Below are 57671 nucleotides of genomic sequence, written 5' to 3' on the forward strand. Positions count from 1 at the left end.
GTCCTGTTCGCCTATCTGCCGGTAGCGGCATCGCCATCCTGCTTTTGCCTCTCATCGCCGCGCCATCGGTTACAAGGCTGGATGGCTTCCTGATTTTCTTGGCGCTCGCCTGCACCGTGGGTTACGCATTCGTCTATTGGCGGCGCATCCCTCAAGCACCTCACAATCCTAAAGCAGATACTTGATCGCGAGGATGATCCCGCCGAGGAGGAGGAGGGTCTCCGCGACGATGACGAACAGGTGTTGGTGGCCGAGGCTGACGAGAGTTTTCAGGGTGGTCATGACACCCAGAGCCGAGATCGCGATGACCAGGCACCAGGTGGACGCATCCACGAGGATCAGGCGTGGTGTCTCTGGTATCCAGCCTAGTGAGTTGACCACAACCAGAGCCGCAAAGCCAAATGCGAAGTAGGGGACAGGGGCTTTGGCCTCCAATGTCGCCGTCGTGGCCTTGCCTTTGGTATGCAGCCATTTGGCGGACCAGAGGGAGATGATGAAGATCACCGGCAGAAGCATCATCACCCGCATCAGCTTTACCACCGTCCCGATTTCTCCTGCGCTGTCCGACACCGCAAAACCAGCCCCGACTACCTGCGCCACATCATGAATGGTTGCGCCAAAGAAGATGCCAAGCTGCACATCGTTGAGGCCGAACATCTGGCCGATGCTGGGGTAAAGGATCATCGCAAGCGTGGAGAGGGCGGTGACGGCAATCACCGTAAACAGGGTGTTCTGCTCGTTCTCTTTGGAGCTGGGCAAGACTGAGGAAATCGCTAGTGCTGCGGAGGCTCCGCAGATACCAACAGCACCGCCAGTCAGAAGACCAAAGCTGGCGGAACGACCCAGTAAACGTGCCACAATGAGCCCAACAAACAGCATGGCGAGCACAGAAAGGATCACCAGCGCCAGTGTCTGCCAGCCCAGCTCAAGGATCTGCGCAAAGGAAACGCGTAGGCCCAGCAGGATCACACCCAGACGCAGCACCTTCTTGGCCGCAAAACTCAAACCTGCCTGACAATTACCGTCCTCATAAATGGAATGCACTGCCATACCGATAAGCAAGGCGTACAGCATCACAGGGCCGCCCTGATGCTCCGAGATGTAACGCGCGGCAATGGCGATCACTGTTGCGATGATGAGGCCGGGAATGATCTCTCGGCCCTCTTTCATCCATCTGGAGAAGAACGGGCCGGACCCTTCCGGCTGGTCTGGCAGGCTGGAATCGGCTGGCATGAAACGAACCCTTGCAATATCCCCGTGCCTCCAGTTGGAAACACGGGGAACAGCATAAGGATCCAGCATGGGGAAGTGGTTACGCCAGCCAAAGAAACAGCCACACCCCATGGCAATTCAGGGGTGTGACTTGCGTAAGTACACAGGCTTATTGCGTCTCGCTGGCCTCGGCGGGCTGAGCAGATCCACCAACAAGGCTGAGAGCCAGACCGGTGCAGGCGATGAACGCGGTAAGGGCGAGGATCAGCCAGCCGGTGTATTCAACGGAGGTCACGAGACCAACCAGCAGACCGGACAGCGGCAGGGTGAAGTTGTTGAACAGGATGATCACGCCAACAGTTTTGCCGTAGTCCTCTGGCGGAATAATCTTCTGCCGTGCACTGCGGATGTAGACATTGAACATGCTGTCGAAGCCAAGGATCACACAGTAGCCCAGCAGATAAATCCAGTAGTTGCTGGTGAACCCAGTGATTATACCGCCAATCACCAGTCCGCTGTAGGAGATGATGCCGATATGTGTCAGTTTAAGACGGCTCGCGCCAGTGATCAGCAAAACCGCAAAGGTCGCAATCGCCCCAACGGATTGCAGCAGGGCGTAGTATTCCTCTGACTGCTCATAGAGGCCAGTGACCATACTGGCGGACGTTGCCAGTGTAACGCCGAAGACCAGATTGACCAGCGCGGTGAGCGCCACGATACGCTTCAGACCTGGCAGATAAAACAGGTGGTTGAGCGCGGTGCGGAAAGGTTTGGTCCAATGTCCGTCCAGCGGCTTTGCCTCTTTCAGCTCCACATCACTCAGTCGGCGCCAGATGGAGATGAGGGCATCGGCACTGACAAACAGGGCACCTGACATAACCACCACAATTTCCCAGCCGAACAGATTGAACAGTGCGGCGGCAATCACAGGGCCAAGCACCACACAGATCTGGTCCACACTCTGCGCGTAGGACTGCACCTTGGTGAAAGCCACATCCTTAAAAATCTGCGGCAGCATCACTTCACGAGCCATGAACCCTTGCGTGGTGAGCACGCCGGAAAGCGCGGCAATGGCAACAATCCAGCCCACGTGAGGCATGAAGTACTGGCCAAGCAAACCAATGGCACACACGAGTGAGCGGCCCGCCTGCGAGATACGCACCAGCGTGACGGGAGAAAAACGGTCCGCCAGAATTCCGCAGACAGGAAAGCACAGGATACGCGGCAGCGTCTCAGCGGCAAAGGCAAGACCGGAAAGTGAGACACTGCCAGTGGTTTGGAAGACAACAAGAGGAACGACGAAAAGCAGCAGCTGGTCCCCCAAACGGGAACCGAACATGGAGCCAAAGAACAAAAAAACGGAGCTTTTCACTCTGTATTCCAGACATAATTGGATGAGGAAACGAACAGGGGTGCTCGCGGCACAAGGTGATCCGCTGAAGATCAGGGGAGGTGGGGTAAGGCCATCAGCCTAAGAAGATCAGCTTGCAGGTTGCGTCGGCGAGTTATTTTTGTGTGGCGACCTTGTTCTGAAGGTCATCAAGGAAAAGAGAAACAGCCTCCTTGTTCAGGCGAAAATACACCCAATTGCTGTTGCGCGTGGGCGTCACCAATCCGGCATTCACCAGCACCTTCATATGATTGGTCGCGGTGGGCTGAGAAATGCCGAGTTTTCGAGCAATTGCCCCCAAACACACACCGTGTTCAATCAGATCGCCATTCTTCTGCGGTGGAAAATGCGCCACAGGATCCTGAAGCCATTCCAGGATGGTCAATCTGTTCTCGTTGGCCAGTGTTTTAAGGATCTCAATCAAGCTCATGCACAAACTATATAGCCGATTCCCTATATAGCAATCCAGCAATATAGCTTATCAACTATATTCAAAATTCAGCCCAGAACGGTACCTGTCGCACTACGCACAACACCATTGAAACTGCGCAGAAAATGGAGTGTTATTGGCCTATTGCTCTTCACTGTTCTTTTTCAGAAAGCTCGTTCTGTGCCGTATCTTTCGCCAATTTTCACTCGCATGCTTGCTGCATTCCTCGCCATCTTCCTCTCAACAGCAGGGGCAACCGCAACACCGTTCTATCCGTTATCGTTGGAGCTGAAAGGAGAGGGGCATCCCATTGTCGTGCTCATTCATGGCAACGGAAGCAACGCCTCAGCGTGGAACAACATCGAACCGCAGATACGCAGCATGGGCGTGCAGACAGTCGTTTATGACCGTGTCATCCTTGATCCTCACCCGATGTGGGAAGGGGGATATGCGGTTGAACACGAGGCGAAAGATCTGATCACGGCTCTTTCCGACCTCGCAGATAATGCCCCCATCATTCTCGTCGCACATTCCTACGGCGGATACATCGCCAGTTTGCTGGTGGAAGAGCTGGAGAACGTGCAAGGCATCGTATTTGTCGATGCAGGCATCCCGCAGGATATGAGTGCGGAGCTGGTTGATTTCGTGTTGGCCGAATACACCCCACGCTTCGAAGCGCTTGAGAAAGCAGCGCCAGAGCTGGCGAAGACCGTCATCCCAGTCATCAAAGCCTATCCAGCCACAGCACAGCGCATGGGGTCTGTCACCATCCCTCAGCATCTGCCTGTCATCGACATTGTAGCTGAAACCTCATGGGTGAAGGATGCAAAGGTTGTCGCGCAGATGCGCAAGGCCCATGCGGATTTCACCGCCGCTTCCCCGAACCGCATCAGCGTTTTCGCAAAAGGCAGCGGGCACAACGTGATGCAGGATAAGCCGGAATATGTGATCGAGGCCATCAAACGGATAGTGGAACAGGTGAGGGGCAAATGAAACTCACCCACATCAACCTCGTTGCCCGCGACGCAAAGGCTCTGGCCGCGTTTTATGAGGCCGTGTTCCAATGCAAGCAAATGCGGCCAGCCAAAGTTCTGTCAGGTGAAAAGGTCTCCAAAGGGAACGGTCTGCCCAACTCCGAGATCCTCAGCATCTGGTTGACGTTCCCCGATTGCGGTACGCCGTTTCTGGAGTTGCACCAACATGCTGCAACCGAAGACAGAGGTGTTGCGCCTGTGAACGCCACTGGCTTTGGTCATCTTGCGTTTCAGACACCGGACCTCCACGCGTTGATCGCGAAAGTTCTTTCCGCTGGTGGCAGCAAGCAGGGGGAGGTCACGAACTTCGGAACCTCAGAAAGACCACACCTGATCTGCTATATGCGTGATCCTCAAGGCAACATTCTTGAGCTGGAGCAGCCGTATTGCACCCCGGAGGAGGATCAGCAGCAACCTTCTGATCACTGCCAATCAGCTTAGTTTCCCTGCGCCTAACCCGCTGGCACGAGAGCCAGTGCGCGGATTGGGCTCCCGGTGCCATTGGCAATCTTCAGCGGAGCTGCAATCAGGATAGCGCCTTTTGGCGGCAGCTTGTCCAGATTTGCAAGGCTGGCAAGGCCATAGCGGTTGGCTGCGTGAAGCAGGTTGTGTGCCGGATAAGGTGGCTCCATGCCACCAGCACATCCCGCATCCGTGCCGATACATTCATTACCCCAGCCAAGGATGCCCTTGGAGAGAAGATACTCGATGCAGTCCACGGTTGGCCCCGGCGAGTGCGGGCCGTTTTCGTCTACGTTGAGAAACTTCGCTTCATCCGTGTTGCGGTGATACCAGTCGCTGCGCATGACGACCCATTCACCGGCGTTGATCTCACCGTGTTCCGCCTCCCACTCTTTCACGCGGTCTGCTGTCAGCAGAAAATCTGCATTCTCAGCAGTCTCCGCAGAGCAGTCGATCACATTCACAGGTGCTACGAAATTTTGCGGTGATATGGTATCGGTATATCCATCTGCATAGTCTTTGCCGGTGATCCAGTGGTGCGGCGCATCAAAGTGTGTGCCTGAGTGTTCTCCCAGTTTCATCCAGTTCCAAGCGAAGAACGGACCATCCTCGTCATACTCGGAGATCTTATGGATCTCCACTTTCGGTGTGTTTTTGGCAAAGTCTGGCGGCAACTGCAAAATAGGCGTATCCGGCCCCAATCGGCCAGATAGGTCAATTACCTCCACATCTCCGGAAATCAATTTCGCGCCAAGGTCTTCCAATATGCTTTTGGTCAGCATCCCTCTTTCTCCCTCCCAGAAAGTGGTCGATCCTAAAGTGAGAAGCACACCGTCCCATGAGCCTCTCATGGAACTACGCTAACCAGATTTATATGTATATGCAAATATTATCAGGGATGCATGACGTACGAAGAGGGCAGGACCTGCACGCAAGGCACAGATATCCTTCACTAAATCCGTATCTCTTTTCAAGAAAGAGGACTGATTATCAGGAGGCAGCGTCGATCAGCGCTTTGGCGGCTTTCTTTGCTTCGCCTGCCGGGTCATCACTATTACCGAAATGGGCGGTGATGATCGCGCCTTCCTGCAGCATCAGCAGTTGGCGGGCCAGCGCTTCAGGGTTCTTCAGATGTGCTGCTTCCACCAGAGCCAGCACACCCTGATACATGGTGTTGCGCTGTTCAACGGTTTGCTGATGAATCGGGTGGTCCGGCTCCGGATACTCAGAGCTGGCCTTGATGAACATGCAGCTCTTGAACGTGTCTTCGCGAAACCACTCGCCCAGCACATCAAACAGAGCGAGCAACTGATCCTTTGGCTCGCTGGCAAGCTCGCAGACACGCTTCGTCGACCAATCGTGAAACTGCTGCTCGCGCAAACCAAGCGCAGCCAGGATTAGGTCTTCCTTGCTCTTGAAGTGCTTGTACATGGAGGTTTTGGAAATGCCGGATTCAGCGACCAGCATATCCATACCGGTGGCGTGAAACCCGTTTCTGTAGAAGGTTTCCATCGCCTTTTCTACGAGTTCATCCCGTTTATTTTTGCGCATACCAACCTCAAGGTTTACTGATCAGTACATATAACGAAATAAATATGGCCGAACAAGGGAATTCATTTTTATCGCGAAATCAAAGGGCTTCGTAAAAGCGAGTGATATGCATCACGCAGCTCGCAATTTGGTGAATTGACTAAATGAACAGATCGGTACACCTTGCTATCAGTAACTGTACCGATCAGTAAACAACAAGAGGCAACGAAAATGCTCAGTTTATCAATGCGCCCCATAACAGACGACGCTGCGGTAGCAAAAGTAAGAGCTGCGGAAGATGCGTGGAACTCACGCTGCCCGACAATTGTTGTCCGAAATGTTTCCCGCGATTGCCTGTGGCATGACCGGAATCAGACCATTGAAGGTCGGCCACAGATTATGGGTTTCCTTTCCGCCAAATGGAAAACCCAGCTCCATTATCGCCATATCAAAGAGCTTTGGAGCTTTAACAAAAACCGCTTCTCCATTCGCATCGTCAGCGAGTGGCGGACCATACACAACAAGTGGTTCCGCTCCTGCGGCAACGAGAACTGGGAGTTTGATGACAACGGTCTCATGAAGAAGCGGATCACGTGCATCACAGATACGGAAATCAACGAGAATGAGCGGCTCTTCGTCTGGCCCTTTGGTCGCCGCCCGGATAACCACCCCGGCCTTTCGGAGATGAACTTATAACGAGCTCCACAGGAGGAACGCGTCCATCCGCTTAGAGTGCCAAGCACGGCCCCATCGACTTGGCCTTCCAGAACACTGCGGACCTACCCCAGTTCCTCCAGCTCTCCCCAGAGCAGTGCGACGACTACTTCCTGCCCGAGGTAGTCGTCGCATTTTTTGTATCAGTCCCCATATGCAAGCATATTACTTCGTTTGTTGGGGGCTCCTATGCCAAAAGCTTTTGCTCAGATTGCCTTTACCTCTGCCGCTCAGATTTTCAGGACCGCTACGGAACCAAAGAGGCCTACGCCAGGTTTCTGGAAGGGGACGAGCTGAGCGGTCACACCATTGACCCGGACCATGCCACTTTCATTGAGAGCATGGACGGGTGTTATCTCTCAACTATTTCAGAGACCGGCTGGCCCTATGTGCAGTTTAAAGGTGGACCGCAAGGGTTTCTGAGGGTGCTGGATGACAGGCATTTTGCCTATGCAGATTATCGCGGCAACCGACAGTATCTGAGCGCCGGAAACATCTCCCAAAATGCCCGCGTATCCCTCATCCTCGTGAACTACGAGACGCAGGAAAGACTGAAGATCTGGGGGGAAGCTCGGATAGTGTCTTTGGATGAAGATCCTGACTTCGTGCTGGACTTGATGCCTCAAGATTACAAAGCCGAGCCGGAGCGGGCGATTATCATCAAAACTCTGGCGCTGGAGTGGGATTGCCCAAGGCACATTCCGAAGCGTACGACATCAAAATAACCAAAAACCACCCACCACCGCGGCTTCCACTCCGCAGTGGTGGGTCTTCGGCGATTGTTATGGACACACACATCGCCTACTAGGCTGGGTCGCGGCCAACCTTGGTTTTGGGGATCAGCCGGACTTGGTGCCCGTGATCCGGATTGTTGCATCGCTGCGCTCAAACACCTTTGGCGAGAGCGAGATGCCGAGGCCCGGCGCCGTTGGGGCCAGCAGATAGCCGTTTTCGAAAACAGGCAGACCTTCCATCAACTCACTGTACCAGCCGAAATAGAACGCCCGCACCATCTCCTGAACCAGCGCGTTCGGCAGGTTGATGGAAAGATGCACAGCAGCTGTCAGAAGGCCCGGACCGGTGCAATCATGCGGCGCAACAGGCAACTCGTAGGTTTCGGCCATGGTGGCGATTTTCTTGGCTTCGGTCAGACCACCACACCAGCCAATATCCAGCATGCAGACATCCGTTGCGCGCTTCTCAAACAGCTCGCGGAACGACCAACGGGTGGCGAGGTTCTCGCTGGCGGTGACCCATGTGTCGGCACGGCGGGCGTACTCGGCCAGCGCGTCCACGTTGGTCATCTTGATCGGATCTTCCAGCCAGAACACGTTGTAAGGCTTCAATGCGCGTGCGATCTTCTCGGCCATAGGCAGGTTCCACACGCTGTGCAGCTCCACGTGAATGTCCATGGCGTCGCCCACAGCTTCGCGGATTTGCTTGAAGGGGCGCAGGCCTGCCTCCAGATCTTCCGGTGAAATGTAGGTGCCATTGGTTTTTACGGCGAACTGGTCAAACGGCCAGATCTTCATGCCGCGAAAACCCATATCCAGCAGACTTTTGGCCAGCGTGCCCGCGTCAGATAGGAACGCCTCCAGATCCTCGTATGGACCTTCCGCAACGGACTCAGTGCTCCAGTCCTCCGTGGTGTTGACCTGCTTGTCTTTCACATACTCGTAGCCCGCACAGGTGTTGTACGCGCGGATCTTATCGCGGCTTTTGCCACCCAACAGCTGATGCACCGGCACGCCGAGGGTTTTACCGGAAAGATCCCATAGGGCGATATCAATGGCAGAGGCGGCCCGCATTTCTGCGCCTGTGGAGTTGAAACCGCAGATGGGGTTGAGCAGCAAGCGGGAGATGGCGTCAATCTGGGTTGGATCACGGTCAATCAACTCATCTGCCAGTGTTTCATGGATAAATCCGCAAACCGCATCTGAGCCATAAAACGTTTCTCCCAGACCAAAACTGCCAGCATCTGTGTGCACACGCACCCAGGTTACATTGCGAAATTCTTTAAGATTGATGGTTTCAATGCCGGTGATTTTCATGGGGCTTCTCGAAAAAGGATCTAGGGATAAGGATGAGGTGCTCAATCGGAGGTGAGGCGGTCGCCTTCGTTCTGCATCACCACGTTGGCCAAGGAGTTCTCGCGGATCTCTTCGTTCAGATCACTCAGGTCAAGATCATAGGCCGCCCGGTCGATGATGCGCACGGAGGCTTTGCGGGCCGCTTCTGCATCCCGCAGGCGGATGGCTTCCAGCAGATGGCGGTGGCGTTCCAGACTGTCACTCAGCTCACTGGCTGCTTCTGTGGTTTTCTTGATCAGAACAAACACCGCAGGCATGGTGCTGCGTCCGATCTGCACCCAGACCAGATTGTGCGTCGCCTGATAGATCGCTTCATGAAACTGCGTATCATACTGCTGAAAGTGCTTGCCGCGATAGATCAGGTCGTCCTTCTGCATGGCTGCATACATGCCATTCCACGCCGCCTCGATCTTCATCAGATCTTTAGCCGTGGCACGGCGAGCTGCTTCCATGGCGATGAAGGGCTCAACAGATGTGCGGAAACGGAAAATCTCCCGGGCGAAGATGAGCGTGTTGCCGCCATACTGCGCAATCCATGTGGCCACTTGCGGGGAGAGGATGTTCCAGTCCTGATAATCTTTGACGCGGGTGCCGAAGCCGGAGATGCGTTCGATGATACCGTGGTTGGTGAAGGTGGCCAGCGCACTGCGCATGGTGGCACGGCTGACACCAAACTGTTCCGTCAGTTCCAGTTCCTTTGGCAGGAAGTCACCCGGTTTCAGTTCCGCCGAAAACAGCTGGCGAGCCAGTTCCTCGGTTATCTGATCTCGCAGATCCTGCGTGTATGTGGACACCATCGCACTTCAGCCTCATCAAAAGAGCAGATTGATAGGACTAGCCTAATCCATGTCTGACATACAATTAAATATGACTGAATACTTAGTTATCAACACGCATACCTGGATATAATTTAAGTTACCATGAGTTATTCTATGTTCGATAATTCAATATTTATAAATATAATTATTCCACATCACCTATAAATACTACTATCCTGCAACAACAGCCAATATCAACTTAAACAATCCAGACACCAACACATCCAGAGCATCAATTTCACTAATGCCATCAATTGCTTAATCTGCGCAGCAAAGCAGAAGAGGCGTGCCTGCACTCCAAACGGCATCATCGGCTGCAGGGCAAGCAAGGGCAGGGGTGTCACGGCATCCATCGTCTTCTGCTTGCAATGAAGCTGGAACACTACGGATGCCGTTTTCGTTTCAGATATCGCGCTCACACCGTTTGAAGAGAGGTGCTCTGGTCTGGATCACCATCAACCGCATCCCCCTGATCTCTCAGCCGTGCATTTTCTGGATCCCACAGCGGGCCATCGGGTTGAACAACGGCCTTGTGAGGCTTGCCGTAGATCTTGATGGTCAGCTCAGTCCCCGGTTCAGCCAGATCAGCGTGCACCACACCCAGCGCGATGGAGGCATTGATGCGGTAGCCCCAGCCGCCGGAGGTGACTTCCCCAACCATCTGATCTCCCTGCCAAATAGTGGACATATACGGTGCATCGCAGTCACCAGCCTCCACAATCATGGTCACGAAGCGACGCTTCACGCCTTCTGCTGCCTCCTTCAGCAACGCAGCTTTGCCGGGGAAGTTTTGCGGCTTGTTAAGCTTCACGAACCGGTCGAGCCCAGCCTCAAACAGCGTGTAGTCCGTTGAAAGGTCGCCTTTCCAGCTGCGGTAGCCTTTCTCCAGTCGTAAGGCATTGAGCGCATACATGCCGAAGGGCTTGGCACCAGAACCAAGGATCGCCTCATAGATTTCAGGCATATCCTCATTACTTGCGTGGATCTCCCAGCCCAACTCTCCAGCAAACGACACGCGTACCAGAAGCGCAGGCTTTCCAAGAACGGTTGCCTGCTGAAGGCTGAGCCAGCTGAGAGAGAGGTCCGCCTCTGTCATACCAGCAAGCAACTGACGGGACTGCGGGCCGGTGACAATCAGCGTGGTGACGTCCCGCGTCTGATCTTCCAATGACAATCCTTCCGGCAAGCGGGTATTGAGCAACTCGAAGTCGTGCCACTGGGCCAGAGCTGCGGTGATCAGCGTGAACTCGTCAGCCCCATGGCGCAGGATAGACATTTCTGTCAGCACCCGACCGCGCTCATCCGGGAAGTAGCCCAGTGTCATGCGACCAACCTTTGGCAGGCCACCAGCAATCTGCTCCCGCAGCCAATCAGCGGCACCGTCTCCAGAGAGCATAAACCTTGAAAACCCGGGCAGATCCAACACGCAACATAGTCGCGCACCGCTTCGCATTCTTCACGCACCCGCTGCTCCCACGGACCGGAGCGGGCCCAGGTTTGTGTCGCCTCTTCAGAGGTGTCATCGCCTGCTTTGGCAAACCAGTTGGCGCGCTCCCAGCCGTTGTAGGCGCCCATCTGTCCGCCAAGCTCCAACAGTTTGGTGTGGTTGGGAGAGAGTTTACGGTCTCGCCCTGCAGACCATTCGTGATGCGGGAAGTGCATGGCGTATTCGTGGCCGTAAACTTCCTTGGCCTTATCGATGCAATACTGCTTGTCGGTGTAATCGGTGTAGCGTCGTGGATCGACGGCCCACATATCCCACTCGGTCTGGCCGTTGACGATCCATTCCGCCGCCACCTTGCCCGCACCGCCGCCTTGCGCAATGCCGAAGGTGAAGGAATGCGCTTCAAACGCATTGGGCACGCCGGGCATGGGGCCAATCATGGGCAGTCCATCAGGGGCGTAAGGAATTGGCCCATTGATGTTGCGTTTCACCCCTTGCGTTCCCAGCAAAGGCACACGCGCCATTGCGTCTTCGATGTAAAACTCCAGCCGCTCCAGATCATCCGGATAAAGCTGAAAGCTGAAGTCCTCCGGCATCGGATCATCCGGTGTTGTCCATGCCGTCCGGCAGGCGCGCTCATACGGCCCCAGATTGAACCCGCCCGTTTCCTGCCGCAGATAGTAGGAGGTGTCCGGATCTCGCAGCATGGGCAGTTTGCGGCCATGTTGTTTGGTCCAGGCTTCCACTTCGGGAATCGCTTCCGTCATGAAGTACTGGTGGCTCATGGTGATGGTCGGTACGCTGCGCCCGCCATAGGGCTCAAACCATTCCCCCACACGGGCAGCATAATAGCCAGCCGCGTTCACCACATACTCGCAGCGGATCTCGCCTGCTTCGGTGCAAACGATCCATTCACCGTCCTCCCGGCGCATACCCGTGGCGGGCGTAAAGCGCAGGATGCGGGCACCCAGATCACGCGCACCTTTGGCAAGGGCCTGTGTCACCTGCGCAGGATCAATGTCGCCATCCAGCGGATCCCAGAGCCCGCCTTCCAGATCATGAACTTCCATAAAGGGAAAGTGCTGTTGCAGCTGGTCCGGGGTGCACATGTCCATGGTCAGGCCCATGTGTTCGGCCATGGCAGCCACGTGTTCAAACTCCATCATCCGTTCATGGCTATGTGCCAGCCGGATGGCGCCGGTCACGTGGTAGTTGATGGGGTAGTCGACTTCTTCCGCCAGCCCGCGATACAGCTCCAGTCCGTAGCGCTGCATGTTCATCACCGCGTAGCTGGTGGCGAAGTTGGGGCAGTTGCCTGCCGCATGCCAGGTGGACCCTGCCGTCAGCTCGTTCTTTTCCAAAAGAACGCAGTCGCTCCAGCCCATTTTGGCCAGATGATACAGCGTGGAAACGCCAACAACACCGCCGCCGATAATCACAACCCGCGCTGTATCCGGAATAGACATGCGCACTTCCTCCCAAAAACTATAAATCCATCAAGTAGTCCTCTCCCGCTTTTCTCTGTGAGGCGGGTATCATTCTTCTCTGAAATCGTATGCTGAAGCTGCGCCGGTCATCCGGCGCGGCTTTTAATAAACCGGCGGTGAAATCACCCAGATCGCAACCGCAGGCTCCGCGTAAGGGTTGGACCAGCGATAGGACGTTTCCTTGATGCGAAAGCTGTCGCCCGCTTCCACCGTGAACTTGTCCTCTCCGATCCACACATCCAACCTGCCGGAGACCATGTAGGCCACCTCCTGCGTTGGCCGCGTAATCGCCTCGCTGCGGTGCGAACCGGGCTGAAACGTAGAGTGGATCATCTCAAAACTGTCGGTCAGATCAGGAGAAACCAGCGTCTCCAGCAGGCCCTTGTCCCGCTCGCCGATCACACGGCGGTTGCCAGAGCGCACAACGCGGCCTTGCTCATTTTCCGGCGCCTCTGCATCTCCAAAGAACAGGGAGAGCTGAACACCAAACACCTGGGCAAACTGCTTCAAGTCCGTATGGCGGGGTGTGGACTTGTCGCGCTCCACCTGAGAGAGCCAGCCCACAGAGCGCCCCATCTTCTTCGCAGTCTCCTCCAGCGTCATCCCACGCGAGGTACGAAGCGCCTTCAGATCTTCTCCCAATGTACTGCCAACTGTCATGCTTCATGATTCCGTGAAATATTTCCTGATATTTTCACGAGGAACTATGAAATTTTCAACCATTTTTTCACGTAAGGTAACCCGATCGCTTGTGTCCTCAAGCAACCGACATCCATTAATTCCGCTCAATCAGCAACTTAGGGAATTTGGCCGCTTGCCTATATTAGGCGCTGCAAATATATCACTACCCTCTTATTTTTCAGGAGAGCGGTTCCGCTGCACAAACCAGTTCGCTAGGGTCAGCCAAAGCCATTTCTTTGATTTTTCTGCCGTTCAGCATGTCCGTGCTGGCCGGTTCATGTTCTGAATTGAGGCATTTATGCATAATTTAAGCGTTAACGTGGTCGGCGCCGGCATCACCGGAGCAATGATCGCGTACAAGCTCGCGCGTCTGGGTTTCAAGGTTACTTTGTTTGATGCAAACCATTGTGTAGGTGGAGATGTCTCTCGTACTTCCTTTGGCTGGATTGGCCACATCGCCAATGACCCCATTGATCATCCGGAGCTGTTCCCCCTGCTGACCGATGGCATGGCGCGCTACAAGACACTGAATGCTGAGTTTGATGGTGCTCTGTTTGGAGCCAACAACGGCGCCATCGTCTGGCGCGCAACACCGGAAGAAACGCAAGACCTGATTGACCGTCAACGGCAGGCAGGCACCCGCACGCGCCTCATGAGCAAGCAGGAACTTCAGGACCTTTTGCCCGCGCTCACCAATCCGCCAGAGTTTGCAGCCTATTCAGAAGACGATGTCTGCTGGTACCCGCCTAAAGTCATCGAAAAGCTGGTTGATGCTCTGACCCGTCTGGGCGGAGAGGTGGTGCTGAATAGCTCAGTGAGTGCACTGGATGTCACCGACCATAACTGCAACGGCATCCGCATGAATGACGAGGTCTTTGCCAGCGACTTCACCGTACTGGCAACGGGCGGTGCCAACGGCGGTCTAATCGCTCCGTATGAGCCGGACCACGGCCTTTACACCTCACCTGCCACCTATCTTGAGATCAGCGCAGAACTGCCGGAGTACACCCCCGTGCTGCTAACGCCGGATATCGAGATGCGTAGTCTGGGTCTCGGCAACTTCGCACTGGCCGAAGATCCACCCAAAACGAATGATCCCGCCGAGCTGGAGCGCATGGGCGCGCGGCTGGTGCAGGCCGTTAAAGACACTTTCACCAGCGCCGGTCAGGTGGAGCTGCTGTCCATTCAGGTCGGCCAGCGCCCCGCCAGCCATTCAACGGAGCCTCTGGCCCGCCCTATCAACGGCTTTACCAACGCCTTCGTCGCAGGCAGCCACCCCGGCGTCATCCTCGCCCCCCTCATCGCAGAGAAAATCTGCAGCCAGATCACAGAGCAGGCGCTGTCCCGCTCGGTGGTTTAGGGGCATATCAGGTGTTAAGCACGCAGCCAGGCATCATTGGAAAGGTGGAGGTCTTGCGTGCTTTCAGTCTCTGATGCATTGAGAGACTGAATGGTTGCGCGCCATAGCTTCACCAGTTTGATGAAGGTGTCGAGCTTCTCTTCCAGCTGCTGGACCACGAGGTTTTGAGCGGAAAACCGAGAGTTTAGCGCTGGTTGATTGTCACCTTCTGTCATCGCCAGAACCGCATCACCAGTGCCTTTGCCCAGCAGGTTGGCCTGAAGCAGCAAGCGGTATCCAGCTTCACGTTTGTCTTTCTGGATGTCTGGCAGAAGAGCAAACAGGATCACTTCATCCTGATTGTTTGCCCCCAGAGTGAGCGTAAACTCGTCTTCAACCTCAAAAGAGCAAAGCCCTTCCTCATCCAGCTCAAGGTTTGGCAGGCCGATCTTTTCGCCCAGCTCGGCAAGGAGTGTTGCTGCGTATTTCATTTTTCTTTCCTCACATCGCCTCAGGCTTCACCAACGGTTTTACCGGCGGCATAACTGTGCTCGTCAAAGTAATCCAGCGTGGCATCAAAGGCGCTTTCCTTGGCGCGCTCCAAGGCTTCCCCCGTCTCGGTGCCATCGTAAAGGTCAATAAACTCATTAAGGTCAGAGACATAGCTGGAGGATTCTATCTGTGTTCCATCCGGCTTTGCACGGGCAAGGCCAAGATCAAGCCCCAGTGTGCCATCCAGCTCCTGTCCGACCCAGAGGCTTCGTGGATTGAGTGACCGCCGTCAAAGTTCAGGAACATGGTGTTGGCGACCATGTAGTCCTTTGAATCCGGAATCAGATCCGGGTTTGGGGAGGTGTGCCGGAGATAGTGCAGAAAGTGCAAGTTCAAGTTGGTAGATCCGGACACACCGGAGGCAAATGGAATGCCGCGAGACAGGGCTTCCACCTGCGACTTGCTCGGCTCCTGTAGTTTCGGCAGGTTCACATCTGCAGGGTGCGTACTTGGGATCTTATCTGGGTCACCCTCAAACGTGACACTGCCGGGTTGATAGCCAAGCGTAATCCCAGCATGCGCACTCTTTGGCGTATCCGTGCGGCCAACCTTAGGGCGATCTTCTCGTTTCAGATCCGGATCTTCCGGCGCATTGGTGCGGTTCGCTTCTTTGCAAATCCCCTGATAGGCCTTGTTTGCCACCTTCACATAAGCCGGCAGGTCCGCAACTTTTTTACCGTTCATGACGAGCGGCTGGCGGTCTTCAGGCACTGTTTTGGTCAGCAGAGCATGCAGGGCAACCGTGCCTTTCACAATCAACATCGGGACAGCAATGGCATCATACCCGTTGCGGGTAGGGGCACTCAGGAACTTATCCAGATTGGTCAGTGCATCCTGACGGGGACCTTGCACGAACTCCATCAGTTCTGGGCATTCAGGCATCCAGAAGCGTTCGTTGCCTGCCATCATCTTATGCATTGTCATCGCAGTCTGGTTCTGCACCCGTGGGGTCTGGATGGAGATCACATCTCGCAGGCCGTCTTTCACCAGCTGCGCTGAATCCATCACCGGCTGCGGGGTATCTTCCACCAGATCAGCAATGAACGTACTGTCGAGCACACGGGAATAAATCGCATCGTGCAGGCGGGTCAGTGGTGGGTTATCGCTTTTGCCCAACTGGCTCTGCAGCACCTTGGTCTGGTCGGCAAGATCCTTGAAGCCAATCTCTTCAAGCCTGTCCCCAACCACGGTCAACAGTGCGCGGGTTTCCGGTACAGAGATCCGGTGGCCCAGCACCTGATCCTTCACATAGCCATCAACTTCAGCCAACAGGTCCGCTGTTGCCGGGTCCAGATCCGGGCTTTGTGCCTCGTCTCTGATCAAAGCCAGCAGATGGGTGGTCACCTCACCCGGCACACGAGCTACTTCGCCGCCCTGAGCCGCATTTTGGGTGCGGACGCTTTCCGGATAAACCAGCGTGGAATGCACAGCTTTAAGCGCAATCGGCACAGCTTCCTTCAAAACAGCGTCATCTGAACCGCCAAGGAAGCTCAGGGACCGAACAAGGCTGGAAATACCATCTGCATCCGCTGTCTTAGCAAGTTCAACGATGCGAGCTGTCAGTACTTCAGCTGCCTTCTTTGGGTCATCAGGGATCGCAGCCCCTTCAAAAAAGGTTTCCAGCGTCAGCCGGGTGCCGTAGGCATGTGCTTCCTCAAACAACGTTGCCACTTTTTCCTGTGCCTGCTGAGAGGCCTTGCTTGGCACATGAAGCAGGGTCGCAAGCACACTGGATTTTGGCAGGTGAGGTTTGGTGGAGAGGAAATGATCCACCACCTTCTCAGTCACTTCTGTGCTGAAGTAGGAGTTGAGCTCACGCTTGATCTCGCCCAGGACAGCCTCGTGCTGAGCAGTTTTCTTCGTCACATAGTTGAGCGAGTATTCAACGATACGTTCGCTCGGCTTTGGCGGCACGACATCGGCATACTGAGCCACATTAGGCTGCGGGGCAGGCGGCTGTGAGTTTGAAACAGATAGATTTGATCCGGTCATGCGAGCACCATCACTTTACGAATAACATTCCGCCGGAAACTGTAGAAACAGGCCCGGTCCACGCTTTTATGAATCCTCTTAAAAGCTTTGGCTTTTCAGGTCTGTGCTGACAGGCACTCTCTCAGATTGTAGCGGTAAAAAAGATGAGGGACACAGCGCAGGCCATTGATGGGCTTCACACCTCGCCAAAGCAGCCTAATCAACAGAAAATCTAATTTTATTACAAAACTACTTAGTTACATAAATAGTCACTCTTTGAATATTCCGGATAGCCATTTCATTTACTAGATTTCGCACCTTGGTTTTCCTTATTTCTCCTGTATAGCTATTCCTAGTCTTGTTGTTTTCCTTTCAAATCACCGGGTTCAACGAGTAGGGTAACGGCCACATGTTTTCATTGAAGGGCAAGAAAGCCCTTATTGTTGGGGTGGCGAACAGCCAGTCCATTGCATGGGGATGCGCCAAAGCCATGAAGGCTCAGGGTGCAGAACTGGCACTTACATACCTGAATGACAAAGCAAAAAAGCATGTGGCCCCGCTGGCAGAAGAAGCCAACGCCGCCATTTTTGCGCCGCTGGATGTGACCCAGCCCGAGCAGGTGGATGCCCTGTATGAGCAGATCGAAAAGGTCTGGGGCACGCTGGATATTCTGCTCCATTCCATCGCCTTTTGCCCGCAGGCCGACTTGCATGGCCGGGTGGTGGATTGCTCGGCTGAGGGGTTTGGCGTGGCCATGGACATTTCCGTGCACTCCTTCCTGCGCCTGATCCGCAAATCCGAACCGCTGATGCCGCCGGGCTCCAGCGTCATGACCGTGACCTTCCACGGCTCGGAAAAGGTGATCAGCCACTACAACATCATGGGTCCGGTGAAAGCCGCGCTGGAAAGCACCACACGCTATGTGGCGGCAGAGCTGGGCCAGAAGGGGATTTCCGTCAACGCGCTGTCTCCCGGCCCATTGGCCACCCGCGCCGCAAGCGGCATCGCCAGCTTTGACGAAATGCTGGCAGACGCCACCGAGCGCGCGCCCACACGAAAACTCGCAAGCATTGAAGACATTGGCGCTTATGCCGCCTTTCTGGCCAGTGATGAAGCCCGCAACATCACTGGTGTGGTTCACCCCATTGACGGCGGTTACCGCATCATTGGCTAGGCAGGCACCGAGGTAGATTATGCAAATAGAACTCTTTACCCAGCGCACGGCCCAGTACTTTGAGGCCCTCGCGCAGCAAAACCAGTTTTTGCAGGTTGCCAACTCACGGCGCTCCACCCGCCTGATGAAGGACTTCCAGAAAAAGCAGGAGAAGTCCAAGATCAAAGGCGAAGCGCTGGCCGCCTCCTGGGCACCGTATGACACGCCCAAAAAGGTCATGGATGCCTGGACCCACTATCTGAAGGAGTCCAGTGAACGGGCGATCCTGACCATGGACGCCCTGCGCGAAAGCAGCGACACATATTTTGACCACATGGCCAAGGGCTGCCCTCCGGTACTCGTCTATGATTATGAGTCATCGTGGAGGGGCGAAACCTGCCACGGCCCTGCAACTACATGCTGTTGAAGATCATTCCGCCCGAAGGGACGGAGGTGTTTGACTGGAAGCGCCCCTATGTGATCATCGATCCGCGCGCCGGACATGGCGCTGGCATTGGTGGCTTCAAGGATGATAGTCAGGTGGGCGTTGCCCTGCGTGGCGGCCATCCCGTGTATTTCGTTGCCTTCCACCCGATGCCAGAACCGCATCAGGAACTGTCGCACGTTACCCATGCTGAAGCGGCGTTCCTACGAGAGATCATCTCACGCCATCCGGACAGCCCGAAACCCATCGTGGTGGGCAACTGTCAGGGCGGATGGGCGACGGCCATTCTGGCGGCGGTTTATCCGGATCTGGTTGGGCCGATCGTGCTCAACGGGGCGCCCATGTCCTACTGGAGCGGCAAGATGGGGCAGGACCCCATGCGCTACTCCGCTGGCCTGACCGGAGGCATCGTACCGGCTCTGCTTTCTGCAGATCTGGGCAACGGCGTGTTTGATGGCGCCAATCTGGTGCAGAACTTTGAAATGCTGAACCCGGGCCGTAACTGGTTCCGCAAGTACTATGACCTTTACACTACGATCGACAGCGGCGAAGAGCGTTATCTGGAATTCCAGAAGTGGTGGAACGGCTTTTATTACATGACCGAGGAAGAATTCCGCTGGATTCTGGACAACCTCTTCATCGGCAACAAACTGGCCAAGAACGAAGCATTTCTGGAGCCGGGCCGGCCCATTGACCTGAAGACCATCAAGTCTCCGATCATCGTCTTCTCCTCTTACGGCGATAACATCACACCGCCCGATCAGGCCCTCAACTGGATCGCGGATACCTATACGGATGATGCGGAGATCGAGATCCTCGGTCAGCGTATCCTCTACATGCTTCATGATCAGGTCGGGCATCTGGGCATCTTCGTGTCCTCCAGCGTGGCCAAGCGGGAACATACGCAAGTGGCCTCTACCTTGAAGACCATCGAGGCCATGCCTCCGGGGCTCTACAAGCTGCAGATTGAAGAGCAGAAGGGCAAAGGCTGTGATGCCAAGTTCAAGGTGAGCTTTGCCCGCAAAACCATCGATGAAATGCTGCTGGAAACCGGCGAGCGCGATGAGGAAAAAGCCTTTGCCGGTGTGGCCCGTTTTTCTGAAAGCTGGGAAGACATGTATGACAGCACCATTGGCCCGGTGCTCAAGACCATGAACAGCTCGCAAACGGCAGAAGTCACGCGAGATCTGCACCCTATGCGGCTCGCCAACGGCGCGTTTGCCTCCACCAACCCCTTCATGTTCTGGCCCACCATGGCCGCCGCTGCGGTGAAGCAGAACCACAAGCCCAACATGGCCAAAACGCCCTTCCACTATTGGGAGGAGATGGTGGCGGACAGCATCGAATATGGCTGGGATGCGCTGAAAGATATGCGCGAAGCATGATTGAAAACAGCTTCCTCACCTTCTGGGCCTCTCCCCAAGCGGTGGAATACGGCAAGGCGCTGTCCTTCCGCAGGCCGAAGGTGCCGATGCAGGATCTGCACAGCCTGGCCAGTATTCAGAACGCCCTGAAGAAGATCGAAAAGGGCGGGGCCGCCGCTGCTATCGTGCGCATTGTGCTGATGATTGCTGATACCCGCACCGAGGTGCGCGGCGAAAAGCTGGAGCGCTTCAACGAGGTGCTGACCACATGGGCACCGTTCAAATCCATGGACCCGAAGGAGCGCAACTTCCTCATTCACGACCAGACGCTGATTGCGCGGTTTGAGATGGAGGCGGGCTACAACGCTCTGCCGCTGTTGCTGAAGAACGAGAAGGACAAAACCTTCGCCTACAAGGCGGTGACCTACATCATCGGCAACGAGGAAGACATGGCGCCCAACTCGCTGGAATTGTGGCATTGCCTGAAGAAAACGCTCAAGTGGGGGTAGGTGAATAGATGACAACGACCTACAAGAACACGCCGTATGATCAGATCGAAGTGGGCATGGAAGCCACCTATGAGCGCACCTGTTCAGCAGATGACTTCTATGTCTCCGCCCATGCCTCCGGCGACCTCAACCCCATCCACCTGCCCAAGGAAGACCGCGAGGGGGAAGGGGACTTTGAGGGCGTTGCTCCTTCACTGTGGGTCGCCAGCCTGATCTCCGCCGTGCTGGGCAACCAGATGCCGGGGCCGGGCACGCTTTACAGGAGCCAGAATCTGCGCTTTCTGGGTCGGGCCTATGAAGGTGACCACCTGACAGCGCGGGTGAAGGTGACAGAAAAACTGCCGGATTATGTGGTGAAACTGCAAACCACCGTAGAACGCGCTGATGGTCAGATGATCGTGGAAGGAGAGGCGGAAGTCATCGCCCCACGCACCAGCAAAATCGCCAAGGCCGTCAGCCTGCCGGGACTGACCGTGCGCAGTTACGAGCACTTTGAACGCCTGCTGGACCTTGCACGCCCGTTGCCACCACTCATCACCGCCGTTGTGGCGCCGGAAGACCGTAAGTCTCTGGGCGGCGCATTGCTGGCGGCGGAAAACACGCTGATCGAGCCAATCCTGATCGGTGACCGCGACAAGATCGAGGATGCAGCTGAACGACTTGGCAAGGATCTGGCCCACTGCACCATTCTTGATGTGGCAGGCCACACACAGGCTGCGGCACAGGCGGTGGCCATGGTGCGTGAAGGCAAGGCGCAGGCGATCATGAAAGGCCAACTGCACACGGATGTGCTGCTTGCCCAGATCGTGAAGAGGGACATCGGCCTGCGTACAGATAATCGCCTCAGCCATGTGTTTGTGATGGACGTGCCGGGGCTGGATCATCTGCTCTTCATCAGCGATGCGGCCATCAACATCTCGCCAGATCTGGAAGCCAAAGTGGATATTGTCCAGAACGCCATCAATCTGGCGCAGGCTCTGGGGCAACAGCAGCCCAAGGTGGGCATCCTTTCTGCCGTGGAAACGGTGAACACCAAAATTCCTTCCACCCTTGATGCGGCGATCCTTTCCAAAATGGCAGAACGCGGCCAGATCAAAGGCGGCATTGTTGACGGACCGCTGGCCATGGACAACGCCATAGACATTGATGCAGCGGTGACCAAAGGCATCACCTCCTTGGTTGCAGGGAGGGCAGATGTACTGGTTGTGCCCAATCTGGAATCTGGCAATATGCTAGCCAAGGAACTGGCCTTCGTTGCCCATGCTCAGGTGTGCGGCGTTGTTATGGGTGCCCGGTGTCCGGTGATCCTCACCAGCCGCGCCGATGACGACAAGGCCCGTTTGATGTCTTGCGCTGTTGCGCTTCTTTACGCTGCGAGCCAGAAAGCATGAGTTTTTATTTTACGCTCAATACCGGTTCATCCTCCGTCAAATTCGCGCTTTACAAAGCGGCAACGGAACCTGAGCTTTTCATCTCCGGCATCATTGAGCGTCTTGGCCCTCACGCCCGCCTGAAAATGCAGACGGCGAGTGAGCAGATTGTAGAAGATCTGGGCCACGTTGACCATGCCGGAGCCGTGGCTTCCATCTTCACCCGCGTGGAACCTCATCTGAAGGGCAAGTCCGTGGTGGGCATTGGCCACCGCATCGTCCATGGCGGCAACGCGTTTTACAAACCAACAGAGCTGACCTCTGAAGTGGTGCAGGAGCTGGAACAACTGATCCCGCTAGCCCCGCTCCACCAACCTTACAGTCTGGCAACCATCCGCGCAGCCAAGCAGGTGTTTCCCGGCGTGCTGCAGATCGGGTGTTTTGATACGGCCTTCCATGCCGGTCACACCTTCCCCAATGACGCCTTCGCCATTCCGCGCCATTTTTATGAGGAAGGCGTGCGCCGCTATGGCTTCCACGGGCTTTCCTTTGATTACATCTGCAGCGAGTTGCGCCGCGAGTATCCCGATATCGCCAACGGCCGCCTCGTGATTGCCCATCTGGGCAACGGCGCCTCCATGTGCGCGGTGGAAGAAGGACGCTCCATCAACGCCAGCACCAGCTTCTCCGCCGTGGATGGCCTGCCCATGGGTACCCGCTGCGGGCGACTGGACCCAGGTGTGATGCTCTACCTGATGCAAGAAAAAGAGCTGTCGCCGGAGGAGATAGAGAGCATCATCTACCGCCGCAGCGGCCTGCTGGGTTTATCCGAAGAATCCTCCGATATGCGCGTGCTGGAACATTCCGAAGAGCTGTTCGCCAAACAAGCCATCAACTACTACAGCTACCAGATCCGCCGGGAAGTTGGTGCCATGGCCGCCAGTTTGGAAGGCATCGACGCGCTCATTTTCAGCGCAGGCGTGGGCGAGAATTCCGCACGGGTACGCTCTAACGTGTGTGAACCGCTGGAATTTTTGGGCATCACCATTGATCAGGAAAAGAACATGGCCAACGCGCCGGAAATCGGCACCGGACGGGTGCGGGTGCTGATCATCCCCACTAACGAAGAGCAAGTCATCGCCCGCGCAGTGGCAGCCGCTTGCAGCAAATCTCAATAGAGAGAGACTGGGACTCAGGAAAACTTCGCGGTAAACTTCCCGTATATTTCATGCTGCACGTTTTCAGTGAGTCCCGTTATGTCTGTCCTCTCGCCCACCATCACCGTCCGCCGCCTGACCATTGACGATTTTGAGGATTATCTCGGCCTCCTGCATGAGCTCACAGAAGGTGTTCCCCTGGCACGCGGAGAGGAGGGGCGTGCCCACTTCGCCAAGCTTCTGGACCATGACGGCACCATGGTGTTTGGGCTTGAGATTTACGACCAGATCGTCTCCTGCGCCACGCTCCACATTCTGCCTAACATGACCTATGGCGGCCGCCCGTACTGCCTTGTTGAGAATGTGGTGACCCTGCAAGCCTACCGGGGCCGAGGCTTTGGCCGCATGGTCATGGACACCCTGCGCAATGAGGCCTGGCAAGCCAACGCCTACAAAATCATGCTCCTCACCGGTAAAGACCGCGACGCCAAAGGCTTCTACGAGAGCCTCGGCTACAAAGCCGACCAAAAACACGGCATGGTCCTGCGCCAAGTCCCACCATATAAGGCGCCGGAAAGTTGACACATCTGATCATGAACGAAGCAACAACTGCTATATTATCATCACTGCATGATGCTTCTATTGATGCGCTTTCGGTATTCGAAGACGCTGTTTCCATTCAGTTTGACGATGTCATCATTGACGGACGAAGTTTTTGAGTATCGGTCAAACTGCTGCAGGTGAAAATAATTCGGAGAGAAGGAGAGCTGGTATCCGATCTCAGCATGGAACAATCAGACGGTGAAATCGTCTTTTTCGAGACAACACGATCTGGTGTCAAACTCCTCATCCAATGGAACTGCTTTAGTAGCCAGAAGACCAAAGATGTCTTCTATGAAATTGAATGCTCAGAGATTATCGCTCAATCGACATTCGATTAATCAGCATTCTTTCGCCTTCAAATGACTTCTGTAGCCTTTTTTTCAGAAGAGCATCTCGCCACTACGACAACTTCCGATGCGCTTTGATGTGCTCGATGAAGAGGCGCAGGGGTTGGAGGTCTTTGTATTCCCGGGGGTAGAACAGGTAGAGCGGAGCGACGGGGTCGAGGTAGTCTTCCAGCAGGCGTTCCACCTTGGTCTCATCGCACTGCATCAGCGCATAGTAGCGGAAGGTGAGGGCCAGACCCATGCCTTGCTCCATCAACTCCAATTGAGAGGGCAGGGTGTTGAGAACCAGTCCGCCTTTGACGTCGATCTCCACCCGATCACCATCCACCTGAAACACCCAGGGCGCCAATTGGCCTGAGGTCTGGAAGCGGTACTGGATACACGCGTGGTCCAGCAGATCCTCCGGTTTTTCCGGCCTGCCGTGCTGATCCAGATAGGTTTTACTGCCAAGCACGGTCAGCGGCTGCGGATCCGAGATGCGTAGGGCAATCATATCCTGCGCAACAAGACTGCCTGTTCGAAAACCCGCATGCAGACCTTCTGACACAATATCGACGATGGCATCGCTCAAAGAAAACTCTAGCTGGATCTCCGGATATTTCGCCTGAAACCCGGGCAGCAGATCGGCCAGAAACGTATGGAACACAAACTCAGGCAGCGTCAGGCGCAAAGCCCCCCGTGCACTGCTGCCATACTCCTTTGCATCCTCTACCGCTTGCCCCAGCAAATCGAACGCCGCCCCGGCACCGCTTTGCAGTGCACGGCCCGCATCCGTCAGCGTCACTGAGCGTGTGGTGCGCACAAACAGGGCCGTTCCAAGCTGCTCTTCCAGAGACTTCAACTGATGGCTGACCGTGGAAGGTTTGATGCCAAGAGCATTGGCGGCGCCCCGCAAACTGCCGTTTTGCGCAATGGCGTTGAACACTTCCAGCATGGCGAGGGGGAGACGCATTATTCGATTCCATACATCTATCAGATAGAAAATCAGGCAATTAATAGCACGTGTGCATCCAGCTATAAAGAGTGCAACAGCAACTCAGAGAGGATGTCTCCCAATGAAAACCCTCGTTCTCACCGCCCATCCCGACCTCAGCAAGTCCCGCATCAATAGAAAATGGTTTGAAACTTTTGCTGAAACAGACGGCATCACCCTGCTGGATCTGACCCGTCTTGGCGGCCCGACCCTGAACTTCAACGTGGCAGAACAGCAGGACTTCCTGCTTGCCCACGACCGCATCGTCTTCCAGTTTCCGCTCTACTGGTATTCCGCCCCACCTGTCCTGAAAGCCTGGATGGATCAGGTGCTCACCTATGGCTTTGCGTATGGCCCCAGCGGCACCAAGCTTGCGGGCAAAGAGCTGCTGCTGGCAACCTCCACTGGCGGACCGGAGGACAGCTATCACGCAGGTGGGTACAACAACTTCAGCATGGACGAGCTGCTCAAGCCCTTCCAGCAAACGGCTCTGCTGACCGGCATGACCTATCTGCGCCCCTTCGTGTTCCACGGAGCAGCTGTAGCCAGTGATGAGGACATCATCGCCTCCAAAGCCACAGTGCTGGCCCATGTGCTGGACCCGGAGTTGAACCCGGCCATCAAAAAAGCACGGCTGGATAAAATGCTGGAAGAAGACGCCAAACTGGCTGCGCGTGTCAGCACTTAGACCTCCATTCCCCCAAAGCAACTCAAAGGCGGGCCTATTGGCTCGCCTTTTGGCCTTTCTGCAGTGTGGGCACCTCTGCTGCTGTTTTCAAAATTACGCCAGGAAGAGCACCCGGTTGCCGCCAATGCATGGCAGATACAGCACATACTTAAAAATCGATTCGATCTTTATCGACCACTTCACTGGCCTGCCGTCCACTTCTCTTAACCTGGCGTTTCAAAGCACAGCTTTGTTTTAGCATTTTGTTTCACGCCCTTGTTTTAACCTTCATCCTTCAGGAGGATATGCCTACCGTGGCATTATGGATGGGGTGACATGGCGGTGACTATGTTTTCGGTGTCATGATCTGATGATCAGCACTGCATTCTTTTTCAGAATTCTTTTTCATGGCCGAAACTCGGGGATCGCATTCCTGAAGCTTGGTCATCTGAAGGCTGGAGTGAACACGTTCCTGTCAGAGTAAACCCGCAATACATTGCAGACCACCGCCTTGCCTCCAACCATAAGCAGGACCACGGAAGCAATGCCCGTATTGCATCCTTTTCAACGGGAGGGGACGAAAACTGACAGAACGGAGTGGCCTCGCAGGTCTCTTTCTCAATCGGGACCGAAGCTCCTTCGTTCTCCAGCCTTCAGGAATATTTTGAGTGCAGACTGGAATTGCCTTGCACGTGTTGCAGTATAGTATCGAGTAGAATGTCTGTTGAATCGAAGAACTCAATGAAAAACCTGAGACCCGAGGTGATCTACCGGCCCAGCATCAACTGGGAAGAATGGCGCGAAGGGGTGGCTGAGGCGTCTGGCGAGGTGTGTTTATCCTCCAGCAGCGCATCACCGGAGGCCTTCGGCGCAGGCGTGCGCGGGTCCCGCTATCAAAGCGGTTTTGTAGCAACCATCAACGCAACCCCGCACAAGTTCATCCGCTCCAGCCAACGCATCGCGCGAGATGGCATGGACGCCGTGTTCGTGCAGTTTTACGACCACACCCACAACTGCGTCACCCACATGGGCAGACACAGCGTGGACATTGAGCCGGGTCATCTCATCATTCAGGATATGGCGGAACCGTTTGTGGTGGAGCACAGCTCTTACAAGCAGATGACGCTTGCACTACCACGGGCAACCCTTGCGCCGTTTTTGCATGGTGACCGCACCTATCCCACCTTATGCATCCCGGCCATTGGCGGCTCTGCCAATGCGGTGATCAGCATGATGCAGTTGTTACGCGGTCAACTGGGGGATCTGACAGATGAAGACGTTGCGCCCATTGTGGAGTGCATCGCCAAGCTTGTTGCCAACCAGATGAACAACGGCCCATGCGTCTCATTCGCTCTTGATGAGAACAGCCAAAACGCAGCGCGCTTTTTACAAGCTGCGGAGTACATCAGCCGCACCTATTCCAACCCGCGACTCAACAGCACTGAGGTGGCAAAGCACCTCAACATCTCCCGCACAACGCTCTACCGCCTGTTTGAGCCCATGGGTGGGTTCGTCGCCTTCCTGCGCTACATCCGCATGAAACACGCCATGCGCAAACTGCTGCGCACCGGAAGCGAGGTGGTAAAGGTTCAGCAGATCGCCGAGAGCTGCGGCTTCTCCCACGCCTCCAGCTTCACCCGAAGCTTCAAAGAACACTACGGCGTCTCGCCCCGCGACATCCTGATGGACGTCTCCGCCGGCAAAGGCCAACAACTGCGCACCTCCAGCGGCATCTTCGCCAACTGGCTCGCCACACTGAACGGGGCATCGCTGAACTGAGGGGGCAATCTTTATCTATTTTGCAGCCCCTCATTTCAATCGGTCATTAATCACCCGGTACCTTGTTCAACTGGTCCCTGCTTACTGCGTTCTCATTGTGAGCTGGTACAAAGCTACCAGCTTAACGGCTGTTATCATGCAAGCGTGGCGCGATTTGCGAGTGGAAACATAGCAACGCAGGAAAACGCAAAAGCTTTCAAAGGAACGCACAAAACAACGCAAACGCTCACAGATTTAGGTGCTACCAATTTTCATATCAGATATATCATTCAGTTCAACGTGTTAGCAGTTTGCCTCAACGCCTATTCATATGAGAGACAGCCTTGAGCGCTGGATTGGTAGCATTGACAAGGCGCGTGGTGCGCCGAAGAGTTGCTGTGATTTATTCTCTGATAAGTTTTGAGCTGCGCAATGATTGTACTTGGAAATTCTGAAAGCTGGCCGGGCATTGGCACCACGGCGGACCACCTGCAAAACGGAGCACATGGGTTGGATGCGTTGGTGCCAGGGCTGTCTCTGGTGGAAGCAGAAACCAAGGTGCGCAGTGTGGGCTATGGCGGCTGGCCCAACCTTCTGGGAGATATGGAGTTCGACGCCAGTGTCATGAACGGCACCACACGGGATTATGGCGCTGTAGCTGGTGTGCCGATGACGCTGGAAGTCACACGTTTGGCAAAAGCAGTGCTGGATAATCTGCCCCACACCATGTTGGTGGGTGAGGGCGCCCGGCGTTATGCCGATGAGCTTGGGTTTGCCAAAGACCCCGCCCTTCTGGACCACAGCAAAAAGGTGTGGTGGCGCAAGCTGGAAGAGGTGATGAGTGAGGAGCAAAAGGCTGCCTTCCCCAACACGGATCTGGCCCCCCTCACCAAGGCCATCACTGACCCGGAAAAGGTGCGCGACACCACCGTATTCCTTTGCAAAGACAGCGGGAACAACATCTGCACGGCCACGTCAACATCCGGTTGGGCCTGGAAATATCCTGGACGGGTGGGGGACTCTCCGATCCCCGGTGCTGGCTTTTATGCAGACAGCCGATATGGCGCGGCGGCCTGCACGCATACCGGCGAAATGACCATGCGTTGCGGCACAGCGCGCACTGTAGTGCTGGCCATGAAACTGGGTATCTCACTGGATGATGCGTTGCGGCTGGCAATCTCTGAACTGCAGGAGCTGGAGAGCGGCTATATTGGCGGTGTGGTGATCCATGCCATTGATGCTGCAGGCAAACACCGTGTGGTCAATGTGGGCTGTGATGAGGAGATCGTCTATTGGGTCTGGACACCTGAGCTGGGCCAACCGGAAAAGCGCAAAGCTATCCTTGCTGAAGACCTGCTCGCCGGGCAGGTGGAGGCGCTGTCATGAAGCTGGAAGTCTGTGTCGACAGCATTGCTGGGCTGAACGCCGCTGTTGTCGGTGGCGCTGACAGGATTGAGCTGTGTTCCTGCCTCGCCATGGGTGGCCTCACACCCTCCGTCGGTCTGATGGAACTGGCCGCTAAAGCCCCCATCCCGGTCTACGCCATGATCCGCCCGCGCGGGGGTAACTTCATCTTCTCCCCGCAGGAGGTGGACCAGATGAAGCGGGAAATCGATGCTGTTCGTAATACCAATTTAGCCGGCGTCGTCCTCGGCGCAAACCAACATAGCAACGCACTTGACGCTAAACTATTGGAAAATCTAATAGATCACTCGGATGAGCTTGGATTGACCCTCCACCGGGTTATTGATCTGGCTCCTGATCTGGTGGAGGCAACGGAAACCGCAGTGGACCTTGGTTACGAACGCATCCTCAGTTCCGGCGGTGCTCACAAAGCATTTGATGGCATTGAGAATTTAGCAGCGATGCACCACACGGCTGCTGGGCGCCTTTCAGTCATGCCGGGCTCAGGTATCAACGCGCAAACAGCCCCGGACATCCTGCAAGCTGCTGACTTCACTGAGATTCATGCTGGATGCGGTTCAACTTATCCGCAGGATCAGACTCTGCTGGATTTTGGCTTTGAAGCGGCGGGCGAAAAGAAGACCGATGAAAATCAGGTTAGACTGCTAAAGACTATACTTCTTGATTTATCTCAAACTACATTAGACCACTAGCTGATTGCACTAGAAAACCAATAATTATACTGTCGCGCCAATTTTGAAATTCAATGAATTACTTTACCCGAGAAAATGCAAAATCTAAGCGATACAGAACGGAAGATCCTTTCTCTTTTGCAAGAGAACGCGCGGCAGTCCCTCACAGAGATTGCCCAGAAGATCGGCACGTCCAGAACCAACGTCAAAACAAAGATCGACCGGTTATATGATGCTGGTATCATTAAGAGATTTACGGTTGATCTGGAAGATGCGGACGTCAGAAACACTGGCACACTGAAGAGCTTCTTCCATGTTCATCTGACAGAACCAGCCTGTGAAACTCTGTTTGATCACGTCAAAAAATGGGAGGAAGTGAAGGGCTGCTGGACAGTTTCCTCTCCAACCACCGATATGATCGTGATGGTAGAAGCTATCTCACAGGAAGCATTGGAATCAGCCAGATTCCGCATCAGCAGGTTACCTTATGTAGATTCTATGCACACGACCTTCGTTCTAAGAGAGTGGCAACATAAACTCTAGCGATTTTTGTCGTATTACTTTGAAGAACGCACTGCGTGGATGAAACGATCAAAGGCATTTCTGCTGTGGAAGCAAATGTTAAGGTGAAAACGCCCTTGATCGTTATCTTCTGCGCGATCGGCTCATCGCGAAGAATTCAATTACATCAGCACTTTACCGCAAAGCTGATGCAGAGGCCGCCCCCTCAACGCCTCTGAACAAGAGGATCGGAGAGGATATTGCCCAACCGCCTCTATCGATAAATTCCTCCATTTTTCAGGGTAATGCCAGAGTGCAAAGTGTCCAAAATTTTCGTTTCGAAACAGACACGCACAGCAAATACCTCAGCAAAATCAATCGTTAGCGATCAGTTGGTTGCTAAGGCATGCCAGCCAGCGCTACGCCTGAACGCAACGTTCCGGTGACCGGGGAAACCAGGATACTGATGAACTTGTTGACCTCTGACACAGAGGAGTTGGCAACATAGATGACGTCTTTATCTTTAATCTCAAAGGCTTGCGTCAGGAACAACCCGCTGGGTTCCTTCAGGTTGAGACGATAAACAACGGGAACAGTCTCAAACTCATTGTGCTGCTCATGCGGTGGAAGCAATGGCATCATCTTCTGCCGATCCTCAAACCGGAACAGGAACACACCCGTTGCATCCGCTGTTCCATCATGCAAACCACCAGACATTCCAATGGCTTCTGACAGGTTCAATCGCGAAGACGGGAAGTCATGTTTACGCCGCGCGACCACTGCCCCGAACACTGTGAAGGACTTCGGCTGGTGCGTAATGGAGACGATATCTTTCGGTCTCAGCCATATGTTGTTGGCTGGTTGCTCCGCAATGTCATCCAGTCCAAATCGGAACTTCTTATCATCCCGCACAACGGTGACGAACGACTCATAGTCCGGGTTCCTTGTCCCCCCAGCCTCAGAGATCGCCTCGACCAGACTCAGCCCATCCTCATGCACGCGGAACTGGCCCGGCCTTGCCACATCTCCAATCACGATCACTTTGTGAGACCCATTTGCCTGTAGGTTTACAACCACTTGCGGGTCAACGGCCTTCCCCTCCAAACCAGCAAGGATCAGCTCACGCACCTCAGAGATCGTTTTGTTTTCTACATTCAGCTCGCCAACATAGGGCACATAAATCTTGCCCTTATCATCCACGACAAGCCCCAGTTCCGTTCGCTTCTGCCCTTGTGTAGAGAACAGACCATTGGGAATGGACTCCCAGATTCCGACGGAGAGCTGATCGCCAACTCCAACATGGATCGTGCTGCGTTTGCCTTTACCAACGCGGAACTCTTTGGGAGGTAAGTTACTGGCATAATTAGATAAGTGCTGAATTGTCGGCACATCCACATCCAGCATGACATAGCTCAGGGATTGCTCATCACTCTGCGAGGTTGCCGTCTCAACCTGATAAGCGCTTGGGCCATGTCCTGGAATTTCCGAGCACCCGGCGACAGCCAGTAGTAGCGCAGATGCAACAAGGAACTCCAACCAGCCAGATATGTGCAAACATGTTTTCACATGTCGACACTGCCGTATTCGTGAGCGTTGGAGTAGCCGCCGGATTTAGCTATTGCAGTTTGAGCGTAGGACAATGAAGGGAGATAAATACTGCAGATTAAGTGGTTGAATTATCGAAAGGGAGTTACAAGTAATTGAAACTAAGACACTATTCAAAATCATGACATGAGGGCAATGCTCGCTTTGGACCACGAGCATTGCAGGGGAAATCCTACCCGATTAAGCAGGCGATCATTTCAATCTCAACCAGAGCGTCTTTGGGAAGACGCGCAACTTCCACACAGGAGCGTGCTGGGAACGGTGCATTATTGTCTTCAAAGAACTTGCCATAAACCTCATTCACGCGACCGAAGTCGTTGAGATCTTTCACGAAAACAGTTGTCTTCTTGATGTTTTTCGCAGCAAGGCCTGCTTCTTCAACAATCGCCAGACCATTTTTCAAAGACTGAAGGGTCTGCTCAGCAACATCAGCAGGCATCTCACCGGTTTCCGGGTTGATAGGCAGTTGACCGGAGGTGATCACCATCTGGCCGAGGTTTACGCCCTGAACATAAGGGCCAATTGCTGCAGGTGCTTTGGAGGTGTCGATAGCTGTCATTGTTTTTTCCTGTTTTATAGGCTTGTTAAGTCGAACTGTTCGGATGGTGAGACGAATTCCTGTTGAGCAGCAATTGTTTGCAGCTCCCATTCGCCTTTTTCTTGCGTGGTTTTAAGCACGCCGTATACCGCATTGTTACAGTGCTGGAACGCTTCTACTTCAGAAAGTCCATTCAGATAACCAGCGGCAAATACAGATGTGATCAGATCGCCGACGCCAACCGGCTGGCGCTCAAACGGCAGATGCGGGCGCTGAGCCAGATAGCTGCCTTGCGCATTGGCGAACATCATGGTGAAGGCTTCGTCGGAGACACTGTGCAGGTGCTTGGCCAGAACTATTTTCGGTCCTTTTTCCATAGCCTTAGCACAGGCTTGTTTGGCTTGCTCCAGCGTTTCAATCGGCTCGCCAATGAACTGTGAGAGCTCGAACTGGTTCGGCACGATCACATCTGCAATCGGCATCACTTTGCTGACCAGCAGCTCAGCCACACCTTCACTAACGATACAGCCTTTGTCAGGCGCGCCCATCACCGGATCACAGAAATAGAGACAATCAGGATTATGACGGCGAACTTCCTGCACGATGTCGACAATGACATCACAATGAGAAGGGCCCCCCAGGTACCCTGTTACAATACCTTTGATCTGAGAAAGAACATTCAGCTTGGCAAGTCCCTCAAAGATTTCAGAGATTTGCTTGGCATCATGGGCCTGTCCGGTCCAACCTTGCGGGTGCTGGGTGTGGTTTGAAAACTGGACTGTATTGATTGCCCAGACTTCGTGTCCCATGCGTTGCATTGGAAATACAGCACAACCGTTGCCAGCATGGCCGTATGTCACGTGGGATTGGATGGAGAGTATGCCTTTCATTTCAATTTCCTCGTTTAAACTGAGGCTCACATTTGCGAGCCCCAGCAGAGCGTAAAGCCATTCTCGGCGCTATGGGTAAACTGGAAGTGCGTTGAACATTCCGAGCACATGGCTGACGGCAACCAGAATGCCGAAGCCAAAGACCACCCAGACCAGTGCCTCGCCACCCCAGACACGGAACTGAGGATTGCCGAACTTCTTGCGGCTGACGCGCACCATCAGGGCTGGAACGATCGCAGTCCAGACGGTCGCTGCAAGGCCAGCGTAACCAATCGCGATGATGAAACCATCCGGGAAGAAGATGCCACCGATCAGCGGAGGTACGAAGGTTACTGCAGCGGTTTTCGCACGACCTGCCTGGCTGTCATCAAACTTCAGGAAGTCTGCAAGGAAGTCGAACAGACCAAGAGCAACGCCCAGGAAGGAGCTTGCCACAGCCATGTTGCCAAATGCGGACAACATGTTGGATGCAGAGGTACTTTCTACTGCACGGCCAAGAGCTTCCACCAGTACGCCGATGTTACCGCCCTGTTCAATAATCGGACCAAAATCAGCTCGTGAGATGTTGCCCAATGTGGCGAACAACCAGACAATGTAAAGTACCAGTGCAAGGAAAGTGCCTGTACCAAGCAGAGCAGAATCTTCTTAGGCTCCTTGCCGTAGTACTTCATCAGGCTTGGCACGTTGTGGTGATAACCGAAGGATGCCAGGCAGAATGGCATTGCTGCGAACAGGTACGGGAAGTAGCTCCCAAGCCCCATACCACTGTCGCTGTCAAAGAACACAGCGGCCTTCATGTTGAAGGTGTAGCCTGTCACGGACATGAAGAACGTGATGATCATGCCACCGAGCAGGATTGTTGTAATGCGATCAACGGCTTTTGTGGACCACCAGACGAAGAAGGCAAGACCCAGTGCAAAGATCAGGCCTGCTATCATCTGCGGAGGAGCAACACCAACTGTTGCATCCAGCGTATGCACCACGATGGAGCCGCCACCGGAGATGTACGCGTAGCAGAGAATGTAGCCAACGAATGCCACGGCGATGTTGTTGACAGTGTTCCACCCATTCCCAAGGGTGTCTTTCACCATCGTGTCGAAGCTGGAGCCGACCGGGTAATTCAGGTTTGTTTCCAGGATCATAAGCCCGGAATGCAGCATACAGAACCAGGTAAAGGCCAGCGCAAAAATAGCCCAGATACTCCACATGCCAGCGCTGACGGTTGGAACGGAAAACATACCAGCGCCGACTGCGGTTCCGGCGATGATCATTGCACCGCCTAGGAAGGATGGACTGGTTGTTGCAGTGGCGTTGCCTATGCCACCGACTTGTGTGCCCTCAGACATTTACTTCTCTCCCGTGAAGTAGTTTTGTTATATCCGTGAGGAAAAGAGGGAGGCACAGAGCAGCGCCTCCCGAGGTGCCAAATTACTTGATTGGCTTCAGACGTGCAGTGAAGTGGCGCAGGACAGGTGGCTCGTATTCAAACTCGAAGCCTTTGATATCCTTTGCGTTCTTCGCAACGTTGATCAGAGCATCCGCGATGTAATCCATGTGGTCGTTGGTGTAAACACGACGTGGGATTGTGAGGCGCATGAGTTCCAGTGGGGACTCTTTTTGCTGGCCGGTTGCAGGGTCGCGGCCAAGTAAGAATGAGCCAATTTCAACTGGGCGTACGCCGGATTCCAGGTACAGCGCGTTACACAGAGCCTGTGCAGGGAACTGGTCGCCAGGGATGTGCGGAAGAATCTTCTTCGCGTCTACAAACACCGCGTGACCGCCGGTTGGGTACTGAATTGGCACGCCACCTTCAACGAGACGATCGCCCAAATACTTAACCTGGCCAATACGATAGTGCAGGAAGTTCTCATCCGCACCCTCATGAAGACCACGTGCCAGCGCTTCCATGTCGCGGCCGGCTAATCCCCCATAAGTTACGAAGCCTTCCATTGGGACGCAGAGGGTTTGGACGGCCTGGAACAGCTCTTTCTTCTCGCGGATTGCGCACATGCCGCCGATGTTGACCAGTGGGTCTTTCTTTGCGGACATGGTGAGCATATCGCCGTAGGAGTACATCTCGCGGATGATGTCGGTGATGGACTTATCCGCGTAGCCTTCCTCACGCTGCTTGATGAAATACGCGTTTTCGCAGTAGCGGGCGGAGTCGATCACAACCGGAATGTCGTATTTCTGGCCGATCTCGTAAACAGCGCGCATGTTTGCCATGGAAACTGGCTGACCACCGGAGCTGTTACAGGTCACTGTGGTGATGATCGCGGTGACGTTCTTCGCGCCGTGTTCCTTGATCGCCGCTTCCAGCTTCTCCAGATCGAAGTCACCCTTCCAGTCGTAGTAAGTGGTTGTGTCATAAGCACGTTCGTCCACCACGTTCACCGCCTGACCACCGTTCAGCTCCACGTGAGCGGCTGTGGTGTCGAAGTGGTAGTTGGAGATGAAGATGTGCTTATCTGCACCACGAACTTCCTTCGCGCGGCGGATCAGAGCAGGGAACAGGATCTGTTCTGCACCACGACCCTGGTGGGTTGGCACCAGATATTCATAACGGAAGAAGTGATGAACCGCATCTTTCAGGTTGTAGAAGTTGCGGGAGCCGGCATAGGCTTCGTCGCCCATCATCATGCCTGCCCACTGGTAGTCAGACATGGCGCCGGTGCCGGAGTCTGTCAGAAGATCGATGTAAACGTCATCACTTGCGAGCAGGAATGGGTTGTAGCCAGCTTCAGCCAATGCCTTTTCGCGGTCTGCGAAAGTGGTCATTTTGATTGGCTCGACCATTTTGATGCGGAACGGCTCAGGGATACGTTTCATTGTTCTAGTCCTTGCATTTTATACTGCGCATTCTTCTTAGAAAACTGTTTCCCACCGTTGGGAATACGCAGCTGCGCACAGGTTGGGTCGCTCTCCAACCCTTTGGCGCGAAAGTTACAACTGCCTGAAAGTGCAGGCATTCCTTTTGGAATTAACGTGTTGCGGCAGCAGTCCCGGTTTTGAATGATAGACGCAGCTCACCCGTTGCTCCGCAGCAGCAGAGCAAGTAAAGCTTCTCGAATGACTACACGAGTGGATGTAATTCACCCGTAGCTCCAAGTAGATTGGGCGTCACACATTCAAATTTTTAAAGGGACTGATGGGCCTCTAGGCTTATACGCACGCGTTTGGGAAGTCATAGGCAAGACGAACGTCTTGCGTAAACCACGCCAAGCTCTTTTTATTGCGATACTGAAGAACCAGTACTGACCGGCTCATGACCTAATCCTCATCTTTACTGCATATCATGTGATAGCAAGGGCATATGAAACCACAATTGCCCATGTGTCAAGCAGCTATTCTACCTCTTTCCTACGGGGTTGCCCCTAGAACAAGTAGATAAGCCAGTATAGACTTCACACCGCATTAACAGGCGCTGTATTTTTCAAGCCAGCACAGTAAATAATTCTGTAAAATCTTAGTTTTTGCTTAGAACCCATGTTCTTTCCCATGTGCAAAAGCCGTTCCACCTGAAAACGCCCAAGGGTGAACCCTATAAATTAATTGTCGGGAAGCACGAGGCGCCACGAACTCTTGATATCTCAGAGATTTTTTGCCTGTTAAATTTCACAGGAGCCAATTATTCCAAGTTATTTGCAACAGGGCCTCTCTCAGCGACACTTTCCGGCTGACACCCCGTTATCCCCGCAACAAAATTGCGCGGTCCCGCACTTATCCTCCCCACCCGGCAGGTCAGCCCTTCACCGCGGCAGTTGATAACTTATCGCCCCACCGGGCATAAGTCTCTCTCATTGACCAAAACCAGACCCCACCATCCATGAAACCTGCTCAGCAATCCCCCTCACATAGCAACGCGTTCGTTTGCGTTCTTTTGTGTTTTCCTGCGTTTTTTAAGGATTTCATTGTGCAGTGCCGGGGATTCAGATCTTTAACTCGTTTCCTAAAAAAGTCCCGGAACAACAGTGTCAGTTAAAAGCCCTCCAGCCTCACATTGTTCTTTTAGTACAACACGAAAATTTTTCAGCATTTTAAACTGTTTTTGAAATTCTGAATTTTGCTGCAATAAATGCTGTACAATGCGATCACTGTTTTCCGAGAACTGTATCCCTGCATCTAAAACCTTCTCTAATCGACAAACGCTAGGCGAATGCTCTGAACTCAGAAGCCCGTTCTCAACTAACCCAAAAATCATAAAGTAATTTGTAGCGAAGAGAGGATTGTTTCCCAACATCCAATTTAGGCGAACTCCAAAGTCGTCGGCTTCATCTTCTTGAGCTCGCCGAGCTTTAAGACAATCTTCTCCCAAAGGTGCATTTAGGCACGAAGCTGGAGTATTCTCAAAATGGTTAAAAACGTGGTGCGCATATTCGTGTGCGAGTACAAAACTCAACATGACCCTCATAGCAACGCTAAACGAGTAATCATACTCTTTTGATTTGCTGAATTTTTTGTATTGATCGTCTGGAAGCCCTACATATTCAGCAAAGCTTTCAGGTTTTATCGGAGTTCCTCCTTCTCGTATCTCTCGTCTAGCTCCGCGCAGGAAATTGGCAATTTTGTTTTTGTATTCACCAATTTCCTTTAAATACCCCCATTTCCCGGCAATCAGATTCGCGTCAATTGACGCTCCGATTAACGCAAGGAACCCCGTACTAATTTCGATTTTTCTCTGTGAGAAGTTATCTATGAAAGCAACAACTCGGCCTATCCTTTCATCAACAACGACCACAATATTGACGGCTTCCGCTATTCGTCTTTCTTTCGGAAGCATCGCGTTCAAAAGAGCTGGTTTCACAATGGAATTTATATCTTGCTGAGTAATTGCTTGGATTTGCCGCGCGGCTCTTAGTCGTTCTGATGTTTGAGCGGCTGCAAAATTTGACGCGGTAAAAGTGATCAAGAACGCAATAATAGATATAATCTGCATATTAATGCTCCCCTATACGGCGATACCACTCTGAAACATTCTTAAGTTTCACATATTCTTCGCCTCCAAAACTTGAGGGATTTAATAGGAAGTTCTCTCCTTTTTCTCTCCATAATTTAACAGATGACACCCCATTTGATGCCACGACATAAAATACACGTTGATCTTTCAAAACATCGAGCGCACGGTCAAATTCTTTTTGATTTATAGCAATAGGAATGTTCAGAAGGTTTGCGTTTGCCAAAGCTTCAATAGAACTAATTGCAGCGCTAAGTTTTCTAGCTTGTAATAGTTCCTGACTAGAATAAAATCTCCCATTTACATTATGAGATACACCATCCACTTTAGGCACATTAGTTACTTGCTCTACTTTTTGAGTAGCGTTGGTTTCCAGTGGAGATGACAGAACTATATATGAGTACCCAACAAGTATTATCATAATAAACACAGGCGTACCCAGCAATATACTCGCAGCAAAAGGTACTTCTTTAAACTGAGTAGAGACATTTATCTTCTGAGTACTACGCCAAAAAGCAACTATAATTGTAATCGCCAATACGATTATAACTATAGAAAGCGTCAATCGTTCTGATATGCGTACGACCCAAGCAGCATTTATCATTTGTGCATTGTCTGCCAAGCTCTCAGCTCTTGCAAAGCTACATCCAAGCAATAAGCAAATTACAGATCTTAGAAACACTACTACCCCCTTTAAATTACCCAAGGGAACTATATGTCATATTACAACATAATCAAAGTATGACTTAACAACAACGTCTATCGCATACCTAATTACTACATTCATAAAAATATCATATTTACAGAAACACCTGTTCACCAGAAGGAAGTTACTAAAAGTCATTAATCTACCGGGTTAAGTATTTCGCTCAACTGTTTGAGAGCTGATGCTCTGTAAACTCATATTTAGATGTAATTCACCTCTCAAGAACGATCAAAATGCTTTTTTACACTATGCACTCAGCAGCCCTATTTTCCCAATCACCACTCCCCAAAACAACTTTGGCGCTGAGTGTCCGGATGTTGGCGTGATGTGTCCTTCCGGGTGGGGGACTCTCGTGTTTTATGGGGTCAGGAGAGCTGCCCGTCGGTGGTGAGGGGTGTTCTCCGTTCCCTAAAGCAACGACAGAATGCCATCCATGAAACCTTACGTTCTTTTCAAAAGCATAACGGCCCTGCCGGTTCTCTTGCTACCTCATTCCCTTTTTGCGGGAGAAGTGCTTAACGATGGAACCGTTGTTGCTGAAAGCCCCACTGTGACAACACAGGTTTCAGTTGCCGATGGCACCACATTGGAAGTTCAGTCTGGCGCTTCAGTGGAAGTGGGAACAGCCCATGCCATTATTGATGCGGTGGATGGAACCTCCATCACCGTGATCAATGCGGGCAGCATCTCTACCACGCGCGATCTGTATGATGCGATCAACGCGCAAAACTCCACGCTGACGCTGGAAAACACCGGCCTCATTCATGGTCTGGAAGATGCCATTGATGTTGGCAGTGCAGATCTGATCATCAACTCGGGCACCATACTGGGCGGGGATGAAGGCATCATCGCGCAGGACCGCATTGAGGAGCTCATAAACTCCGGCAGCATCACGGGCCAGCAGGATGATGGCATTCAGGCAGAAAGCATCGGCAGCCTGACCAACAGCGGGTCGATTATCAGCGAGTCCGACGATGGCATTCTGGTTTTGGGCGCGCAGGGTATTGGCAGCCTGATCAACTCCGGGATTATTTCCGCCGATGAAGAAGCCGTTGATGCAGACGCGCTGGGGTATTTTGAAAACACCGGCACAATCTCCGCCAGCAGAGATGTGATCTTAATCGATGGTGATGCGGGCACCATCATAAACCATGGCACGATCAACTCTGAATTTGGTGGGGGGTTCAACGTCTGGTCCGCCGACAGCGTGGTGAACACAGGCACCATCATCAGTAACGACGAAGGCATCTATCTGGACGGAGAAGACGGGTCCGGCCATGCCCGCAGCGTTTACAACTCAGGCACTATTGAAAGCCAAAACAGCGGCATTCGCGCCACCAGCATTGAGCGCCTGACGAACACGGGGAGCATCACCTCCCATTCCTCCGCAATCCGCATACATCACGGCACAATCGTCAACTCAGGCACCCTAACCGGAAGCCGGGAAGCTGCCGTTATCTTCACGCACGAAACCGACGGGGATGCAACGCTGATCAACTCCGGCGTTATACAGAACGACTTTAGCCCAACCAACAGCGCCATCGAGTTTGGTCCAGTTGGGTCAAATCATCTGGTGCTTCAACCGGGATCAGTCATTATCGGAACCATCCTCTATGGAGGCGCCGGCAGTGCTCTGACGGTAGAAAACGGCCTTTCCATTGCCAACACCTTTATCGGCACGCCGCAGCAGGTTGAGGCGAACGGCGCCGCATTTGCGGTGAGCGGAAATCAGGTGGCCGTGGCTGACACAAGCGGCCTTGCAGCCGTGAACAACGCTTTTGTGGACCTGAGCGCCAGCATCTCCGATGGGGTGAATGCGCGGATCATGGCCAACCTATTTGACGGGGCAGGGGAGCAGGCGCCCCGAGCAGAGCCGCAGCGCCATTTCTGGATGTCCGCGTTTGGCGCAGGCAGCCGCTGGAAGGGCACCGGCGCAACCACTGACAACACGCACGGCTACGGCGGTATTCTGATGGGCCTTGATGGGCAGTTGAGTGAGGACCAGCTGCTGGGGGGCTTCATTGGCACCGCCTATGGCCGCACGGAAGTGAGCCACGACAGTCAGGAGACGGATATCACCTCGTTTTATGGCGGACTTTATGGGCTGCAGCAGTTCGGTGCCCACTCTGTGAGCTTCGTGCTCACCGGTGGTTATTCCGACTATGACAGCGAACGCTCCGTCGCCAACAACACAGTGGCAACGGGCACAGAAACCGCCTCAGCCGACTACGGCGCCTGGTTCATCGCACCGGAAATCACTCTGGCAACTGAGCTGTCCGTGCTGGAGCAAACCGTGCTGCCGTCACTCACCCTGCGCTATGCCGGAGCGGCGATCCAGAGCTTTTCCGAGAGCGGCTCTGAGGGCAACCTCTCCGTGGATGAGCGGGCGCTGCATGAGTTCACCGGCCGCGCCCAACTCACCGCGCGCGCGTATGAGGGGACCGCGTTCTCTCTGGATGCCTTCATCGCCGTTGAGGGGCGTCTCTCACGAGGGGACGACAACCTCACCGGCGCTCTGCTGGGGCAGGATATCGGCTTTGTGCTGGATGACAAAGACGAAGCCCTGCGCGGCACCATCGGCTTCAACGCAGGTGGGCAGATTACACCCTCCACCCGCTGGTTTGCCCGCGCAGAAGCCGCTACCGGCAGCGATGTTGATGTCCACGGCGAAGGCAGGCAGGCTTTCTCATCAGCTTCTGAAGAGTTGGCTGCTACGCCTTCTCCTTAGCAGCACGGCGAAATTTTGAGGGCGTTTGATCCGTCCAGCGCTTGAACGACCTACGAAAGGCGCGTTCTTCAGAATAGCCAAGCATATGCGCGATGCTGCTGATGGTAAGATCCGGGTTGGCGAGCAGCTGCTTGGCGTTCGCCAGCCGAACATCCTCCAGCATCTCCCGAAGCTCCGCCCCATTGCGGCTGACAATGCGCTGCAAACTGCGCAGGCTCATATTCAACCGCTGCGCCAGCGCAGGCGCGCCATACTCGGCCAGGGCTGCATTCTCACAGATGGCATCATAGACCCTCTGCAGCTCCTCAGACTGCATCTCCGGCTTCTCAAGATCCTTATGCAGACGATCAAGGTGCGCGCGGGCATAGTCATAGAGCGGTTTTGACGGCAGACGGCTTGGCGATTTCAACGCCTCATTCGCCAGCAAAAACCCATTGCTTGGCTGTTCAAACAGAACTGTTACGCCAAAATACTCTTCATAAAGGTGCAGTGGAACCAGAGGCTTATGCATAAAGCTCACCTGCTGCACATGGCAGGCAACGCCATAAAACTCTTCCACCATCCGAAAGAGCAGAGCACAGCCCAGTTCTGCCGTTATGCCTCGGTCCAGCGCATCCATGGGATGGCGCAGTTGAACCCGTGTCGTCACCTCTGAGCTTTCAAAACCAAAGGACAACCGATCGGACAGGACGGACTGGTACTGCACAAGCACCTCCAACCCTTCCCTGAAGGTCGGCGCAAACTCCAGGGCAGAGCTGACGAACCCAAGCGCTGAGAAGGGTGTCACCTTGGCCAGATCCAGCGAGAACGCCTCATTTGGCAGGGACTCTGCCATCAGGTTCATGATCTTGGGAAAGGTTTCTTCATGCAGGCGCGCGTCAGCAGCAAGCAGCTGTACCGGGTCCAGATCCAGCTTGCTCAGGATCTCCTGAAGTGGGACACCTCTGGAGATAGCATAACTCGCAATATGCGAGGCAACACTGCCCATCGTTTTTGATTGTATCAAGCCCGTCGTATTCTGCATGCCCAAATCTATATGCGCTTCGAAACCTTAGTGATTTTTACTATGCACCCTGCGCAATTGCCATCCTAAACTGACGCTTTTCGCAGGTTCTTGAGCAGCGGGTGAGGGTGTACTGATAGGTCGCTCAAAACCGCCTCCACCGTGTAGCCGGCGGGCGCACGTTTCTTGGGATATTCCTGTCGTAAATTATTGAGATGTGAACAATACACACTAAGATAGCAGGATTGCTTTAGTCTTGTGCTGCCACACATCTTAAATTTGCGAGCCCCAATGGATAGAATTATCCGTTACATCATAGTGTTTATGTTCATTACGGTACTTGGTGGTGGTTTCATATTGCTTTGGTTACTGGGTGGTACTGTGATTGACCAAAAAGTAGAGGCTGGTAAGTACTTTTTTGAGTTCAAGAACCAAAAAAATGTTTGGGTTGAAACGACTGCCTTTTGGTACTGGACCGAGAGCATTCATAACTTCATACATCTTTTTGGAACGATCATCTTTTTATGTTTCGCCGGATGGCAATACTTTACAGATACGGAGTAGATGTCTTCGCCATAAGATCGACGATCTGATTTCATTGAGCTCTGGAATGCTTTGAAGCTCAACTCATCGCGAGAAGGAGCGGAAGACTTCGTAGAGTTGGAAGAGTTGTTTCTGGGAGTTGATGCCCATTTTGTAGAGGGCTGACTTGAGCTGTTTGCGGACAGTGTCCAGCCGCACCGATCTGTCTTGCGCGTAATCCTGCAGGGATGTGTTGGAAAGGACGGCACTGATGACATGGCTCTCCGCTTTGGAGAGGCGGAAAACGTCAGTTAGCTTCTCAATCACAGCAGGGTCGGCATTGGCGGTTGCGCTGGTCATCATGATCTTCACGGCCAAATATTGTGCTGTTTCCAAGGACCCGTCGGACGCCTGCGGCTTTGGGTTGAACATCTGGATCAAATAAGTTGTCCCTGTGCGTTCATCCGTCAGGTTCACAATCGGCAGCCCACCCACCAGTGCGCTGATCTGAGCCTCTTCCAGTTTCTTGTTCTGCTTGCGATCGGAGCAGGAGATCCCGGTCTTCCTGAGCCTCAGGAACCCATGCTCCAATATCTCAAGGGCTCTTGGGTTGATGGAGTTGATATCATACTGCGTAAAGATGATGAGCCCGAATGGCAGGTTTCCGGTAACAGAGTCCTTCAACGACAATCTCATCTCAAGGCTTCTGACCCTCTGCCGATAATGCAGGGCTCTGCTGGCATGGGGGATCATGCTTTCAAACATTTTGCGCTGGAGGGGGGAAAACCCGTCTCCCGGATTAAGCGAAGACACACCAAACCAGCCAAAGTTATCGCCCTTGGTCAGGTTGGTTCCCATAAGGTCATAGACTTCGAACTTGGGAAGCAATTGATGTATGGGATTGGTTTTTAAGCCATATTCTGTCGTCATCTCAGCATCAGTGATGATCTGTCCGTATGGCGATCTGTTGACCCGGTCTATTCTGTAGTCATGAGCAAAATAGTTCTCAGTGTATTCCGGTTCAAAAGAAGGATCGATCCGCGCGACATAGTTCAACCGCTCCTCCGGCTTGGCAGCATCATAAGTGTAAAGATGCATTCCGGAAGCTCTCAGCAGATCACTGGCAGTAAGAAGTGCATCCTCGAACAACTCAGGGTGTTCAACGGCCTCGTAAAGCTGAGTAAGGAAGAGATCAAAGTCCTTTGTCATGGATATGCAATATGTAAACAGCAATGATTCGCGCAGCAATCGATAAACTTACCGTAGCGGATAGCAAGTAAACATCAAATAGCATTTAAGTAGAACTACCAGTTCTTATCGCAACAGAGAGGCACTGGTTCTGAAAGATGATCACATACCTCTCTTTTGAGCGCGCGCGAAGGCTGAGCCTTTTTCTTTAACAAGCCCCCATTTGAGGAATGTTTTGCACCTCAGGCTTTCCCTAGCATGGCCTCAGGCTGATTACATTTTCTAAGCAATCACTGTGTTTCGTGGCCATGAAGCAAGCCACACATCAGCCGATTTATCCTGGACTTGGGTAAGTTCAGTGAAGAGATGATGCGGGCACGGCCAAGGCCATTGCAGGTCTCTTCAACAGAGCCGCCCAAACCAGATTCAGCATTGATTTAACAGTTATGGGGGGAAGGGAATACTCGAATGTATAGTTCGTAACTTATTGTATTTATATTTGAAATTCATACCAAGCAGAGATGACGATTAAACCAGAATCTAATCTAAGTCATTTGCTTTAAAACAGCTCGCAAGCCTCCATCGCGAGCTGTTTTTTGTTACACAAAGCGCAGTGGCTTAAGCTGCTTTGTCAGCGGCAAGGGGGAGGGAGGCCTGATCGTTTTGGGCGCGGCGCAGGGCATGGTGGCTTCCAAGGCAGCGAGGGCAACGATGAGGTAGAGCAGCGGGGCAGTGCCCAGTTCCACGATCATCCAGCCTGCAATCAGCGGAAAGCCGAAGATGCCGATGAAGTAAGTCAGCGCGAACAGCTGTAAGGTTTGCGGCACCAGATCTTCCTGCGCATCATTGGCGGCCATAGCTGCCAGCACCGGATAAGAGGCACCATATCCAACCCCAAACAGGATCGCGACTACGATGTAAGCCGGAACGCTGGCCCCTGAAAACGCAAAGAGCAGAACGCTGCCAGCCATCACATATTGCAGGGCTGCGATGGTCATGTAGGGCTGCGTGCCGCCTTTGAACTTGGCCAGCGCCACACGGCAGATGACAACGGTGATGGTGTAGGCGAGGAAGAAGTGAGCGTAGTCGAGCCCTCTGGCATCGGCAAACACCGTCTGGAAGTTGTTCATTCCCGCAAACACGCTGGCGCCGAGGCACACCATGATAATCGGCAGAACCGCTTTGCCCTTCAAAATGCGGCCCACATAGCCAAGGCTGAGGCGAGATCTGGCCTCAGGTCCCGGATTGATGGCATGTCGGCGCACAGGCGCAACCAGCACAAAAAACAGCAGGGCACTGAGAACGCACAGACCGGAGGTGATGAGAAACGCATCCGCAATGGTGCCACCTGCCGCTTCAATCTGGGAGGCCATAACAGGTGAGAGCCCAAAGCCAACCATCAGAACCACTGAGTGCAAAGCAAAGTAGCGGATACGCTCGTCCGCTGTCACAAGCCGGGTCAGCACAACCGGTGCCAATGAATAGGTAAGCCCCCAACCCGCTCCCAGCAACAAGCTGGCGAGGACGACCATTGCGTTCACTCCATCCGCCACAGCAAACAGCGCGAGAGCGGCAGCGATGGCTAGGCAGGCGAGCCCAAGGGTGACCACACGGCCAAACCAGTCTGACAGGTGACCGGAGAAGTACACGGCGATCAACGTGGAAACGGTTGCCACCAGCAAGATGAGGCCGACGGCTTTCTCATTGGCGCCGAATGTGTCGAACAGCCGTGGGAGCATGAAGGTCAGGCCATAAGCTCCCGCTTGCAGCAGCACGGCCAATAGATAAACGACAAATGTCAGAGTGCGAGACATGCACGGGCACCTCAAATAATCGTGTTTGAAAAGCAGGCGCGGATCAAACTCTCTTGATCTGAGCCACCTTTGCTTCTGGCAGGCACACTAAGCGCACGATTGGCACTTCAAAAGAACCAGTAAATGTAAATACTGAGGAACCAGTTAGACTGATCGCTTATCACCTCCACGCGCGCACCTCATGCAATAACTCTTACATTGCAATGAGTTACCGAAATATCGCTCGACGTACTCCAGTTACCCTGAGATTTTATCGATTCCATTGACGCACCGTTCGCCCTGAAACCATCCCGTTATTTGGGAAAACCGCAGAGTACTCCAGAATAAGAGCAGTCCCGGAAGTGACATGGAGCTCATGGATGCCTAAGACGAAGAAGGAACAAGACAAAACCTCCAGTGACCCGAAAGTGGTGAAGTGGATCAACGCGGTGTCAAAGCTCCTGCACATCAATCAGGAGGAAGCGAGTGCTAGGGGTGGTTCCAATGGTGATGATACGAACCACCTGGAAAGACCACAGGGCAACGGCATCTCACTGGAGCCTGATGTGCCTACTCAGGACACGACACCTCCTGAGACGCAGATCCTAGATCTCACACCAGAGATCAAAAAAGCACAGACTAAGTTCGAGGCCTACAAAAAGCGCCGGAACATCTTCAAGGATGTGAATGATCTGGAGTCTTCGACAAATTCGTCAAATCCACCGCAGAATTTCTGGACAAGGCCAGCGACCTGAACAAGCAGCAAGATGTTTCCGGTGCTATCGACTCTTTGGACAATGCAACCCTGACGATGAAGGAAGTCGAAAAGATCTATGCCCGCGGTGTTGACTCTGCATGTATACTGCTACACCGAAAACAGGAACTGGCAGACATTCGAGCCCGTTTGAAGTTCCTCAACAGCTTTGATCTGGAAGGATTTTCTGAACAACGACAGAGAGAAGCTCCTCGTTTCGCCGAGTTCGTCAAAACCAATGCAGATAAAGCAGAGGCACAGCTGAAAGCTGGTGAAATCAAAGCCAGCCGGGATACCTTTGTAACACTGCATACCTATCTGGATACGCTGGAGCGGATACTCAAGGAAAAACCATCAAAGGAAACTCAAAAGCCGCGCAAGGAAATCACGGTTAAAGCTTATACCGGCGACAACTCGGTAGCTGGGGCACAGGAAATACTGACTGAACTGAATAGATTGTATGAGGAGCAGCGCAAGATCCCGTACACGGATAAAGAAGCCTACGCACAGAGCAGGGAAAAAATAGCGGCTCAAAGAGAGTTGCTCAAAAACCCTGATCACCGGATCAACAATGCTGACCGTGATGGAATCTTTACTCAGTTTGAGCCTCTGGGCGAGGATGGCAAGTCTGTTCTTGATAGCGGCGAGTACGAGAAAGCCGGAAACAAGATCCACTTGAGCGTCCAGATGGGTCAGCTGGAGCAAGCCGGTAACGTCCTGACACCCCTTTTGCTCTCACCAGATAATCCTTTCCTTTCGTTCAAAGTCACCAACATGGACGGAGCAGTGGCGGCCTTTAAAGATGACGAGAAGCAGTATTCCGCTGATACGCCTGAAGCCAAAGCCAAGCTGGCAGAGCAAAAAGCGTACTTTGATCGGGTCACCCAGGGAGCGCAGATCACGCTTTATCCGTACACCAAGGACACAAGCTATCCTGATGGCGCGGAGGACTTCGGCTTCTTCCTGAAACTGCTGGAACAGGAACTGGCAGCCGCCGGAATCCAGCCGGGCAAAAACCCGGATTCAGATGCCAGCCTCGAAGGCCTGAGCTTTGCAACCTTCCGCAACGAAGAAGGCTCACGCGGTGTTGGCGTGGATGATGAAGATCAGCTTGAAGAGAACCGCAAGATGCTTCGCAGCAAGCCGTTTTATCAGGCCCTCACCAACAAGGATTACAAGCCCGAAAAACCTGAAGAGAGCCCACCATCTCAGCAAGACGACCCTGAGAGTAGGAAGAGTGCCCGATAAGGCATGCCACCCCGATTGATCGTGATCGGCTCGTGCTGGGTGATCTCGCAGAATGATCCGGTTAGGGACGCGCGAACGCGGTTCAGTCGCGTTTCCCAGTCATCGTAGGGCAGCAGGCCTGCTACAAGTACATTGCTGTTTTGGGCTGGCTTCGGCAGGAATCCGAAGTGGCGCGGGTCGCTTCCCAGCACGCGCACATCTGCCTGATCACCAAGAGCATAGGATATCTTGGCACCATCGATCCAGTTGAGCGTATAAACCGGCGTTGGCTCACCGTCCTGCAATAGACCGCGACTGATCAGAGTGTCCTTTGCATCAAACCAGTCCGTGGCACGAATGGTCTCGTCCCAACGCGGTGGAGGGGAGCCGAGCGGCCGTGTCAGTAGTCCGGTTTTGAAATGCAGTCCTCCCAGCACCACGACGATCAGGATAAGCGTGGCTGAGGCCGTGAACGCGCGTTTGGCAATGACAACGCCGGACGGCTTGAGCTTGGCAAACCAACTGCCCAGAAGCGGGAAGAGGAACAGGTATCCGGCCATGGGCCAGTGGGGCAGCGTGTTTCGGGAAAGCAGGGCCACTGCGTTAAACACGATGATCGGGATAAGCGCGAGGCACAGGAAGTACCGGTCCGCCGCTGTTTTTTCTCCAGCACGGAAGAACCGCACCACAAGCCACAAGCACATAATCAGTGTCACCGGCTGCAGATAGGCCAGTTGCCCCAGAAGCATGCGCCCGGAGTTAAGCAGGTGGACGGGAAGATCAAAACCGGCAGAGGTCACCGAGCGGGAAAGCTGGAACCCGAATGACTGCCAGCCGTTCATGGCATTCCACCAGATGACCGGGCTGAAGACCAGAAGAGCAACGGCACTGGCGATGTAAGGGCCACGGGTGCGAAGGAGGGGGCGGAGCTCCCGATCTGAGAGCAGGAACAACAAGGCACCCACCCCAGTCAAAACTGCCATGTACTTGGAGAGCAGAGCCAGACCAAACGCCAGTCCAACAGCGATCCAACGAGCATCGCTTATGTGGCGCGTGTTTGGGTTCAGAAGCGGGGTCAGCAGGCTGGCCGCGATCAACAGGAAGAGCATCATCGGCCCGTCGGGAACCACCCAGCTTCCTGCGGACAGGAGAAAGAACGGCGAGATGGAAAACCATGCAATCGCCCAGGCGCCAGCCTTTGCACCGTAAAAGCGGGAGGTCAGCTGATACAGCAGCAGGGTGGAAAGCACCGACATGGCGATGAAGGGAAAGCGGAGCACGAAGCCTGCTTCAGAGCCTGTCAGCCATGATGTTGCGTGGATGATCCAGAAGGTCAGCGGCGGGTGGTCAAAATAGCTGAGAGAGGGATGCCGCGCTATGGCAACCATGTAGCTTTCATCCACGCCGAGACCAAGCAGGGCAGCGCCATAAAAACGGGCGAGGGTGGCAGCAAAAATTATAATGAAAACAACAATGGCAATACGGGCTGGTGTGACGGCTCTGTCAATCATCAGCTGCCTCATGATCAGGTTACTTCGCTTTTTGTTATGATGAGGATCAGACAGTCTTGAGCAGCAGAACAGCGGAAACGCCAATGCAGTTTCCCTTTGGTTCAGCAACCTTCAGACAATCACTCCACCTCCAAACCCTTCTTCCTTATGAGCCTGAAGCTAACCTGAAAATTATGTAGTATTTTTATCAGTCAAACTGAGGGGCACAGCACGGGAGCTGGCAGACACGCACAAAAAAGCCCGCGACACAGCTGCATCGCGGGCTTTTGGTTTAGGTGGCTACAACTCAGGCAGCAGCGAGTTTTTCGCTGCGTAGTTTGTTGAGCGCGCTTTCAGTCACTTCAAAGCGTGGGCCATACGCTGCAGCCAGTTCGTCAGCGCGTTTCTTGAAGGCATCAAGGCCAACGCCATGGATGAACTGGAGAGCACCGCCGGTGTGCGCCGGGAAGCCAATGGCGAAGATGGAGCCGATGTTGGCTTCCACTTCCGTACGCAGCACGCCTTCATCCAGACAGCGCAGAGTCTCGATGGCCTGACGGTACATCATGCGATCTTCCGCATCCTGCATGGAAACGTTCAGATCCCGCTCCTTGAACTGGGAAAGCCCATCCCACAGCTTCTTGGTGCCATCCTCGGCATACTCGTAGAAGCCACCGCCGTAGTGACGACCACCACGGCCCATGTTCACCATGGACTGGCCAACCTTCACGTTGGAGCTGTCATCTGCCGGGAACCCGTTTTCAACACCAAGACGTGCATCCAGCGCGATGTGGGTCTCGTGGATCTTCTTGGTCAGCACCATGGAAACTTCGTCATGCACGGCCAGCGGGCCAACCGGCATGCCGATTTTCCAGGCGGCACGTTCAATGGCAACCGGGCTCATGCCATCCCGCATCAAAGCCAGACCTTCGTCCAGATAGGTGCCAAACACACGGCTGGTGAAGAAGCCACGCTTGTCATTCACCACGATTGGCAGATAGCCTATCTGCTGCACGTAGTCATAGGCTTTGCGCAGGGTCTCTTCGCTGGTTTTGTCACCAACAATGATCTCAACGATCTTCATCTTATCGACCGGCGAGAAGAAGTGCAGGCCGATAAAGCGGGTCGGGTCCGGACAGCTTTCTGCCAGAATGGAGATTGGCAGCGTAGACGTGTTGGAGCCGTAGATGCCGGTGTCGGAGAGCTGCTTATAGGTTTCCGGGATAACCTTCTCTTTCAGGGAGATATCCTCGAACACCGCTTCGATGATAATGTCCGTGCCAGCGAAGGTCTCATCACTGTCCGTTGGTGTGATGCAGCTCAGCAGAGCATCCTTCTTAGCCTCATCCATACGGCCACGCTTGATGGCTTTGTCCGCCAGCTTGACGGAATAGCCTTTGCCTTTTTCCGCATTCTCAAGGCTCATGTCCTTCAGCGCAGTTGGCAGGCCGCGGCTGGCGTGTGCCCAGGCGATGCCTGAGCCCATCATGCCAGCACCGAGGATAGCAGAGCTTCCCGCTTTCCACGCATCGCCTTGCGGGCGAACCTTGCCAGACTTGATCGCCTGCATGCCGAAGAAGAAGGTGGTGATCGCAGCGCGGGCCTCAGTGGAGCGCAGAAGGGCTGCAAAGCCACGGCTTTCGTTGCGCAGCGCGCTGTCAAAGCCCATGCGCATGGAGTTGACGGCGATATCCATCACCTTTTCCGGTGCTGGCATCAGACCGCGAGTCTTATTGTACAGCATGGTTGGTGCCATGGCTGCCACCATGCGCACATTGGCGCTCTCCGCATTGCCGCCCGGATAGCGGAAGCCTTTTTGATCCCATGGCTGCGCGGCAGCCTCAGGGTTGGCTTTGATCCATGCTTTTGCGGCTGGGATCAGCTCTTCCGGTGTATCCACCAGCTCTTCCACCAGTCCGGCTTTCAGCGCCTTTTCCTGACGCAACTGTTTGCCTTCAGCCAGCAGAGGCAGAGCCGCTTCCAGACCCAGCTTTGCAGTGAGGCGAACAACGCCCCCAGCACCCGGTAACAGGCCAAGGGTTGCTTCCGGCAGGCCAACAACAGCCTTTGGTGAGTTGAGCAGAACGCGGTGGTTACAGGCAAGGCAGATCTCAAAACCACCACCAAGAGCCGCTCCGTTGATGGCCGCAACCACTGGCACCGGCAGCTTTTCCAGCTGGCGCAGGGGGGCTTTCATCTCTTCCACGTAGGCAAAGATGTCTTCCGGGTCCATGCTGCCGTGGAGCATCTCTTCCAGATCACCGCCTGCGAAGAAGGTCTTCTTGGCAGAGGCGATGACAACACCGGTAAGGCCCTCTTCAGCGGACAGCTTGGCCATCAGCTCTTTCATGCCTTCAAACCAAGCGCGGGTCATGGTGTTTGCGGACTTGCCTTGGGAGTCAAACGTAATCGTAACAATGCCGCTTGCGTCTTTTTCGTAAGTGTATTCAGACATGGTCTTCCCCGTTATACGCGCTCGATGATGGACGCGATGCCCATGCCGCCGCCAACACACATGGTGATCAGCGCACGCTTCTGGTTACGGCGCTCCAGCTCGTCAATCATGGTGGACACCAGCATGCCGCCAGTTGCGCCCAGAGGGTGACCCATGGCGATCGCACCACCAACAACGTTCAGCTTCTCATCCGGCACGTTGAGGTCCTTCTGCAGACGCATCATGACGGAAGCAAAGGCTTCGTTGATCTCAACCAAATCGATGTCATCAATGGCCAGGCCTGCCTTGGCCAGAGCCTTCTTGGAAGCTGGTCCCGGTCCGGTGAGCATGATGGTTGGGTCGGATGCTGTGACCGCTACTGAGAGCACGCGAGCGCGTGGGGTCAGGCCCATGTCCTTGCCCACTTGTTCACTGCCAAGCAGGATCAGGGAAGCACCATCCACGATACCGGAAGAGTTGCCCGGGGTGTGGACGTGGTTGATCTTTTCAACTTCAGGATAGCGGGCCAATGCCACCGCATCAAAGCCCATGGCACCATGCTTTTCAAAACTTGGACGCAGAGCACCCAGCGCCTGCATATCGGTGTTTGGCTTGATGAAGTCGTCTTTTTCCAGAACGATGATGCCGTTTTCGTCTTTCACCGGCACGACGGACTTATCAAACCAGCCGTTGTCGCGCGCATGTGCTGCACGCTGCTGGCTGGCGACGGCGGCTGCATCCACATCATCACGGCTCCAGCCCTCAATAGTGGCAATCAGGTCAGCGCCGATGCCCTGAGGCACGAAGCCGGTGGCAAGCACGGTTTCAGGGTCTTCGCTGAACGGGCCACCATCGGTACCCATCGGCACGCGGCTCATGCTTTCATAGCCACCAGCACAGATCATATCTTCCCAACCGGACGCGATACGCGCTGCGGCGGAGTTGAAGGTGTCCAGGCCAGACGCACAGAAGCGGTTGACCTGTGCTCCTGCCACAGTCTGATCCCAGCCTGCTTTCTGCAGGGCGATCTTTGGCAGAACAGCGCCCTGTTCGCGTACCGGCGTCACACAGCCCATGACAACATCATCCACCCGGGAGGTGTCGAGGTCGTGCCGGCTTTGCATTTCATCCAGCAGTGTGGTCACCAGATTGATTGGTTTGACTTCGTTGAGAGATCCGTCCGGCTTTCCTTTGGAACGCGGAGTGCGGATCGCATCATAGACGTATGCTGTCGTCGCCATGTTTATCTACCGTGTCTTATCTTGAAATAAGGGTTTAAGGCCGGGGCAACCACGTCGCCCCGGCTGAACTCAGGCAATCTCGCGGTCGTGCTTCTCCCAGAACGGCTCGCGGAGTTTGTTCTTTAAAACTTTGTTCATGGCAGAGAGCGGCAGCTCTTCCACCAGCGAAATGGAGCGCGGGCATTTGTAGCCAGCAATGCGCTCTTTTGTGTGGGCGCGGATTTCTTCAAAGGTCGGCTCCTTGCCTTCCTTCGGCACAATCACCGCATGCACGGCCTCGCCGTAGGTTTCATCAGGAATGCCGATAACCGCCACCATGGAGACATCCGGGTGCGTGGAGATCGCGCTTTCCACCTCGGCGGTGTACACATTCTCTGCACCTGTAATGATCATGTCCTTCTTGCGGTCTTTCAGGGAGAGGATGCCCATCTCATCCAGCATGCCCACATCACCGGTGCGATACCCGCCATTCTTCAGCACAGCCGCCGTCTGTTCCGGCGCATCGTAGTAACGGCACATTACGGCAGGGGAGTAGAACACCACTTCGCCAATGGTGTTCGGCGGCAACTCATTGCCTTCATCATCTTCAATACGCAGCTGGATGAGCGGGGAGGCGCCTGACCGGCAGCACCCATTTTCATCAGATCACCACTATGGAACTGAGGATGTAGGAAGGTGCCTGCACCAGCCTCAGTCATGCCGTAGACCTGCGTAAGTTCCGTCTTCGGGAACTTCTCCTGCACCAGCTTCAGCAGACCTTCCGAGATCGGCGAAGCGCCATAGACGATCTGTGCCACACGCAGGAAATCCTCGGATTTGAACTCCGGTGAGTGGATCAGCATCTGGAACATGGCAGGTGCCATGAGGAAGGACGAGACATCAAATGCCTTGACTGCAGCCACGACAATATCCGGGCGGAACATCGGCACGATCAAAGATGGTTTGTTCTGGATGAGGCGCGCCAGCAGCAAGCCGTAGCCTGACAGGTGGAACAGCGGCATCACCATCAGCGCTGAGCGATCATGATAAGGAATGCCATTGGCCGCTACGACGTTGGCACTGGCGAGCATGGACTTGTGGGTGTGAACGACGCCTTTCGGGAAGCCGGTGGTGCCGCCGGTGTAGCTCATGAAGCACTCAGTCTCCACATCGCGGCCCAGCTCCAGCTCAATCGGCTCGCTCAAACAGTCCGCATAGGCTTTGGTGCCTTCCGGCTGCTCTTTCTCTCCCACATGGATGAAATGCTTCAGGCTTTCCGAGCGCTCTTTGATGGCAGCAACCATAGGCGCGAAGGTGTCATCATAAACAATCGCGGACATGCTGGAATGGCCGATGGCATAGAGCATCTCTTCAGCGGACCAGCGGATGTTGAGCGGAACGGAGATCATGCCTGCAATCATGGTGCCGATCATGGCTTCCACATACTCAACCGAGTTGAGGCTGAGAATGGCAACGCGGGCGCCGGCTCAAGGCCCATATCCTGCAGGCCCTTTGCAAACTGGCGGGTGCGCGTGGCAAACTGCGGATTGCTGAAGGCACGACCGCCAAGGTCTTTAAACAACGGAATGCCAGTGTCCACCTTCTGCAGATGGTTCACGAGCATATCAAAATTCATGGCACCTGCCGGTACTCCAGTATGTGTTCCAACCATATTCCCCTCCCAAGTCATAGGTTGATCAGCGCGGTGTGCGCTGTGTTTTAAAATGCGAAGCCTGTTCTCCTCATGGTGCGCTTGTAGTGGCGCTTATTATTAATCAGGCAATGATGGTATTAATGAATACGCTGCCGGTTTCAGCAGAGTGATATCGAGGCTTGGATGCAGCTTTTGCTGCAACGCGACCCCAAGCAAGTAACTTCCGATGGAAACGGCCTGAATGCCGGAATCCAGATCCTTTGGAAACGCACCTTCCGCCTTGCCGCGCTCCAGATAAGAGACAAGCAGGCGTTTGACGAAATCATGTGCGCGCGTCACTGCATCTCCCAAAAGGGCATAGTCTGTGACGCTGCCCGCCATCAGCGCAAAGTAAGCCTGATAACTGGGCTTATTCTGCAAATCATCAAAGTGAATGTCGATGTACCGCCGGATCGCCTCCCTGGCATCTGTCTCCGCAGGTATCTGGCTGGTGATGTGCTCCTCTGTTTCGCTCACCATGCGGTCGATCAGCTTAACGAACATCTCGTCTTTTTTGCCAAGCCGCTGAATGGTGAGGCCGCGGCTGTATCCGGCCTTCAGACCAATACTCTCGCAGGTCGCCATCTGAATGCCGTCCTCATTGATGATGGTCACCAGCGCATCAAAGAGCTTGCGTTCAGATTCCTCACGCCGTTCTGCCTGTGTCTTTTTCTTTTCCAAAGCCAGCCAACATTCACTCAAGTTAATTGTTGAACGTTTAGCAAATAAGGAAAAGAGAGTCCATGACGTAAACGTCATATCATTGATGAATGAGCCTAAGGAATAAGGGGGGCTGTTTGCAATCGGTAAGAAATGAGGGGCGCACGTGTTGAGAAGGGGCCACGCCCAACCCCGCGAAGTCTATCTGAAGGATAGATTGAACCTGCGAATCCAACTGGAGCTTCTTTCTTTTAAAGAGAGAAGCGACTTCAGCTCTCTGACCCCATGTGCGATCGCTGCAAACACATCCGTTCTTCACATGTCAGAGCTAAACTGACTGAGCGGACGCCTCATTTTTGATGTGAATAACATCAGAGTTACTACGTATGGCGCTACTACGGATCGCACTTTGCCAGTTGCCCTGACATGATGCGACCACCTGAACAGCCTCGGAAGAGCCCTTAAGATTGAATACCTAAGGTGTTTTGGCGTAATTCTGCGCTTTCTGAAGACCAATAATCATGGAATATTTATTTCATTGATTAGAATATTGGCTCAATTCATCCAAATATCTGCATAAAAATTCCATCAGATATTGAAGCGTGTCTTCAAAACAGGTGGTAAAAGCTCGTATTCTGGTTGATTTCCATCAGGAAAATCTTTTTGCCGCCTAATGAGCTTAATACAGCGCTTGAGCTCAGTTTCCATATCATGGGTGATTACGAAGTCCATCTGGCCATTCTCCAGCAGCCTGCGGGAGTTCTCATTGAGCTCGTGGCCAATAAAGGCGATCGGTAAACCCAGCTCACGGATCGCCTTGGCAATGCCCGTGTTTCCGCCAGCCACGTTATAGACGCCAAGCGGTTTAGCCCCTTCATCCAGTCTACTTTTGAAAAGCTTGTAGACCGTCTCCGCATCATCATTGGAGTTGATGATCTCTGAGATGGTGAGATTGGGGTATTCCTTGCGCAACAAGCGGCGGAACCCGGTCTCACGACCTTCCTGACAGCGGTAATGCGCGCTGGTTGCAAGGAAGATTTCGCCGGACCGGTCACCTGAAAGTTTACCAAGCAACTGCGCGGCGCAAAGACCGGCTGCAATCTGATCCATCCCAACGTAACCAAGGTGTTTAGGGCTCTCCTGGTCTGTGGTCAGACATATAACAGGCGTTCCATTTTCGCTGATTTCTTCAATGGCACGGGTGATCGCAGGGTGTTCGCGCACTGCGATGATGATGCCATCATACTTGCGCGCCCAGGCAATCATCTGCTCAGAAAACACACTCGGCTCAAAGTCTTTGGTGTGGGATGTGAAGCACTTGAAGCGCACATTCGGATCATTCCCGTAGCGACGCTCCACCATCTCCAGAAGCTCCTCAATGAAGCTTGTTCCGGAATCTACCAGCAGTCCAACCGTTATCGGAGAAACTGTTTCTGCAACAACCTCTTCCGGTGCACGCAGCTCGTTCAGAGCCTTGTGAACCAGCTCCACCTTCCTCTTGGAAACACCACCCCGTTTGTTGAGGACACGGTCAACTGTTGCGGTCGAAACTCCTGCCTTGTTTGCGATATCCAACACGCTCGGATTCTGCCAGCTGCCCCGCCTCATATATATCACCTTTGATTGTTAAACCATCAAACATATCAATCTTAACGCCGAAATTCACATTTTGACTTCAGGAGAGCAAACCTTCCAAAATATTGAATTCATGGAATATTCGTTCTCTGAATCCGATTTTATCAGTAATTTCAGACTCTAAATTGACAGGTACCATTACTTACATATCATCTTTAGCAGATCAAATTGATGTTTATACATCGGACATTGGGAGAAGTCGTTTGTCGGGAAACATCAACTTCGCATTGAACCACATGCTGGCACCTCAAATGACGTTGGACGCGTTTTTTGGAATGGCAGCTTCCATGGGGATCAATGCCGTAGAAATCCGCAATGACATTGCTGGCAATCCGTTCGAACTGAACACGCCAGCGGAAGACGTCAAGGCACTGGCTGTTAAGCACGGTGTCGAAATCATCAGCATCAATGCACTTCAACGGTTCAACGAGTGGTCAGAGGTTCGTCTTGCTGAAGCAAACGAACTGATCGGCTTTGCTGAGCGTTGTGGCTCCAAGGCCCTCGTCATGTGTCCGGTCAACGACCATGACTATG

General features: G+C 53.8%; 53 protein-coding genes and 2 pseudogenes (1 of these 55 running past the window's edge). 24 read left to right on the top strand and 31 right to left on the bottom strand.

The genetic code is table 11. From position 1 onward, the window contains the following. Positions 1–168: 168 nt before the first annotated feature. The 3 genes from JCM12308_RS12155 to JCM12308_RS12165 form a co-directional block, all read right to left on the bottom strand. Positions 169–1233 carry a YeiH family protein gene (locus tag JCM12308_RS12155; RefSeq protein WP_054783895.1) on the bottom strand — a complete coding sequence of 355 codons (1065 nt, stop codon included), beginning with the start codon at positions 1231–1233 and terminating at the stop codon, positions 169–171. 148 nt (positions 1234–1381) lie between these two features. Then, on the bottom strand, positions 1382–2584 hold the full coding sequence (locus JCM12308_RS12160; protein WP_054783896.1) for an MFS transporter: 1203 nt from the start codon (positions 2582–2584) through the stop codon (positions 1382–1384). 133 nt (positions 2585–2717) lie between these two features. Next, positions 2718–2987, bottom strand: a complete 270-nt coding sequence (locus JCM12308_RS12165) for an ArsR/SmtB family transcription factor (RefSeq protein ID WP_235861609.1) — start codon at positions 2985–2987, stop codon at positions 2718–2720. A 255-nt stretch (positions 2988–3242) separates the two neighbouring features. On the opposite strand from JCM12308_RS12165, the gene JCM12308_RS12170 reads away from it, so the two are divergent. Together JCM12308_RS12170 and JCM12308_RS12175 are read left to right on the top strand one after the other, a co-directional pair. Continuing rightward, on the top strand, positions 3243–4025 hold the full coding sequence (locus tag JCM12308_RS12170; RefSeq protein ID WP_054784071.1) for an alpha/beta fold hydrolase: 783 nt from the start codon (positions 3243–3245) through the stop codon (positions 4023–4025). Further along, positions 4022–4507: a VOC family protein gene (locus tag JCM12308_RS12175; protein ID WP_054783897.1), complete on the top strand. Its 486-nt coding sequence runs from the start codon at positions 4022–4024 to the stop codon at positions 4505–4507. The genes JCM12308_RS12170 and JCM12308_RS12175 overlap by 4 nt, the downstream gene beginning before the upstream one ends. Positions 4508–4518: 11 nt before the next feature. Here the strand turns inward: JCM12308_RS12175 and JCM12308_RS12180 are convergent, their stop codons facing one another. Then, positions 4519–5310 (bottom strand): cyclase family protein, encoded by a 792-nt coding sequence (locus JCM12308_RS12180; RefSeq protein ID WP_008550932.1) that lies wholly within the window; start codon positions 5308–5310, stop codon positions 4519–4521. 208 nt (positions 5311–5518) lie between these two features. After that, positions 5519–6079, bottom strand: coding sequence for a TetR/AcrR family transcriptional regulator (locus JCM12308_RS12185; RefSeq protein ID WP_054783898.1), 561 nt, complete (start codon positions 6077–6079; stop codon positions 5519–5521). A 210-nt stretch (positions 6080–6289) separates the two neighbouring features. On the opposite strand from JCM12308_RS12185, the gene JCM12308_RS27785 reads away from it, so the two are divergent. Next, complete coding sequence (locus JCM12308_RS27785) at positions 6290–6754, top strand: DUF1348 family protein (RefSeq protein ID WP_008551119.1); 465 nt, start codon at positions 6290–6292, stop codon at positions 6752–6754. 59 nt (positions 6755–6813) lie between these two features. Next, the gene (locus JCM12308_RS12195; RefSeq protein WP_054783900.1) at positions 6814–7497 is read left to right on the top strand and encodes a pyridoxamine 5'-phosphate oxidase family protein; all 684 of its coding nucleotides are present in this window, start codon (positions 6814–6816) and stop codon (positions 7495–7497) included. Between the two features lie 114 nt (positions 7498–7611). On the opposite strand, the gene JCM12308_RS12200 is transcribed toward JCM12308_RS12195, so the two are convergent. The 5 genes and pseudogenes from JCM12308_RS12200 to JCM12308_RS12220 form a co-directional block, all read right to left on the bottom strand. Continuing rightward, complete coding sequence (locus JCM12308_RS12200; RefSeq protein WP_054783901.1) at positions 7612–8823, bottom strand: mandelate racemase/muconate lactonizing enzyme family protein; 1212 nt, start codon at positions 8821–8823, stop codon at positions 7612–7614. Between the two features lie 41 nt (positions 8824–8864). Further along, entirely contained in the window at positions 8865–9659 is a 795-nt protein-coding gene (locus JCM12308_RS12205; protein ID WP_054783902.1) for a FadR/GntR family transcriptional regulator, read from the bottom strand. A 215-nt stretch (positions 9660–9874) separates the two neighbouring features. Continuing rightward, positions 9875–10033 carry a hypothetical protein gene (locus JCM12308_RS28290; RefSeq protein ID WP_164845300.1) on the bottom strand — a complete coding sequence of 53 codons (159 nt, stop codon included), beginning with the start codon at positions 10031–10033 and terminating at the stop codon, positions 9875–9877. 62 nt (positions 10034–10095) lie between these two features. After that, positions 10096–12590, bottom strand: a pseudogene (locus JCM12308_RS12215) (GcvT family protein). A 123-nt stretch (positions 12591–12713) separates the two neighbouring features. Beyond that, positions 12714–13271, bottom strand: coding sequence for a helix-turn-helix domain-containing protein (locus JCM12308_RS12220; protein ID WP_054783904.1), 558 nt, complete (start codon positions 13269–13271; stop codon positions 12714–12716). A 319-nt stretch (positions 13272–13590) separates the two neighbouring features. Here JCM12308_RS12220 and JCM12308_RS12225 point away from each other — a divergent pair, with 319 nt between their 5' ends. After that, positions 13591–14652, top strand: coding sequence for an NAD(P)/FAD-dependent oxidoreductase (locus JCM12308_RS12225; protein ID WP_054783905.1), 1062 nt, complete (start codon positions 13591–13593; stop codon positions 14650–14652). Positions 14653–14666: 14 nt separating this feature from the next. Here the strand turns inward: JCM12308_RS12225 and JCM12308_RS12230 are convergent, their stop codons facing one another. Beyond that, positions 14667–15122, bottom strand: coding sequence for a CesT family type III secretion system chaperone (locus JCM12308_RS12230; protein WP_054783906.1), 456 nt, complete (start codon positions 15120–15122; stop codon positions 14667–14669). A gap of 184 nt (positions 15123–15306) precedes the next feature. Next, complete coding sequence (locus JCM12308_RS12235) at positions 15307–17175, bottom strand: hypothetical protein (protein WP_208978505.1); 1869 nt, start codon at positions 17173–17175, stop codon at positions 15307–15309. 388 nt (positions 17176–17563) lie between these two features. On the opposite strand from JCM12308_RS12235, the gene fabI reads away from it, so the two are divergent. From fabI to JCM12308_RS28295, 9 genes are all read left to right on the top strand, one after another. Continuing rightward, complete coding sequence (fabI, locus tag JCM12308_RS12240) at positions 17564–18328, top strand: enoyl-ACP reductase FabI (protein WP_008551231.1); 765 nt, start codon at positions 17564–17566, stop codon at positions 18326–18328. A gap of 19 nt (positions 18329–18347) precedes the next feature. Next, a complete protein-coding gene (locus tag JCM12308_RS29780; RefSeq protein ID WP_208978506.1) occupies positions 18348–18734 on the top strand; it encodes a hypothetical protein in 387 nt (128 codons plus the stop codon). Beyond that, positions 18725–20137, top strand: a complete 1413-nt coding sequence (locus JCM12308_RS29785) for a DUF3141 domain-containing protein (RefSeq protein WP_208978507.1) — start codon at positions 18725–18727, stop codon at positions 20135–20137. Before JCM12308_RS29780 ends, JCM12308_RS29785 begins: the two co-directional genes overlap by 10 nt. After that, positions 20134–20625, top strand: a complete 492-nt coding sequence (locus JCM12308_RS29790) for a hypothetical protein (protein WP_208978508.1) — start codon at positions 20134–20136, stop codon at positions 20623–20625. Before JCM12308_RS29785 ends, JCM12308_RS29790 begins: the two co-directional genes overlap by 4 nt. An 8-nt stretch (positions 20626–20633) precedes the next feature. Then, positions 20634–22016, top strand: coding sequence for a bifunctional enoyl-CoA hydratase/phosphate acetyltransferase (locus JCM12308_RS12250; RefSeq protein ID WP_008550879.1), 1383 nt, complete (start codon positions 20634–20636; stop codon positions 22014–22016). Then, positions 22013–23173 carry an acetate/propionate family kinase gene (locus tag JCM12308_RS12255; RefSeq protein ID WP_054783907.1) on the top strand — a complete coding sequence of 387 codons (1161 nt, stop codon included), beginning with the start codon at positions 22013–22015 and terminating at the stop codon, positions 23171–23173. Before JCM12308_RS12250 ends, JCM12308_RS12255 begins: the two co-directional genes overlap by 4 nt. Positions 23174–23251: 78 nt before the next feature. Next, the gene (locus tag JCM12308_RS12260) at positions 23252–23734 is read left to right on the top strand and encodes a GNAT family N-acetyltransferase (RefSeq protein ID WP_054783908.1); all 483 of its coding nucleotides are present in this window, start codon (positions 23252–23254) and stop codon (positions 23732–23734) included. Between the two features lie 11 nt (positions 23735–23745). Continuing rightward, positions 23746–23871: a hypothetical protein gene (locus tag JCM12308_RS32275; protein WP_280138369.1), complete on the top strand. Its 126-nt coding sequence runs from the start codon at positions 23746–23748 to the stop codon at positions 23869–23871. A 66-nt stretch (positions 23872–23937) separates the two neighbouring features. Then, a complete protein-coding gene (locus tag JCM12308_RS28295; RefSeq protein WP_164845301.1) occupies positions 23938–24093 on the top strand; it encodes a hypothetical protein in 156 nt (51 codons plus the stop codon). A gap of 61 nt (positions 24094–24154) precedes the next feature. Here the strand turns inward: JCM12308_RS28295 and JCM12308_RS12270 are convergent, their stop codons facing one another. Then, positions 24155–25054 (bottom strand): LysR family transcriptional regulator, encoded by a 900-nt coding sequence (locus tag JCM12308_RS12270; RefSeq protein ID WP_054783910.1) that lies wholly within the window; start codon positions 25052–25054, stop codon positions 24155–24157. Positions 25055–25157: 103 nt separating this feature from the next. Here JCM12308_RS12270 and JCM12308_RS12275 point away from each other — a divergent pair, with 103 nt between their 5' ends. The 6 genes from JCM12308_RS12275 (at position 25158) to JCM12308_RS28300 (ending at position 30336) form a co-directional block, all read left to right on the top strand. Continuing rightward, entirely contained in the window at positions 25158–25763 is a 606-nt protein-coding gene (locus JCM12308_RS12275) for an NAD(P)H-dependent oxidoreductase (RefSeq protein ID WP_054783911.1), read from the top strand. A 720-nt stretch (positions 25764–26483) separates the two neighbouring features. Continuing rightward, on the top strand, positions 26484–27521 hold the full coding sequence (locus JCM12308_RS12280) for a helix-turn-helix domain-containing protein (RefSeq protein WP_208609165.1): 1038 nt from the start codon (positions 26484–26486) through the stop codon (positions 27519–27521). A gap of 411 nt (positions 27522–27932) precedes the next feature. Continuing rightward, the gene (locus JCM12308_RS12285; RefSeq protein WP_054783913.1) at positions 27933–28886 is read left to right on the top strand and encodes a glycosylasparaginase; all 954 of its coding nucleotides are present in this window, start codon (positions 27933–27935) and stop codon (positions 28884–28886) included. Continuing rightward, positions 28883–29617: a copper homeostasis protein CutC gene (locus JCM12308_RS12290; protein WP_054783914.1), complete on the top strand. Its 735-nt coding sequence runs from the start codon at positions 28883–28885 to the stop codon at positions 29615–29617. Before JCM12308_RS12285 ends, JCM12308_RS12290 begins: the two co-directional genes overlap by 4 nt. 75 nt (positions 29618–29692) lie before the next feature. Next, positions 29693–30139 (top strand): Lrp/AsnC family transcriptional regulator, encoded by a 447-nt coding sequence (locus JCM12308_RS12295; protein WP_054783915.1) that lies wholly within the window; start codon positions 29693–29695, stop codon positions 30137–30139. 35 nt (positions 30140–30174) lie between these two features. After that, entirely contained in the window at positions 30175–30336 is a 162-nt protein-coding gene (locus tag JCM12308_RS28300) for a hypothetical protein (RefSeq protein ID WP_164845302.1), read from the top strand. Between the two features lie 160 nt (positions 30337–30496). On the opposite strand, the gene JCM12308_RS12300 is transcribed toward JCM12308_RS28300, so the two are convergent. The 7 genes and pseudogenes from JCM12308_RS12300 to JCM12308_RS12330 all read right to left on the bottom strand — a co-directional run bounded on the left by JCM12308_RS12300 (position 30497) and on the right by JCM12308_RS12330 (position 38706). After that, on the bottom strand, positions 30497–31663 hold the full coding sequence (locus JCM12308_RS12300) for a polysaccharide biosynthesis/export family protein (protein WP_054783916.1): 1167 nt from the start codon (positions 31661–31663) through the stop codon (positions 30497–30499). Positions 31664–31874: 211 nt separating this feature from the next. Further along, positions 31875–32261 carry a RidA family protein gene (locus JCM12308_RS12305; protein ID WP_054783917.1) on the bottom strand — a complete coding sequence of 129 codons (387 nt, stop codon included), beginning with the start codon at positions 32259–32261 and terminating at the stop codon, positions 31875–31877. A 14-nt stretch (positions 32262–32275) separates the two neighbouring features. Then, the gene (gene pdxY, locus JCM12308_RS12310) at positions 32276–33130 is read right to left on the bottom strand and encodes a pyridoxal kinase PdxY (RefSeq protein WP_054783918.1); all 855 of its coding nucleotides are present in this window, start codon (positions 33128–33130) and stop codon (positions 32276–32278) included. A gap of 69 nt (positions 33131–33199) precedes the next feature. Then, positions 33200–34476 (bottom strand): annotated as a pseudogene (mtr, locus tag JCM12308_RS31520) (tryptophan permease). A gap of 82 nt (positions 34477–34558) precedes the next feature. Beyond that, positions 34559–35959: a tryptophanase gene (locus JCM12308_RS12320; RefSeq protein WP_054783919.1), complete on the bottom strand. Its 1401-nt coding sequence runs from the start codon at positions 35957–35959 to the stop codon at positions 34559–34561. 1120 nt (positions 35960–37079) lie between these two features. Further along, positions 37080–38066, bottom strand: coding sequence for a phage exclusion protein Lit family protein (locus JCM12308_RS12325; RefSeq protein WP_054783920.1), 987 nt, complete (start codon positions 38064–38066; stop codon positions 37080–37082). A gap of 1 nt (position 38067) precedes the next feature. Then, positions 38068–38706, bottom strand: coding sequence for a hypothetical protein (locus JCM12308_RS12330; protein WP_128647386.1), 639 nt, complete (start codon positions 38704–38706; stop codon positions 38068–38070). A gap of 595 nt (positions 38707–39301) precedes the next feature. Between JCM12308_RS12330 and JCM12308_RS12335 the strand changes: the two genes are divergently transcribed. Further along, complete coding sequence (locus JCM12308_RS12335; RefSeq protein ID WP_164845303.1) at positions 39302–41518, top strand: autotransporter family protein; 2217 nt, start codon at positions 39302–39304, stop codon at positions 41516–41518. Here JCM12308_RS12335 and JCM12308_RS12340 read toward each other — a convergent pair. The 3 genes from JCM12308_RS12340 to JCM12308_RS12355 form a co-directional block, all read right to left on the bottom strand. Beyond that, entirely contained in the window at positions 41502–42542 is a 1041-nt protein-coding gene (locus JCM12308_RS12340) for an AraC family transcriptional regulator (RefSeq protein WP_083417253.1), read from the bottom strand. The two genes, JCM12308_RS12335 and JCM12308_RS12340, sit on opposite strands and share 17 nt — an antisense overlap. Positions 42543–43148: 606 nt before the next feature. Then, the gene (locus JCM12308_RS12350; protein WP_054783925.1) at positions 43149–44252 is read right to left on the bottom strand and encodes a helix-turn-helix transcriptional regulator; all 1104 of its coding nucleotides are present in this window, start codon (positions 44250–44252) and stop codon (positions 43149–43151) included. Between the two features lie 578 nt (positions 44253–44830). Further along, entirely contained in the window at positions 44831–46045 is a 1215-nt protein-coding gene (locus JCM12308_RS12355; RefSeq protein WP_128647387.1) for an MFS transporter, read from the bottom strand. 359 nt (positions 46046–46404) lie between these two features. On the opposite strand from JCM12308_RS12355, the gene JCM12308_RS29800 reads away from it, so the two are divergent. Together JCM12308_RS29800 and JCM12308_RS12360 are read left to right on the top strand one after the other, a co-directional pair. After that, the gene (locus JCM12308_RS29800; protein WP_208978511.1) at positions 46405–46779 is read left to right on the top strand and encodes a hypothetical protein; all 375 of its coding nucleotides are present in this window, start codon (positions 46405–46407) and stop codon (positions 46777–46779) included. 35 nt (positions 46780–46814) lie between these two features. Beyond that, positions 46815–48026 carry a hypothetical protein gene (locus tag JCM12308_RS12360; protein WP_208978512.1) on the top strand — a complete coding sequence of 404 codons (1212 nt, stop codon included), beginning with the start codon at positions 46815–46817 and terminating at the stop codon, positions 48024–48026. Here JCM12308_RS12360 and JCM12308_RS12365 read toward each other — a convergent pair. The 8 genes from JCM12308_RS12365 to JCM12308_RS12390 all read right to left on the bottom strand — a co-directional run bounded on the left by JCM12308_RS12365 (position 47987) and on the right by JCM12308_RS12390 (position 57080). Beyond that, positions 47987–49516, bottom strand: a complete 1530-nt coding sequence (locus JCM12308_RS12365) for a glycosyltransferase family 39 protein (protein ID WP_164845304.1) — start codon at positions 49514–49516, stop codon at positions 47987–47989. The genes JCM12308_RS12360 and JCM12308_RS12365 overlap by 40 nt on opposite strands. A 286-nt stretch (positions 49517–49802) precedes the next feature. Further along, positions 49803–51950 carry a 3-hydroxyacyl-CoA dehydrogenase NAD-binding domain-containing protein gene (locus JCM12308_RS12370; RefSeq protein ID WP_054783927.1) on the bottom strand — a complete coding sequence of 716 codons (2148 nt, stop codon included), beginning with the start codon at positions 51948–51950 and terminating at the stop codon, positions 49803–49805. 11 nt (positions 51951–51961) lie between these two features. Then, positions 51962–53170, bottom strand: a complete 1209-nt coding sequence (locus JCM12308_RS12375) for an acetyl-CoA C-acetyltransferase (protein WP_054783928.1) — start codon at positions 53168–53170, stop codon at positions 51962–51964. A gap of 69 nt (positions 53171–53239) precedes the next feature. Further along, the gene (locus tag JCM12308_RS32280) at positions 53240–53737 is read right to left on the bottom strand and encodes a class I adenylate-forming enzyme family protein (protein ID WP_208978513.1); all 498 of its coding nucleotides are present in this window, start codon (positions 53735–53737) and stop codon (positions 53240–53242) included. Beyond that, positions 53689–54582 carry an AMP-binding protein gene (locus JCM12308_RS29810; RefSeq protein ID WP_280138370.1) on the bottom strand — a complete coding sequence of 298 codons (894 nt, stop codon included), beginning with the start codon at positions 54580–54582 and terminating at the stop codon, positions 53689–53691. The genes JCM12308_RS32280 and JCM12308_RS29810 overlap by 49 nt, the downstream gene beginning before the upstream one ends. Beyond that, entirely contained in the window at positions 54579–54821 is a 243-nt protein-coding gene (locus JCM12308_RS29815; protein WP_208978514.1) for a hypothetical protein, read from the bottom strand. The genes JCM12308_RS29810 and JCM12308_RS29815 overlap by 4 nt, the downstream gene beginning before the upstream one ends. A gap of 99 nt (positions 54822–54920) precedes the next feature. Continuing rightward, positions 54921–55544 carry a TetR/AcrR family transcriptional regulator gene (locus JCM12308_RS12385; RefSeq protein WP_054783929.1) on the bottom strand — a complete coding sequence of 208 codons (624 nt, stop codon included), beginning with the start codon at positions 55542–55544 and terminating at the stop codon, positions 54921–54923. Between the two features lie 546 nt (positions 55545–56090). Continuing rightward, the gene (locus JCM12308_RS12390; protein ID WP_208978515.1) at positions 56091–57080 is read right to left on the bottom strand and encodes a LacI family DNA-binding transcriptional regulator; all 990 of its coding nucleotides are present in this window, start codon (positions 57078–57080) and stop codon (positions 56091–56093) included. A gap of 293 nt (positions 57081–57373) precedes the next feature. Between JCM12308_RS12390 and JCM12308_RS12395 the strand changes: the two genes are divergently transcribed. After that, a protein-coding gene (locus JCM12308_RS12395; protein WP_054784073.1) for a TIM barrel protein crosses the window boundary here: on the top strand, positions 57374–57671 show its 5' end (the start). 506 nt of this gene lie beyond the right edge of the window; only the first 298 of its 804 coding nucleotides appear in the window; the start codon lies at positions 57374–57376; the stop codon falls past the right edge of the window.

It is taken from the genome of Pseudovibrio denitrificans JCM 12308 (assembly GCF_001310815.1).
Taxonomy (GTDB): Bacteria; Pseudomonadota; Alphaproteobacteria; order Rhizobiales; family Stappiaceae; genus Pseudovibrio; species Pseudovibrio denitrificans.

Coding starts and splice junctions, on each gene's coding strand:
- JCM12308_RS12170 (WP_054784071.1), top strand. CDS start 3,243: ATGCTTGCTGCATTCCTCGCCATCTTCCTCTCAACAGCAGGGGCAACC.
- JCM12308_RS29790 (WP_208978508.1), top strand. CDS start 20,134: ATGATTGAAAACAGCTTCCTCACCTTCTGGGCCTCTCCCCAAGCGGTG.
- JCM12308_RS12305 (WP_054783917.1), bottom strand. CDS start 32,261: ATGACAGCTATCGACACCTCCAAAGCACCTGCAGCAATTGGCCCTTAT.
- JCM12308_RS12370 (WP_054783927.1), bottom strand. CDS start 51,950: ATGTCTGAATACACTTACGAAAAAGACGCAAGCGGCATTGTTACGATT.
- JCM12308_RS12220 (WP_054783904.1), bottom strand. CDS start 13,271: ATGACAGTTGGCAGTACATTGGGAGAAGATCTGAAGGCGCTTCGTACC.
- JCM12308_RS12275 (WP_054783911.1), top strand. CDS start 25,158: ATGAAAACCCTCGTTCTCACCGCCCATCCCGACCTCAGCAAGTCCCGC.
- JCM12308_RS12225 (WP_054783905.1), top strand. CDS start 13,591: ATGCATAATTTAAGCGTTAACGTGGTCGGCGCCGGCATCACCGGAGCA.
- JCM12308_RS12260 (WP_054783908.1), top strand. CDS start 23,252: ATGTCTGTCCTCTCGCCCACCATCACCGTCCGCCGCCTGACCATTGAC.
- JCM12308_RS12185 (WP_054783898.1), bottom strand. CDS start 6,079: ATGCGCAAAAATAAACGGGATGAACTCGTAGAAAAGGCGATGGAAACC.
- JCM12308_RS12280 (WP_208609165.1), top strand. CDS start 26,484: ATGAAAAACCTGAGACCCGAGGTGATCTACCGGCCCAGCATCAACTGG.
- JCM12308_RS28295 (WP_164845301.1), top strand. CDS start 23,938: ATGGAACAATCAGACGGTGAAATCGTCTTTTTCGAGACAACACGATCT.
- JCM12308_RS12340 (WP_083417253.1), bottom strand. CDS start 42,542: ATGCAGAATACGACGGGCTTGATACAATCAAAAACGATGGGCAGTGTT.
- JCM12308_RS12200 (WP_054783901.1), bottom strand. CDS start 8,823: ATGAAAATCACCGGCATTGAAACCATCAATCTTAAAGAATTTCGCAAT.
- JCM12308_RS27785 (WP_008551119.1), top strand. CDS start 6,290: ATGCTCAGTTTATCAATGCGCCCCATAACAGACGACGCTGCGGTAGCA.
- JCM12308_RS12155 (WP_054783895.1), bottom strand. CDS start 1,233: ATGCCAGCCGATTCCAGCCTGCCAGACCAGCCGGAAGGGTCCGGCCCG.
- JCM12308_RS12175 (WP_054783897.1), top strand. CDS start 4,022: ATGAAACTCACCCACATCAACCTCGTTGCCCGCGACGCAAAGGCTCTG.
- JCM12308_RS29785 (WP_208978507.1), top strand. CDS start 18,725: ATGCTGTTGAAGATCATTCCGCCCGAAGGGACGGAGGTGTTTGACTGG.
- JCM12308_RS12180 (WP_008550932.1), bottom strand. CDS start 5,310: ATGCTGACCAAAAGCATATTGGAAGACCTTGGCGCGAAATTGATTTCC.
- JCM12308_RS12290 (WP_054783914.1), top strand. CDS start 28,883: ATGAAGCTGGAAGTCTGTGTCGACAGCATTGCTGGGCTGAACGCCGCT.
- JCM12308_RS12320 (WP_054783919.1), bottom strand. CDS start 35,959: ATGAAACGTATCCCTGAGCCGTTCCGCATCAAAATGGTCGAGCCAATC.
- JCM12308_RS12255 (WP_054783907.1), top strand. CDS start 22,013: ATGAGTTTTTATTTTACGCTCAATACCGGTTCATCCTCCGTCAAATTC.
- JCM12308_RS32275 (WP_280138369.1), top strand. CDS start 23,746: ATGAACGAAGCAACAACTGCTATATTATCATCACTGCATGATGCTTCT.
- JCM12308_RS12350 (WP_054783925.1), bottom strand. CDS start 44,252: ATGACAAAGGACTTTGATCTCTTCCTTACTCAGCTTTACGAGGCCGTT.
- fabI (WP_008551231.1), top strand. CDS start 17,564: ATGTTTTCATTGAAGGGCAAGAAAGCCCTTATTGTTGGGGTGGCGAAC.
- pdxY (WP_054783918.1), bottom strand. CDS start 33,130: ATGAAAGGCATACTCTCCATCCAATCCCACGTGACATACGGCCATGCT.
- JCM12308_RS12235 (WP_208978505.1), bottom strand. CDS start 17,175: ATGACCGGATCAAATCTATCTGTTTCAAACTCACAGCCGCCTGCCCCG.
- JCM12308_RS12325 (WP_054783920.1), bottom strand. CDS start 38,066: ATGCAGATTATATCTATTATTGCGTTCTTGATCACTTTTACCGCGTCA.
- JCM12308_RS29810 (WP_280138370.1), bottom strand. CDS start 54,582: ATGATCGGCACCATGATTGCAGGCATGATCTCCGTTCCGCTCAACATC.
- JCM12308_RS29780 (WP_208978506.1), top strand. CDS start 18,348: ATGCAAATAGAACTCTTTACCCAGCGCACGGCCCAGTACTTTGAGGCC.
- JCM12308_RS12205 (WP_054783902.1), bottom strand. CDS start 9,659: ATGGTGTCCACATACACGCAGGATCTGCGAGATCAGATAACCGAGGAA.
- JCM12308_RS12375 (WP_054783928.1), bottom strand. CDS start 53,170: ATGGCGACGACAGCATACGTCTATGATGCGATCCGCACTCCGCGTTCC.
- JCM12308_RS12230 (WP_054783906.1), bottom strand. CDS start 15,122: ATGAAATACGCAGCAACACTCCTTGCCGAGCTGGGCGAAAAGATCGGC.
- JCM12308_RS29815 (WP_208978514.1), bottom strand. CDS start 54,821: ATGGTTGGAACACATACTGGAGTACCGGCAGGTGCCATGAATTTTGAT.
- JCM12308_RS12295 (WP_054783915.1), top strand. CDS start 29,693: ATGCAAAATCTAAGCGATACAGAACGGAAGATCCTTTCTCTTTTGCAA.
- JCM12308_RS12355 (WP_128647387.1), bottom strand. CDS start 46,045: ATGTCTCGCACTCTGACATTTGTCGTTTATCTATTGGCCGTGCTGCTG.
- JCM12308_RS12250 (WP_008550879.1), top strand. CDS start 20,634: ATGACAACGACCTACAAGAACACGCCGTATGATCAGATCGAAGTGGGC.
- JCM12308_RS12285 (WP_054783913.1), top strand. CDS start 27,933: ATGATTGTACTTGGAAATTCTGAAAGCTGGCCGGGCATTGGCACCACG.
- JCM12308_RS12270 (WP_054783910.1), bottom strand. CDS start 25,054: ATGCGTCTCCCCCTCGCCATGCTGGAAGTGTTCAACGCCATTGCGCAA.
- JCM12308_RS28290 (WP_164845300.1), bottom strand. CDS start 10,033: ATGGATGCCGTGACACCCCTGCCCTTGCTTGCCCTGCAGCCGATGATG.
- JCM12308_RS12365 (WP_164845304.1), bottom strand. CDS start 49,516: ATGATTGACAGAGCCGTCACACCAGCCCGTATTGCCATTGTTGTTTTC.
- JCM12308_RS29800 (WP_208978511.1), top strand. CDS start 46,405: ATGCCTAAGACGAAGAAGGAACAAGACAAAACCTCCAGTGACCCGAAA.